This is a genomic window from Nannocystis pusilla (genome assembly GCF_020073745.1).
Taxonomy (GTDB): domain Bacteria; phylum Myxococcota_A; class Polyangia; order Nannocystales; family Nannocystaceae; genus Nannocystis; species Nannocystis radixulma.
In genome coordinates this window covers 689641-747311 of sequence record NZ_JAIRAU010000001.1, presented here as the reverse complement: position 1 = coordinate 747311, position 57671 = coordinate 689641, and the positions used below count along the sequence as shown (strand labels likewise).

Annotated in this window: 43 protein-coding genes (2 of these 43 only partly in view); 16 read left to right on the top strand and 27 right to left on the bottom strand. The window is 72.9% G+C overall.

The genetic code is table 11. From position 1 onward, the window contains the following. From K7C98_RS02930 to K7C98_RS02920, 3 genes are all read right to left on the bottom strand, one after another. A protein-coding gene (locus K7C98_RS02930; protein ID WP_224189951.1) for a VWA domain-containing protein crosses the window boundary here: on the bottom strand, positions 1–898 show its 5' portion. 398 nt of this gene lie to the left of the window's left edge; 898 of the gene's 1296 nt are visible here — the first part of the coding sequence; the start codon lies at positions 896–898; its stop codon lies off the left edge, out of view. A 295-nt stretch (positions 899–1193) separates the two neighbouring features. After that, positions 1194–1664 carry a hypothetical protein gene (locus K7C98_RS02925; protein WP_224189950.1) on the bottom strand — a complete coding sequence of 157 codons (471 nt, stop codon included), beginning with the start codon at positions 1662–1664 and terminating at the stop codon, positions 1194–1196. Further along, the gene (locus K7C98_RS02920) at positions 1661–2860 is read right to left on the bottom strand and encodes a thioredoxin family protein (RefSeq protein ID WP_224189949.1); all 1200 of its coding nucleotides are present in this window, start codon (positions 2858–2860) and stop codon (positions 1661–1663) included. Before K7C98_RS02920 ends, K7C98_RS02925 begins: the two co-directional genes overlap by 4 nt. Positions 2861–3080: 220 nt before the next feature. Between K7C98_RS02920 and clpB the strand changes: the two genes are divergently transcribed. The 4 genes from clpB (at position 3081) to K7C98_RS02900 (ending at position 11211) form a co-directional block, all read left to right on the top strand. Beyond that, positions 3081–5699: an ATP-dependent chaperone ClpB gene (clpB, locus tag K7C98_RS02915; RefSeq protein WP_224189948.1), complete on the top strand. Its 2619-nt coding sequence runs from the start codon at positions 3081–3083 to the stop codon at positions 5697–5699. Between the two features lie 328 nt (positions 5700–6027). Next, a complete protein-coding gene (locus K7C98_RS02910; protein ID WP_224189947.1) occupies positions 6028–7083 on the top strand; it encodes a lysylphosphatidylglycerol synthase domain-containing protein in 1056 nt (351 codons plus the stop codon). 151 nt (positions 7084–7234) lie between these two features. Further along, complete coding sequence (locus K7C98_RS02905; protein ID WP_224189946.1) at positions 7235–8752, top strand: tetratricopeptide repeat protein; 1518 nt, start codon at positions 7235–7237, stop codon at positions 8750–8752. 821 nt (positions 8753–9573) lie between these two features. Continuing rightward, positions 9574–11211 (top strand): SpoIIE family protein phosphatase, encoded by a 1638-nt coding sequence (locus K7C98_RS02900; RefSeq protein WP_224189945.1) that lies wholly within the window; start codon positions 9574–9576, stop codon positions 11209–11211. A gap of 359 nt (positions 11212–11570) precedes the next feature. Here K7C98_RS02900 and K7C98_RS02895 read toward each other — a convergent pair whose 3' ends face one another. Beyond that, positions 11571–12587 (bottom strand): hypothetical protein, encoded by a 1017-nt coding sequence (locus tag K7C98_RS02895; protein ID WP_224189944.1) that lies wholly within the window; start codon positions 12585–12587, stop codon positions 11571–11573. A 634-nt stretch (positions 12588–13221) separates the two neighbouring features. On the opposite strand from K7C98_RS02895, the gene K7C98_RS02890 reads away from it, so the two are divergent. Together K7C98_RS02890 and K7C98_RS02885 are read left to right on the top strand one after the other, a co-directional pair. Beyond that, positions 13222–14088, top strand: a complete 867-nt coding sequence (locus K7C98_RS02890; RefSeq protein WP_224189943.1) for a PAS domain-containing protein — start codon at positions 13222–13224, stop codon at positions 14086–14088. Positions 14089–14210: 122 nt separating this feature from the next. Continuing rightward, the gene (locus tag K7C98_RS02885) at positions 14211–18719 is read left to right on the top strand and encodes a WGR domain-containing protein (protein ID WP_224189942.1); all 4509 of its coding nucleotides are present in this window, start codon (positions 14211–14213) and stop codon (positions 18717–18719) included. A 126-nt stretch (positions 18720–18845) separates the two neighbouring features. On the opposite strand, the gene K7C98_RS02880 is transcribed toward K7C98_RS02885, so the two are convergent. Next, on the bottom strand, positions 18846–21755 hold the full coding sequence (locus K7C98_RS02880; protein WP_224189941.1) for a tetratricopeptide repeat protein: 2910 nt from the start codon (positions 21753–21755) through the stop codon (positions 18846–18848). A 937-nt stretch (positions 21756–22692) separates the two neighbouring features. Between K7C98_RS02880 and K7C98_RS02875 the strand changes: the two genes are divergently transcribed. Further along, the gene (locus tag K7C98_RS02875; protein WP_224189940.1) at positions 22693–23241 is read left to right on the top strand and encodes a hypothetical protein; all 549 of its coding nucleotides are present in this window, start codon (positions 22693–22695) and stop codon (positions 23239–23241) included. Positions 23242–23338: 97 nt separating this feature from the next. Here K7C98_RS02875 and K7C98_RS02870 read toward each other — a convergent pair whose 3' ends face one another. Beyond that, positions 23339–24199, bottom strand: a complete 861-nt coding sequence (locus tag K7C98_RS02870; protein ID WP_224189939.1) for a helix-turn-helix domain-containing protein — start codon at positions 24197–24199, stop codon at positions 23339–23341. A 54-nt stretch (positions 24200–24253) separates the two neighbouring features. Between K7C98_RS02870 and K7C98_RS02865 the strand changes: the two genes are divergently transcribed. Continuing rightward, positions 24254–24616 (top strand): GFA family protein, encoded by a 363-nt coding sequence (locus tag K7C98_RS02865; protein WP_224189938.1) that lies wholly within the window; start codon positions 24254–24256, stop codon positions 24614–24616. Between the two features lie 921 nt (positions 24617–25537). Here the strand turns inward: K7C98_RS02865 and K7C98_RS02860 are convergent. After that, positions 25538–28711: a carboxypeptidase regulatory-like domain-containing protein gene (locus tag K7C98_RS02860; protein ID WP_224189937.1), complete on the bottom strand. Its 3174-nt coding sequence runs from the start codon at positions 28709–28711 to the stop codon at positions 25538–25540. Positions 28712–29125: 414 nt separating this feature from the next. Next, a complete protein-coding gene (locus K7C98_RS02855) occupies positions 29126–29980 on the bottom strand; it encodes a LysR substrate-binding domain-containing protein (RefSeq protein ID WP_224189936.1) in 855 nt (284 codons plus the stop codon). An 83-nt stretch (positions 29981–30063) separates the two neighbouring features. Between K7C98_RS02855 and K7C98_RS02850 the strand changes: the two genes are divergently transcribed. Beyond that, positions 30064–30774 (top strand): TSUP family transporter, encoded by a 711-nt coding sequence (locus K7C98_RS02850; RefSeq protein ID WP_224189935.1) that lies wholly within the window; start codon positions 30064–30066, stop codon positions 30772–30774. A gap of 200 nt (positions 30775–30974) precedes the next feature. Here K7C98_RS02850 and K7C98_RS02845 read toward each other — a convergent pair whose 3' ends face one another. The 5 genes from K7C98_RS02845 to K7C98_RS02825 all read right to left on the bottom strand — a co-directional run bounded on the left by K7C98_RS02845 (position 30975) and on the right by K7C98_RS02825 (position 35604). Further along, the gene (locus tag K7C98_RS02845) at positions 30975–31901 is read right to left on the bottom strand and encodes a hypothetical protein (protein WP_224189934.1); all 927 of its coding nucleotides are present in this window, start codon (positions 31899–31901) and stop codon (positions 30975–30977) included. Positions 31902–31931: 30 nt separating this feature from the next. Next, a complete protein-coding gene (locus K7C98_RS02840) occupies positions 31932–32618 on the bottom strand; it encodes a hypothetical protein (RefSeq protein WP_224189933.1) in 687 nt (228 codons plus the stop codon). A 274-nt stretch (positions 32619–32892) separates the two neighbouring features. After that, positions 32893–33225, bottom strand: coding sequence for a hypothetical protein (locus K7C98_RS02835; protein WP_224189932.1), 333 nt, complete (start codon positions 33223–33225; stop codon positions 32893–32895). Positions 33226–33319: 94 nt separating this feature from the next. Beyond that, positions 33320–34681 carry a sigma-54-dependent transcriptional regulator gene (locus K7C98_RS02830; RefSeq protein WP_224189931.1) on the bottom strand — a complete coding sequence of 454 codons (1362 nt, stop codon included), beginning with the start codon at positions 34679–34681 and terminating at the stop codon, positions 33320–33322. After that, on the bottom strand, positions 34678–35604 hold the full coding sequence (locus tag K7C98_RS02825; RefSeq protein ID WP_224189930.1) for a sensor histidine kinase: 927 nt from the start codon (positions 35602–35604) through the stop codon (positions 34678–34680). The genes K7C98_RS02830 and K7C98_RS02825 overlap by 4 nt, the downstream gene beginning before the upstream one ends. A 382-nt stretch (positions 35605–35986) precedes the next feature. On the opposite strand from K7C98_RS02825, the gene K7C98_RS02820 reads away from it, so the two are divergent. Further along, positions 35987–36286 carry a hypothetical protein gene (locus K7C98_RS02820; protein WP_224189929.1) on the top strand — a complete coding sequence of 100 codons (300 nt, stop codon included), beginning with the start codon at positions 35987–35989 and terminating at the stop codon, positions 36284–36286. 82 nt (positions 36287–36368) lie between these two features. On the opposite strand, the gene K7C98_RS02815 is transcribed toward K7C98_RS02820, so the two are convergent. The 9 genes from K7C98_RS02815 to nudC form a co-directional block, all read right to left on the bottom strand. Then, entirely contained in the window at positions 36369–38489 is a 2121-nt protein-coding gene (locus tag K7C98_RS02815; protein ID WP_224189928.1) for a peptidase domain-containing ABC transporter, read from the bottom strand. A 5-nt stretch (positions 38490–38494) separates the two neighbouring features. Beyond that, complete coding sequence (locus K7C98_RS02810) at positions 38495–39280, bottom strand: thiopeptide-type bacteriocin biosynthesis protein (protein WP_224190596.1); 786 nt, start codon at positions 39278–39280, stop codon at positions 38495–38497. Continuing rightward, a complete protein-coding gene (locus tag K7C98_RS02805; protein ID WP_224189927.1) occupies positions 39267–41603 on the bottom strand; it encodes a lantibiotic dehydratase in 2337 nt (778 codons plus the stop codon). Before K7C98_RS02805 ends, K7C98_RS02810 begins: the two co-directional genes overlap by 14 nt. A 1-nt stretch (position 41604) precedes the next feature. Continuing rightward, positions 41605–41970 carry a hypothetical protein gene (locus tag K7C98_RS02800; RefSeq protein WP_224189926.1) on the bottom strand — a complete coding sequence of 122 codons (366 nt, stop codon included), beginning with the start codon at positions 41968–41970 and terminating at the stop codon, positions 41605–41607. Continuing rightward, positions 41967–43352, bottom strand: a complete 1386-nt coding sequence (locus K7C98_RS02795) for an MBL fold metallo-hydrolase (RefSeq protein WP_224189925.1) — start codon at positions 43350–43352, stop codon at positions 41967–41969. The genes K7C98_RS02800 and K7C98_RS02795 overlap by 4 nt, the downstream gene beginning before the upstream one ends. 18 nt (positions 43353–43370) lie before the next feature. Beyond that, positions 43371–44342, bottom strand: coding sequence for a hypothetical protein (locus K7C98_RS02790; RefSeq protein WP_224189924.1), 972 nt, complete (start codon positions 44340–44342; stop codon positions 43371–43373). Between the two features lie 111 nt (positions 44343–44453). After that, entirely contained in the window at positions 44454–44621 is a 168-nt protein-coding gene (locus K7C98_RS02785; RefSeq protein WP_224189923.1) for a hypothetical protein, read from the bottom strand. A 538-nt stretch (positions 44622–45159) separates the two neighbouring features. Beyond that, the gene (locus tag K7C98_RS02780) at positions 45160–45321 is read right to left on the bottom strand and encodes a hypothetical protein (RefSeq protein ID WP_224189922.1); all 162 of its coding nucleotides are present in this window, start codon (positions 45319–45321) and stop codon (positions 45160–45162) included. A gap of 363 nt (positions 45322–45684) precedes the next feature. Then, entirely contained in the window at positions 45685–46620 is a 936-nt protein-coding gene (nudC, locus tag K7C98_RS02775; protein ID WP_224189921.1) for an NAD(+) diphosphatase, read from the bottom strand. 275 nt (positions 46621–46895) lie between these two features. On the opposite strand from nudC, the gene K7C98_RS02770 reads away from it, so the two are divergent. Both K7C98_RS02770 and K7C98_RS02765 read left to right on the top strand, forming a co-directional pair. Then, positions 46896–47822: a hypothetical protein gene (locus tag K7C98_RS02770; RefSeq protein WP_224189920.1), complete on the top strand. Its 927-nt coding sequence runs from the start codon at positions 46896–46898 to the stop codon at positions 47820–47822. A gap of 171 nt (positions 47823–47993) precedes the next feature. After that, positions 47994–48626 (top strand): glutathione S-transferase family protein, encoded by a 633-nt coding sequence (locus tag K7C98_RS02765; protein WP_224189919.1) that lies wholly within the window; start codon positions 47994–47996, stop codon positions 48624–48626. A 186-nt stretch (positions 48627–48812) separates the two neighbouring features. Here K7C98_RS02765 and K7C98_RS02760 read toward each other — a convergent pair whose 3' ends face one another. Continuing rightward, on the bottom strand, positions 48813–49664 hold the full coding sequence (locus K7C98_RS02760) for an MYXO-CTERM sorting domain-containing protein (RefSeq protein WP_224189918.1): 852 nt from the start codon (positions 49662–49664) through the stop codon (positions 48813–48815). 395 nt (positions 49665–50059) lie between these two features. Here K7C98_RS02760 and K7C98_RS02755 point away from each other — a divergent pair, with 395 nt between their 5' ends. Together K7C98_RS02755 and K7C98_RS02750 are read left to right on the top strand one after the other, a co-directional pair. Then, a complete protein-coding gene (locus K7C98_RS02755) occupies positions 50060–50824 on the top strand; it encodes a hypothetical protein (RefSeq protein ID WP_224189917.1) in 765 nt (254 codons plus the stop codon). Between the two features lie 101 nt (positions 50825–50925). Continuing rightward, the gene (locus K7C98_RS02750; RefSeq protein WP_224189916.1) at positions 50926–52059 is read left to right on the top strand and encodes an FG-GAP repeat domain-containing protein; all 1134 of its coding nucleotides are present in this window, start codon (positions 50926–50928) and stop codon (positions 52057–52059) included. A 20-nt stretch (positions 52060–52079) separates the two neighbouring features. Here K7C98_RS02750 and K7C98_RS02745 read toward each other — a convergent pair whose 3' ends face one another. Continuing rightward, positions 52080–52808, bottom strand: a complete 729-nt coding sequence (locus K7C98_RS02745) for a nuclear transport factor 2 family protein (RefSeq protein ID WP_224189915.1) — start codon at positions 52806–52808, stop codon at positions 52080–52082. A gap of 79 nt (positions 52809–52887) precedes the next feature. Then, positions 52888–53358, bottom strand: coding sequence for a MarR family winged helix-turn-helix transcriptional regulator (locus tag K7C98_RS02740; RefSeq protein WP_224189914.1), 471 nt, complete (start codon positions 53356–53358; stop codon positions 52888–52890). 227 nt (positions 53359–53585) lie between these two features. Between K7C98_RS02740 and K7C98_RS02735 the strand changes: the two genes are divergently transcribed. Further along, the gene (locus K7C98_RS02735) at positions 53586–54533 is read left to right on the top strand and encodes a retroviral-like aspartic protease family protein (protein WP_224189913.1); all 948 of its coding nucleotides are present in this window, start codon (positions 53586–53588) and stop codon (positions 54531–54533) included. Between the two features lie 24 nt (positions 54534–54557). On the opposite strand, the gene K7C98_RS02730 is transcribed toward K7C98_RS02735, so the two are convergent. Together K7C98_RS02730 and K7C98_RS02725 are read right to left on the bottom strand one after the other, a co-directional pair. Further along, entirely contained in the window at positions 54558–55370 is an 813-nt protein-coding gene (locus tag K7C98_RS02730; RefSeq protein ID WP_224189912.1) for a DUF6209 family protein, read from the bottom strand. A 144-nt stretch (positions 55371–55514) separates the two neighbouring features. After that, positions 55515–57284, bottom strand: coding sequence for a carboxypeptidase-like regulatory domain-containing protein (locus K7C98_RS02725; protein ID WP_224189911.1), 1770 nt, complete (start codon positions 57282–57284; stop codon positions 55515–55517). On the opposite strand from K7C98_RS02725, the gene K7C98_RS02720 reads away from it, so the two are divergent. Further along, on the top strand, positions 57256–57671 hold the start of the coding sequence (locus K7C98_RS02720; RefSeq protein ID WP_224189910.1) for a hypothetical protein. The gene runs 514 nt beyond the window's last position; 416 of the gene's 930 nt are visible here — the first part of the coding sequence; the start codon lies at positions 57256–57258; the stop codon falls past the right edge of the window. The genes K7C98_RS02725 and K7C98_RS02720 overlap by 29 nt on opposite strands.

The window sequence follows — 57671 nt, the reverse complement described above, 5'->3', positions numbered from 1 at the left end:
TCGTCTCGTCCTTGATGGCGATGCCGACGACGTAGGTCGGGATGTTGAGGTTCGCGAACGCGTCACCGACCACCGCGGCCAGGTTCTCGTCGTACTGCTCGAACAGCTCGGCGTTGTTGGCCGCGTCCTCGGCACAGTTGGCCGCGCCGTCGGTGACGAGGATGATGAACTGCGGCTGGCCGTCCTGGATGGTCCCGAGCTCGGCGAGCGCCGCCTTGACGCCCTTGGTCGCCGGCGTGCCGCCCTTGATCGTCATGTCGGTCTCGTCGGCGCCGGGGATGGCGTTGAGGATCGCCTGGCCGTTCATCGGCGCGATCTCCACCTCGGGCGTCATGTTCACCGGGCAGGCCGTCGCGTTGTAGGCCGAGGCGGCCATCTTCGACGGGAACAGCACCGCGCCGAGGTTCATCGAGTTCTCGAACGTGCTGGTGATGAAGTCGACGACGCTGTAGAGCGACTTCCACCGCGTGATGCGCGGCGTGGCCGGCTCCATCATGTTCGGGTCGTCGTCCTTGATCATGTCGTTGTTGGCGTCGTCGCCGTCGTGGTCCCAGTACCCCTTGTCGGCGGTGACCATCGAGCCCGACTTGTCGAGCACGAGCATGACGTTCGGGGTGACGATCGGGATGTCGATGACGGCCTCGCCGCAGTCGTTCGGGTCGAACGTGGTGCCGGCGGTCGCCGTATCGGAGGTCTGCCCCTGCGTGCCGGTGGGCACCGTCTCGGTGGTCGTCGGCTCGGTGGCGCTGCTGGTCGACGTCGGTTCGGTCGAGGTCCCCGGCAGCGTCAGGATGCCCGTCATCGTGTTGCTGCTGCCGGTGGTGTCCACTTGCTTGCCGTCGTCGCCGCAGCCGACCAGGCCGACAGCTACGAGGCTAGAAAACAACGCGCGCTTCATAAGCGGAAGGTTCCTTGGAGAGTTGGGTGAATGAGAGTCGAGGACGGGGGCCCGTCGAGTTGGACACCGAAGCACGGGCCGTGTCCGGGCGTCCGTGCCGGCCACTATACCGATCACGCCGATTCCTCGCAGCTTTCCTGCGAGGAGCAGATCTGCGCGGCGCGGCCCGCGAACGTCGGCCCGACCCCGATCACGGGCGCCTTCAAACCCGAAGTAGCTGCTGATTCACGCGCGCGCCGCTGGCGTGACGCGGACGCGACACTCGGCCGCGCAGCCCGTCGCACGCCGAGCGGCCTCAAAAGCGGAAGCCGAACGACAGGCCGCGCACCTCTCGGGACATCATCGGCGCGACCGCGAGGCCGTGCTCCCGCATCCACCGGTGATGCCGCGACCGCTGGGTCAGACCCCACGCGAGAAATACCGCGCCGGTGACGGCCATCAGCCCGCCCATGCCCACGCCCACGAGCCCGTAGACCTGCAAACCGCGGCAGGTCTGGTCGCTCGCGTTCGAGCCGTAGACGCGGTTGCAGTACTGCGGCATGGCCATCACGTACATCGCCGCGCCGAAGCCGGTGCGCAGCAGGCCCAGCGGGAGGATGATCGAGCCGGTGACGACCTTCTCGTGGCCGTCGACCGGTTCGCGTTCGCGGTTCTCGCCGAAGGCGTAGTAACCGCCGAGCGCCTCGGGATCGCTCGGCGGCGGTGGGGGCGCCGCCAGCGCGAGCGCGGTCGCGAGCGCGACGAGGCCGGTGGTCGACACCATCATGTCCCTCCAGACAGCTCGGTGAAGCGCCGCACCTGGCGCTTGTAGAACGCCGACTCCGGCTCGAGCCGGGCGGCCTCGCGGATCGCCGCGAGCGCCTCGGCGCCGCGCCCGAGCTGGTGCTGCAGCTCGGCCCGCAAATAGTAGAGCTCGGCGTCGTCGCCCGCCCGCGCGATCGCGGCGTCGACCTCCTTGAGCGCCGACGCCTGCCCGCAGCGCTCGCGGAACGCGAACCACCCGAACGAGCTCTTGAGGTCGCTGTTGCTCGGGTCGGTCGCGACCATCGCCTCGAGGCTGGCGACCGCCTCGGCGTCGCGCCCGAGCTTGTGCAGCTCGCGGCCGATCGCCCGGTAGGCCCGCACGCTCTCCTTCGCCGCGGGGAACTTGGCCTGCAGCTCCTTGTAGAGCGCGACCGCCCGCTCGGAGTCGCCGTCGATCTTGGCGACCAGGAAGGCCGCGCGGTCGGACATCGCCCTGGCCGCGAGGCCCCTGGCGTTGTCGGGGTCGCCCGCGATCACGCGCTCGAACTCCGCGTCGGCCTGGGCGCGCCGGGCCGCCAGCGCGTACGCGACCGCCAGCTCGTAGCGCGCCTCCAGGTCGTCGGGCGCGGCCTGGACCTTGTGCTCGAGCTCGGCGAGCACGTCGCCGCCGGCGGCGATCTTCTCGAGCGCGGCGAGCAAGGCCGTCGGCTCCATCGCGTCGACGAGGCGGCCCTTCTCCACGCCGCCGGCGTCGAGCACCAGCAGCGTCGGATAGGCCTGCACCTTGTAGCGAGCGACCAGCTCGGGCCCCTCGCCCTTCTCGGCGTCGACGTGCAGCGCCACGTACTTGCTCGTCAGCACCTCGCCGACGTCGGCCCGCGTGAACACCTTCTCCTCGAGCTCGCGGCACGGCGGGCACCAGTACGCGCCGACGTCGACGAACACCAGCTTGCTCTCGGCCTTCGCCGCTGCGAGCGCCGCCTCGAGGTCGCCCTCGATCCACTTCACCGCCGACACGATCTCGCCGTCGCTCTGCACCCCCGGACCGGCGGCCGATGGCGGGCTCTCCGCCGCGGCGCCGTGGGCCGGCGCCGGCGCGGACGCGGACGCGGCCTCCGGCGCCGGCGAATCGGCCTTCGGCGGGGGCGCGCCGCACGACAGCGCCAGCGCAGCGGCAAAGGCGAAGGACGGATCGACAGCGGCAGGAACGCGGGCCATGGCTCGCTTCAAGCTGCCCGGGAACCTCGCCGGCTGCAACTGCCACCGCGCGCGCAAAGCCCAAAAGCTTGCGCCCGGGCAGGCGCTCGCGCAAGTGCGGCCGCCGCGTGAGGAACCGGGACGCGCACGCGCTCGGACGGTCGCGTTGCCATTTTGACACGCGAGCCCAGGCTAGCCGCAACCCCCGAGTCCCTGTCGACGCCCCGCCCGAGGAACCCCCATGGCCGTCTTCAACCCCGAAACTGCGACCCTCAAGACCCGCCAGGCGCTCGCTCACGCCCAGGCGATCAGCCGCGAGCTCGGCCACCCCGAGACCACGAGCCTCCACCTCCTCCTCGCCTCGCTGCAGCAGGAAGGCGGCCTCGCGTTGCCCCTGCTCGAGCGCACCGGCATCCACGGCGCCGCGGTCCTGCGCGCGATCCAGGGCGAGCTGGCCCGTCAGCCGCGCGTCCAGGGCAACGACCAGCCGCCGCCCTCGCACGAGCTGCGCGCCCTCCTCGACCTCGCCGCCGGCGAGGCCGAGCAGCTGCACGACCGCTTCGTCAGCACCGAGCATCTGATCCTCGCCTGCTTCAGCGACAAGGCCGCCAAGCAGAAGATCCGCGCGGCCGAGCTGCTCGGCAAGCTCGGCGGCAGCCGCGACCTGCTGCTGTCGGCGCTGGCCGAGATCCGCGGCACGCAGACGGTGCAGGACGAGAACCCCGAGCAGAAGTACGAGGTGCTGCAGAAGTACTGCCGCGACCTCACCGCGGCCGCGCGCGCCGGCAAGCTCGACCCGGTGATCGGGCGCGACGCGGAGATCCGGCGCGCGCTGCAGGTGCTGTCGCGCCGGACCAAGAACAACCCGGTGCTGATCGGCGACCCCGGCGTCGGCAAGACCGCCATCGCCGAGGGCATCGCCCAGCGGATCACCGCCGGCGACGTGCCCGAGAGCCTCAAGGACAAGAAGCTCCTCCAGCTCGACCTCGCCGCCCTCGTCGCCGGCGCCAAGTACCGCGGCGAATTCGAGGAGCGCCTCAAGGCCGTGCTGCAGGAGGTCGCGGCCGCCGGCGGCAACATCATCCTCTTCATCGACGAGCTCCACACCCTCGTCGGCGCCGGCAAGGCCGAGGGCGCTCAGGACGCCGCAAACATGCTCAAGCCGGCGCTCGCGCGCGGCGAGCTGCGCTGCATCGGCGCCACCACGCTCGACGAGTACCGCAAGCACATCGAGAAGGACAAGGCGCTCGAGCGCCGCTTCCAGCCGGTGATGATCGACGAGCCCAGCGTCGACGACACCATCGCCATCCTCCGCGGCCTGCGCGACAAGTTCGAGGCCCACCACGGCATCCGCATCCAGGACGCCGCGATCGTCGCCGCGGCCAAGCTCAGCCACCGCTACATCCAGAACCGCTTCCTCCCCGACAAGGCGATCGACCTCGTCGACGAGGCCGCGGCGCGGCTGAAGATGGAGGTCGAGAGCGTGCCGCTGCCGATCGACGAGCGCGAGCGCAAGATCACCCGCCTCGAGATCGAGCGGCAGGCGCTGCTGCGCGAGGAGAAGAGCCCGCAGGTCAAGAAGCGCGTCGGCGAGGTCGAGGCCGAGCTGGCGTCGCTGCGCGAGGAGGTCGCCGGGCTGCGCTCGCGCTGGCAGGCCGAGCGCGACCGCGTGCGCGAAATCAAGGAGCTCTCCGAGCAGATCGAGAACGTCAAGGCCGAGGCCGCGAGGGCCCAGCGCGGCGGCGACTACAACCGCGTCGCCGAGCTCACCTACGGGACCCTGCGCGCGCTCGAGAAGCAGCGCGAGGACGCCCGCGCCAGGCTCGAGGAGGCGGCGAAGAGCAAGGACGCGTTCGTCCGCGAGGTCGTCACCGACGAGGACATCGCCGGCATCGTCAGCCGCTGGACCGGGATCCCCGTCAGTCGCATGCTCGCCAGCGAGGCCCAGCGGCTGGTCGACATGGAGTCCGTGCTCGAGCGCCGCGTCGTCGGCCAGCACGAGGCCGTCCACCGCGTGGCCCAGGCCGTCCGCCAGAGCCGCGCCGGCCTGTCCGACCCGGCGCGCCCGATCGGCTCGTTCCTGTTCCTCGGCCCGACCGGCGTCGGCAAGACCGAGCTGGCCAAGGCGCTCGCCGAGTTCCTGTTCGACGACGAGCGCCACGTCGTGCGCATCGACATGAGCGAGTACATGGAGAAGTTCTCCGTCTCGCGCCTGATCGGCTCGCCGCCCGGCTACGTCGGCCACGAGGAGGGCGGCCAGCTGACCGAGGCGATCCGCCGCCGGCCCTACAGCGTGGTCCTGCTCGACGAGATCGAGAAGGCCCACCCCGAGGTCTTCAACCTCCTGCTGCAGGTCCTCGACGACGGCCGCCTCACCGACAGCCAGGGCCACGTGGTCGACTTCCGCAACACCATCATCCTCATGACCAGCAACATCGGCAGCGAGCTCGCCGCCGAGGGGCTGACCGGCAAGGCGCTCGAGCAGGCGCGCGAGCAGGTGCTGCGGCGCCACTTCCGGCCCGAGTTCCTCAACCGCCTCGACGGCGTCGTCTCGTTCAAGCCGCTCCAGCGCGAGGACATGATGGGGATCCTCGACATCCAGCTGGCCCGCATCGAGGACCGCCTGGCCCAGCGCGAGATCCACCTCGAGGTCGCGCCCGAGGCCAAGCGCCAGCTCGCCGACCGCGGCTACGACCCGACCTACGGCGCGCGCCCGCTCAAGCGCCTGCTGCAGAACGTCCTGCTCGACCCGCTGGCCACCCGGATCCTCGCCGGCGAGATCCGCCCCGGCCAGACCGTCGCCGCCGCCGTCGGCAAGGACGAAGAGGGCGAGCCGAGCATCGACCTGAAGATCAAATGACCCTCATGACATGTCTCTGAAGACATCTTCCGCGCGACCGCCCCGGCCGCGCGCGGATGCTGTCGTCGGCGACATGAACCTCGAGGTCGAGGAGCGCTCGTGTCCCGAGCGACAGGTCCGCTCCCGAGCGCCGGGCACTGATTTCCTCGCCTTCGAGCTCTCGGCGGTGATTCCTCGCCTTCGCCCCCGCCGATCGGCGCGACAGGTGCGAGATCTCTGCGCGTTGCCGGTCCACACTCGCGCGCCGCGCTCGCGTCGCGGCCCTCCTCACGGCGCCTCCTGCGGCCGCCGCTTCCGCCGCGGGCGGCGGACGCCGTAGAGTGGCGCCGTGGTCGGGCCCACACCTCCGCGACGGCGCGCCGTGTTGTGGGGCGCGTCGTGCGTCGGCGCCGTGGTGCTGTTGTGGCTCGCCTCGCGGCGGGTCCCGCTGTGGCCCGACGTCTTGCACCTCCCGCGCCCCGACCTCCTCGCGCTCGCCGTCCTGCTGCATGTCCCCTACAGCCTCACGCGGGCCGCGCGGCTGCGCTGGGCCTTGCCGCCGAGCGTACCTGTCTCTCGGGACTTGTTGCTCGGCAGCGGCCTGGTCTCGTTCCTCGTCATCTTGTTGTTGCCGTTGCGGCTCGGCGAGCTGTCGCGGCCGTTGATCCTCGCGCGCGCCGGCGTCGCCGGGCTCGGCATGCCCGAGGCGGTCGCCGCGATCGCCTCCGAGCGGCTGCTCGACGGCCTGCTCGTGGTCGGCATGTTGTTCCTCGGCCTCGGCCTGTCGACCGCCTTCAGCCCCGAGTTCGCCGCGCTCGTGGGTTCGGTCGAGCGCTTCGGTCTGGCCTCGGGCGCCGTGTTCGCCGGCCTGCTGCTCGCGCTCGTGTTCCTGGCCTTCACCCCCCCGCGGCACCACGAGCGCCTCGGCGGCCTCGTGCGTCCGCTCCTCGGCGCGCGCCTCGGCGAGTTCGTGCTCCACCTCGCGGCCGCCCTGCGCCCGCTCTTCACCAGCGCCCGGGGTCTCGCCCTCGCGCTGGCCTCGATCCTCTACTGGGCGATCACCCTCCTGCAGTTGTGGCTGGTGTTGCGGGCTTGCGGCCTCGACCTCGGCCCTGGCGAGGCCGCCGTGATCGTCGCCGTCGTCGGCCTCAGCATCCAGCTGCCGGGCGGGCCGGCGCAGGTCGGCAGCTTCCAGTTCGGCGCCGCCCTGGCCCTGCAGTTGTTCGTCGGCCCCGCCGATCTGCTCGGGCCTGGGGCCAGCTTCGGCGCCCTGATGTACCTGCTCGGCCTCGTCGGCGCCGCCGCCCTGGCCCTCCCCGGCCTCGTCCTCCTCGGCCGCGACCGGCGCCGGAGCCCGGCCGATCCCTCGCCGGGCGGCCCTTCCGAAGCCCGTCCGATCGCCTGACCGTCGCGTAATTCTCCCGCCCCGGCCCGGGTGCGTGGCCTTCCACGCCATGGCGTCGGCCCCCGCCCCCGCGCCTGGGCGTTGCTGGACGGCCGCCCCCGCGGGTATGCTCCGCCCGCTCGGGGCCCCTGCGTCCCGGGCTGGAGAGTTCATGTCGCGCGACCTTCGTACGCTTCGCCAGTCCTTCCGTCCCGGTCTGCTGGGCCTGTTCGCCCTGACCCTCACCACCGCGGCGTGCGGCAAGAAGGGCGACACCACCGCCCCGGGCGAGAAGGGCATGTCGGTCGAGGAGGCCGACCGCAAGCGGGCCGAGGCGCAGAAGGCGGCCAAGGCCGACACGCTGGTCGCGCTGGCCAACAAGGACCTCGCCAGCGGCCGCTGGGCCTCCGCGCGCGACCGGGCCAAGCGGGCGCTCGAGGCCGAGTCGAAGAACGCCGACGCCTACGCGGTGCTCGGGGCCGCGAGCTGGCGCGCGGGTGACTACGTCGGCTCGACCAAGGCCTTCAAGGAGGCGCTCGAGCTCGACCGCAAGAACTTCGGCGCGGCCGTCGGCCTCGGCCGCAACTACCAGGCCGCGGGCGACCACAAGTCGGCGATCGAGCTGCAGGACACGATCCTGGCCGCCGACCAGAACCAGATCGACCCGCTGCTGATCAAGCTGTGGAGCTACTACGCCCAGCTCGACGCCGCCAACGCGGTCAAGACGCTCGACGCGGTGTTCAAGCTGATCGAGCCCGACAACCCGCTGCTGCCGCTGCTGCAGAGCCACGCCGCGTTCATGCGCCCGCTCGAGGGCAAGGGCGAGCTGGCCAAGGTCGAGGGCGCCAAGGGCACCTCCGACCTGCAGATCGATCCGACCCAGGGCCTCAAGCACGCCGGCGCGACGATCGGCGGCGAGTATGCGCGGGTGCTCCTGCTCGAGCTGCGCGAGGAGGCGCGGATCCACAAGGCCCTGGCCGACCAGCTCAAGCTGAAGGAGATCGCCAAGATCAAGACCTTCGGCAGCGACGCCGAGACCAGCATCGTGCTCGTCCCCGAGGTCAAGTTCGGCGACCTCAAGATCACCAACATCCCGGCGATCGTCGACGACCTCTCGACCTTCGGCCTCGGCGAGACCCCCGGGCTCCTGCTCGGTCGCCAGGTCCTGAGCAAGATCGGCGCGATCACCTTCGACTTCCCCAACGCCTCGCTCGAGCTGCAGAGCGCCCCGCCGACCGGCGCGCCCGCGGGCGCGATCGCCTCGCCGCTGCTCCTGCTCGACCTCCACCTGTTCCTCGTCCCGAGCGTCCCCGTCGTCCTCGACGGCTCCGACCAGCAGTTCTACGCCTGGCTCGGCGGCTCCTACGGCACGGCCCTCACCGTCGCCAAGAAGAACTACCTCAAGAGCGGCCACCTGCCCCGCGAGCTCGACCCGCTCGACGACCCCAACGCCGGCCTCAAGATGGTCTACATCGACCAGGCCAAGCTCGGCGAGCTCGGGGTCAAGGGCGTCGGCGGCCTCGTCCTCGCCAACACCCCGCCCGACGGCGGCCTCGCCCAGGTCGTCGAGCTCGGCGGCTTCGAGCTCGGCGGCTACATCAACGTGCCCCTGCTCAAGAACCTGAAGGTCACCTACGCCCTCTCGCAGGGCCAGGTGTACTTCACCCCGAAGACCCCCGCCGGCAAGTGACCGCCCGGCGCGACGCGACGTCGCGCTCGTCCATCCCTCGCACCGCCGAAGACGCGGGCCCTGCAGCGCAGCGGCCCGCGTCGCTCGTCGTGCCCCACGACCACCACGCCTCGCCCCGCATCACTCCGGGGCATCGCACGCTCTCCGCATCGCAACCTCCGACGTCGCCCCGCATCACTCCCGGGCATCACTCCCGCTCTCCGCATCGCAACCTCCGAGGTCCCCCGCATCACTCCCGGGCATCACTCCCGCTCTCCGCGTCGCAACCTCCGACGTCGCCCCGCATCACTCCGAGGCATCACACGCTCTCCGCGTCGCAACCTCCGACGTCGCCTCCGCATCACTCCGGGGCACCGCTCTCCGCGTCGCAACCTCCGACGTCGCCCCGCATCACTCCCGGGCATCACTCCCGCTCTCCGCGTCGCAACCTCCGACGTCGCCTCCGCATCACTCCGGGGCACCGCTCTCCGCGTCGCAACCTCCGACGTCGCCCCGCATCACAACCGCGGCCCCGAGCTGCCCCCGCACGCACCACGCGCCGCGGCGCGACACGAAGTCACCGCCGCGCGGAGGCGACTCACTCGGTCGCGGCTCGCGTGGGCGCCGACCTCCGGTCCTCGCGTGCACCTGCAGCGAACCGCCGGGCCTTCGAGTCCCTCGCCCGGGCCCCCTCGCCGCGAACACGCCGGCGAGGCCGAGCGGCTCCCCCGCAACCCCCGCCCGCCCGGCTGCACCGGACCGGGGGGCCCGCCTGGCCGCGGCTGCGGCCGTGCGGGAGCGTCCGCGCGCCCCCGCCCGCGCTTTTGGTTTATCGTGGATCCGTGGCCGGATGGTTGGAGATCCGCCGGGGCCAGGCTCCCGTCACCAACGTCAACCTCGTCGGGCGTCGCGTCGTCGTCGGCCGCTCTCCTGACTGCGACGTCGTCCTCAACACCACCTCGGTCTCGCGCCAGCACGCCGAGCTGATCTGCGACGAAGCCGGCTGGCGCGTGCGCGACCTCGGCAGCCGCAACGGCACCGGCGTCAACGGCACCCGCGTCGCCGGCGAGCGGGCCTTGCAGTCGGGCGACGTCCTGCGCATCGACGAGTTCGACCTCGTCTTCCACGCCGGCCCCGCTCCGCTGCGCCCCGCCGCGCGCCCGCGCACCAGCGTCACCGACGGCGCCTTCGGGCCCGCGCGCACCCTGCAGGAGCTGGGGCCGCCGAAGATCGACGCCTCGCACCTCTCGCGCGTCCTCGGCTTCAGCGCCGCGCTGCTGGCCGAGGCGCAGGCCGACCAGCGCATGCTCCGGCTGTGCGAGCTGATGACCAGCGCGCACTTCCACGGCAACGCCGCCGTGGTCCTGCGGATCCTCCGCGCCGACGCCAGCGCGCCCGAGATTCTCTCGGGTCCCACCGGCGCCGGCGGCGAGCCGCCGATCAGCCGCTCGGTGATCAAGGCCGTGCTCGCCAGCGAGAACCCGGTGCTCGCCAGCTCCGGCCCGGCCGGCCCGCGCAAGGTCGACATGGTCCAGATGTCGGTCGTGTTCGGCGGCCAGGCCACCGCCGCCGTCGCCTGCCCGATCCGCGGCGACGCCGAGCACCTCGACGTCCTCTACGTCATGTTCCCCGGCCAGTACGGCACCGCCGAGTGGCTCGCCCTCGCCTCGCTCGCGTCCGCCATGTACCGCCAGGCCGAGGACGCCTGGTCGGCGCGCGAGGCGGCCCAGCGCCAGGCCCTGCTCGAGGAGGAGCTGCGGCGCGCCGCCGCGATCCAGGCCCGACTTGTCCCGCGGGACATGTCCTCCGGTTCACTTCAGATCGGCTTCGGCTTCACCCCGTGCAAGGGCGTCGGCGGCGACTACGTCGACGCGCTCGCCACCCGCGACGGCCGCGTCCTCGTCACCGTCATGGACGTCGCCGGCAAGGGCATCGACGCCGCGCTGATCGCCTCCGGCCTGCACACCACCGTCCACCTCGCGGTGCGCCAGGGCATGTCGCTGCCGGACCTGGTCCACACCCTCAACCGCCAGCTGCTCGACACCTGGAGCGGCGAGACCTTCGTGACCCTCGCGGCCGCGCTCATCGACCCGCGCACCGGCGCGCTCGAGGCCGTCAACTGCGGCCACCCTGCGCCGATGGTCGTCAGCCCGAACGGGGCCATCCGCGAGCTCCGCCTCGCCGAGGGCATGCCGATCGGCCTCCTCGACATCGACCTCGAGCTCAGCACCGACCGCCTCCGCCCCGGCGAGCTGCTCCTCCTCTACTCCGACGGCCTGTCCGAGTGTTTTAATGAGGAAGACAAGATCCTCGGCGTCGACGGCCTCACCGAGATGGTCGCCGACATCCGCCGCGCCACCGGCCGCAAGCCCGACCTCGAGTGGTTCGAAGGCCAGCTCAAGGACCGCCTCGCCGCCCACCGCGGCCGCGCCCCCGCCTCCGACGACATCAGCTTCGCCCTCGCCCTGTTCGGCGCCTAGTACAGCCGCCTCAAGTACCCCAGGGGTCGCTCGCCGGCAGTGTCGGCGGCTCCTCGCGGCCGCGCGACGAGAGCACCGAATTTTCGGCGTCACCATCCCTCGGCGAACTCGGGGGTGGCTGTACTCGTTCAGCCGCTCCAAAGTTCGCCAGGGTTGCTCGACGGCAGTGTCGGCGGCTCTTCGCGGCCGCGCGACGAAGCACCGAATTTTCGGCGTCACCATCCCTCGGCGAACTTCGGGGGTGGCTCTACCAATTCTCCGCCACGCCGGCCGCATCGCTCGTCGGTCACCCGACATGCTCGCGCCTCGCCGACTTGTCGGAGCCCGCGCAGCCGCCGCTCGGCGCCCTCACCCCGACCTCACTCGTCTGCGCTGTCCGCCAGCGGGCTCATCGGGGTGCCGGTCGGCGCGAGGACGAGGCTGTCGAGCACGAACGCGTCGCCGAGCTGATCACGACCGAAGTCGGCGCGCCTCCCCTCGCCCTCGAGGAGGTACCGACCTTCGCGCAGCGCGATCTGTTCGACGCGGAGCTCTCGCACCCCACCTCGCATCAATTCGACGGCCCACGGCATGCCCGCCACGCCCGGCGCCGGCAGGATGCGCACCACCCGTCCGTCGACGGTCGGAAGATCGACGGGCTCGCCGCGTTGCAGCCGCGCTCGGGCATGCTCGGTGCGTCGAGGATAGCCGTGCTCGACCAGCGCGAAGTACAGGCCGGCGCGATGGCCGGGGGCGCGCCCCTCCTGCTGATCGCGGAAATTCCAGACGCTCTTCATCGACGCGAGGAACCCGAGCTTCACGCGGTCGCGGAGGAGCAGGACCATCTCGACGTTGGTCGGAGTCGCGGGCTTCGGATAGCCGGGGCGGCGCGTGTAGATGTTCGTGCCGTGCTCGAAGAAGAGGATCTCGTCGTCGTCGTAGCGAGCGACGATCTTCGAGAGGTCGCCGCCCTCGACCACGCCCACGTCGAGTCCATCGCTACCCACGACCGCGCTCACGCCCTCGCGCTTCGGTCGGAAGAGGAACGTGAAGACGAGCGTCAGCCCGGCGATCAGCCCGATCACGATCGGGAGGCCGTCCATGCTCCGCTGGACGAGCAGCACGACGGCACCGAGCAGGCCGCCGAACACGCCGCCGATCGCCAGCGCCGGCTTCAAGGCCTTCATCCAGAGATCGCCCGGTGACGCCCGCGGGCCGAGCGTCGAGATGTTGTAGCCGTCGTGGCCCAGCTCGGAGAACGCGAAGATCGGAGCGCCGATCGCCGGCGCCGCGGGACCGACCATCATGAGGTGCGGATTTGCGGGCTTCTTCGTCTCCGTGGGCAGCGTCGAGAGCGGGACAAGCGAGAGCGATCCGCCGGAAGAAGAGCCCGTCATGGCGCGCCATGGTACTCGAACGCGCGCTCGACCCGACCCGGAAGAAGCGTGGGCCGGCGCCCCCCAGGGGCCCGCGTCGAGGGCTATCAACCCCCGAACCCGGACGGCGGGAGCACTGCATCGCTCTGCGTTTCACCGGCCCGCACTTCAGCGGCCACGACCCCTGCGACCGGCACATGTTGTGATTCCGAGAGAAGCTTTCGCCAAGTGCCTCGCAAGTGAACACCACGATGCCGACCTAGAGCGGTTCAGTCTGTTCAGCCATGTCTTCAAGGACATGCCTTCAAAGACATGTCATTTGCGCTTTTTTCGCGCCCGCCGACCTCCGCGATCCGCGCTCGCGCCGTGGGACCGCCGCCGGGCGCGACCGCTGCACGTGCCACGGCTCGCGTCTTCGCGCGCGACCTGGCCCGGCCGGCGCGCAGCGCTCGTGGCAGTCTGCCCCGGCGACAGCGACCTCGACCACGCCCAGCCCCTGCTGCTGCCGCGACGGCATCACTCGCGCGGCCGCGACCTCGCGGGACATGTTCTCGAGGACATCCTCGCGCGCGCTCGCCGACCGCGAACTCGAGGTCGCTCGTCTGCGCCTGAGTCACGGCTTGCCCGATCACTCCGTTTCTGTAACGTGGCCGTCATGAGCGACGGCACCGGCGACGAGCTCGCGGCCCTGCGCGCGGAGAACGAGCGCCTGCGGGCCGAGCTGTCCGCCATGGTCCTGGCCGAGGAGCGCTTCCGGGTCCTGTTCGAGCACTCGTCGGACGCCCACCTGATCCTCGCGCCGACCGGGATCGTCGACTGCAACAGCGCCGCGCTGAAGATGCTGCGCTGCGACGACCGCTCGCGCCTGCGCAACCTCCACCCGGCCGCGCTCTCGCCCGAGCGGCAGCCCGACGGTCGCCTGTCGCGCGAGAAGTCGATCGAGATGGACGACACGGCGCGCGCTCGCGGCGTGCACCGCTTCGAGTGGATGCACCGGCGCATGGACGGCGAGGAGTTCCCGGTCGAGGTCACGCTCACGCCGGTGCGCCTGCCCGACGGTCCGGTGCTGCTGGTCGTGTGGCGCGACCTCACCGAGCAACGCGCCCGCGAGGCCGAGCTGCGCGAGCAGGCCGTCCAGCTCGCGCTGCAGCAACAGACGATCCGCCGCCTCTCGACCCCGATCATCCGCGTCGCCGCCGGCGTCCTGCTGGTCCCGATCGTCGGCGACCTCGATCGCGACGGCGCCGCGGCGATGATGGACACGTTGCTGCGGGCGGTCTCCGACCACGGCGCCCGCACGGTGATCGTCGACCTCACCGGCGCCGAGGACCTCGACGAGGCGACCACCGCGGCGCTGGTGCGTATCGGCGCCGCGGCGGCGCTGCTCGGGGCCGACGCCGTGCTCGCGGGGATCCAGCCGCCGCTGGCCCGTACCCTGGTCGCCCTCGGCGTCGACCTGTCGCGCCTGCGCACCACCAGCACCGCCGGACAGGCGATCGCCGCCGCCCTCGCGCATCGCTGACGACCTGTCCTAAAATACAGGTATTGGAACCCGGGCAGCGACCCGGAAGATTCGCCCGTCGCGGCGCGGAGTCGCGCACGGCGGGGTGACGTCCACGCGCGCACCTTTTATCCTCCCGCGCGATGCCGAAAGCGAAGCAGAAGTCGAAGCAGAAGGTCACTGCCAAGAAGAAGGCCGCCAGGAAGGCACAGGCCAACAAGTCGGCGAAGCCCGCAGCCGCGAAGGCCAAGAAGAAGGCCGCCAAGAAGGCCGCCCCCAAGAAGGCCGCCCCCAAGAAGTCCGCCTCCAAGAAGGCCGCCAAGAAAAAGGCCGCCAAGAAAAAGTCCGCCTCCAAGAAGGCCGCCAAGAAGGCCGCCCCCAAGAAGGCCGCCAAGAAATCCGCCCCCAAGAAGGCCGCCAAGAAGTCCGCCCCCAAGAAGGCCGCCAAGAAGTCCGCCCCCAAGAAGTCCGCCCCCAAGAAGGCCGCCAAGAAGGCCGCCCCCAGGAAGGCCGCCAAGAAGTCCGCCCCCAAGAAGGCCGCCCCCAAGCAGGCCGCCAAGCCCGCGAAGCGTCCCGCGCTGGGACCTGCCTCGCCGGAGGTGCTGGAGGCGCGGAGGTTCTACGCCCTCCCGATCGACGGCGACGCCTTCGCGGCCAGCGACGAGGGCCTGACCGATCGGTCAGGCCCCGATCTGGTCGCCGCCCACCTCGGGCGCAACTTCGGCTACTTCGGCGCGATCGACAAGACGCTGTCCGGCTTCTACATCCTCGACGACGAAGGGGATAACTACCACCTCGCCGACCTGCGTGACAGCGGTCAGGTCTGGTGGCAGGACCACGAGACCCGCGAGGTCTCGCTCCGGTTCGACAGCATCGACGACTACGTCGCCTTCCGCGAGGCTTGCAAGGAGGCCGACGAGGACGACGACAACGAAGAGGACGACGACGACATCGCCGCCCGCTTCCGCCCGCGCAAGTTCAAGGCGACGGGAGAGCGCAAGCCGAGCACCGCCGACCTGCTGGCCCGCTATCAGTGGCTCATGTGGTTGTTCGCCCGCAGCGCCGAGCTGCGCGGGCAGACCCTCGACAGCGACGAGGACATGGCCCAGCGGGCCTTCGGTCACCTGCACCGGGCCTTCAGCAGCGCCGCCGCCGAGGCCAGGGCCTTCGCCGCCGAGCGCACCCGCCTCGGCGACGACCCGCACCTCGGCATCTACTGGCTGCTGCACACCAGTGTGCTCGCCGACCACGCCCGCCGCGACGAGGTCGTCGCCGCCCTCGCCGCCAGCGAGCACCCGCTCGTCCACGCCTTCGTCGCCGCCTTCGGCGGCCTCGCCCCCGACGGCGACATCCCCGCCGCGCCCGGCTTCCGCACCCGTCGCTCGCAGCTCCTCGTCTACACCGGCGTCGGCGTCGACGGCGAGCCCGGCGACGTCGAGCGCCTGATCGCCGCCCTCTTCGCCGACCCAGTCACCCACGGCTTCGTCAAGGCCCTGCGCCTCGTCGAGGCCGCCGAGGCCGCCGGCGCGCTCGATCGCCTGCACGCCCTCGTCGCCGCCGGACCCCCCGGGGTCGAGCTCGGCTTTCAGGCCCTGGCCGCCCTGCTCGACGCCCGCGCCGGCGCGACGCACAGCCGCGCGACCGACGCTGTCCTTCAGGACATGCATGAACGTACAGACATCGATCTGCTGGCCGCCGTGCTCGAGCCGCTGGCCCCGCTGGCGACCGACCGCGAGCGCGTGCGCCAGCTGTTCGACGGCGCCCTCGCGCGCGACCCCTACCACTGGGGCCTGCTGCACGGCGCCAAGGCGGCGGCCGAGCGCGACGGCGACAGCGCGCGCGTCGAGCACTTCGCCGCCCGGATCGCCCCGCTCGCCGAGGTGCGGCCGCTGATGCTGCAGATCTTCAGCGAGGACGACGACGAACGCGAGCGCGCGCTCAAGAAGCTCCGCGACCTCGAGCCGGCGCAGCGCCTCCTGCTCGCGCGGCGCCTGCTCGTCATGGCCAGCCAGATCGCCGCCGACGCGCTCGCGGCCGCCGTCGACGTCCTGCTCGCCGCCGACGACAGCGCCGCCCTCGCCGACCTGCAGGCGGCGGCGCTCGGGTTGAAGGACCCGTCCGAGTTCGCCCAGCTGCTCGCCGAGCTGCGCGAGGACGGCATCGTCGACCTCGCCGACCCGCTCCTGCCGACCTTCCAGGCCCTGCTGCTGCGGCCCGAGAGCGGCGGGTTCATGGACGACGACTGGAAGGAGGACCTCGTCAAGACTCTGGCGCCGATCGCCCACGAGCCGGCGATCTTCGACTGGTTGCTGGCCGCGCTGGCCGAGGACAGCCGGCACGCGCTGCGCGACGAGATCCTCTCGAAGTTGTTCATCGCCTACAGCGACAACGAGGTCGTCGCCCGCCTGTCCGAAGGGCAAGCCGATCGCCTCGTCCGGCTGGCCGCGCGCCTCGGCGTCAAGCCGGCCAAGGTCGGCGGCGACGACGACGACGACGACGACGTCTTCCCGGCGATCCACGTCTACCACGCCGCCGGTCGCGTCCTGTTCTACTTCACCAACCCTGGCGGGTTGCCGGCCGTCGCGGAGCTCCTCGCCGACGCGACCGACAAGGAGCTGACCAGCAACCTCTACAGCGCGCTCCGCCACATCAAGACCGAGGCTGCGCTCGGGCACCTGCGTTCGCGCCTGTTCGTCGAGCACAGGCAGATCTGGTACCTGTGCAACGCCGTCGCCGAGACCTTCGACGACGCCGCGCACCCGGCGATCATGGCCGAGCTCGAGCGCACCCGCAGCGACCACGCCGCCAACAGCTACGCGGTCGTCCTCCTCGACTTCGAGAGCGACACGAAGAAGAAGCCGCACGCCTACGTCGCCGCGATCGCGCGGGCCGTGCTCGCCTGGCCCGAGCCGACCGACGCGCGCGCCCGCGGCCAGCGCAAGTTCGTGCTGATGCACGCGGTCCGCCTCGGGCTCGAGAGCGGCGACCACGAGCTGGTGCGGCAGGCCCACGCGGCCGCGCAGGCGATCGAGGAGCCGCCGTTCTCCAACCTGAGCGAGCTGCACTACGACCGCCGCACCGACGACCCGTGGGGGTCGCTCAAGGCCAGGGACCGCAAGCAGCTCGAGCGCGTGCTGGCCGGCTCGACCGCCGCCGCGGAGCCGCGCAAGGCCGCCAGGCCGCTGAAGAAGATCAGCGACGACGCGCTCGCCGAGCTCGCCGGCGTGCCGATCGATCGCCGCTTCCTCACCACGCCCGAGGGCGAGGTGTGGTTCTTCGACAAGCAGGACCGCCTGCACGTGTTCGACGGCCAGGAGGTCGCCGCGCCGAAGTTCGAGTTCGTCCGCGAGCTCGACGACCTCGGGGCCTTCCTCGCCGGCGCCGAGCGCTGCGACGGCCACGTCGTCCACTGGAGCGCCTCGGCCGGCGAGTTCCGCGACATCGCCCGCTACGGCGACCGCGTGCTCGTGTCCGAGGGCGCCAACAACGGCCGCTTCGTCACTCTCGGCTTCGTCGGCGACGGGCCCGAGGCCGGCGCCGAGCTGTACCGCAAGATCGCCGACAACCCGGCCAAGGACTGGTTCGTCGCCGACGCCTGGTACGTGCCGCGGCGCGGCGGCGTCCAGCGCACCTACTACGCGCCGCTCCCCGACGGCAAGTACAACGACGAGCGCGACCACGTGTACGAGCTCGGCGAGACCCCCGAGGCCCTGGCCGACGTCGAGGCCCGCGTGCTCGCGCTGCTGCAGCGCCCCGGCGCCCGCGTGGCCTGCATCGAGTGGATGGACAACCTCCGCCGCCCGGGCGACATGGGCCTGCTCGAGTACTTCCGGGACCGCGCCCGCGAAGACGGCCGCTCGCCGAGCTGGCACCTCGAGGCGTTCGCCGAGTTCGAGCGGCTGCTGAGCGAGTGGGGCTGGGCGCCCGCCGTACCTGGCCTTTCGGTCAGCCGAGGCGCGCCCGCCGACGAGGCGGCGATCGCCCGCTTCGCCGCCGCCGCCGGGGCCGAGGTGCCGGAGAAGCTGCGCGACGCGTGGGCCCACGGCCCGCTGGCGTGGCGGCTCGGCGAGCGCGGCCTGGCGCTCCTCGGGCCCGACGACGCGCTCGCGCGCGGGCCGGCGCTCGCGGCCGCGGTCGAGGCCGTCGCGGCCGGGTTGCCGCCCGCGCGGGCCGAGGGCGTGCGCGCGCTGCTGGCCGGCGCGCAGGTGCTGATCGAGGACGCGCAGCAGCGGCCGGTGGTGCTGTTCGTGCCGAACTCGCCGTCGCGCGGCGACGGCCGCGTGTTCGTCGAATACGACGTCTCCGGCCCGCCGGACGACCTGTGGTTCGACGGCGCGTTCGCGTGGTTCATCGCCGGGTCGCTGGCCCGCCCGTTCGTGGCGGCGCTCGGCGAGGCCTGCCCCGAGCTGCGCGGCCTGCCCTACGGGGCCCGCCGCCACCCCGACGTCGTCCGCCGCCGCTACCAGCACGACGGCAAGTTCTGGGAGGTCGTGTTCGACCCGCAGGCCGCCTTCGTGCTGACCCGCTTCGGCAAGCTCGGCGCGGCCGGCAGCGAGAAGCTGCGCCGGTTCGCCGACGGCGACGAGGCCCGCGCGCAGTTCGACAGGCTGGTCAAGGAGAAGACCGGCGAGGGCTATCGCCTCGCCGGCTGAGGCCCCGCGCGAATTGTGGTCTTTCAGGGCATGCTCCTCGGAGCATGCCCTTTTGTTCATGTCTTTATGAACATGCTTTGAAGTCGCGCGACGCAACACGTGAACATCATCGAGCCGGGCCCGCCGCTACCGCCCGGCCTCCCACGCGTCGAGCTGCTGGATCCCGCGCTGCCCCGCGGCCCCGGCGCGCGTCAATGCCTCGCGCGCGGCGCGGGCGGCGGTCACGGCCTCGGCCTCGGCCCCGGTGGCGCGCAGCGCCTGGGCGCGCGCGAGGTGCATGAGGCCGAGGTCGCCGGGGTCGCTGGTGGCGTCGGCGACGTTCTTGAGCGCGCGGTCGACGTGCTCCAGGGCGTCGGCGGGCCGCCGCTCGAGCAGGTCGACCTGCGCCTGTCCCAAGAGACAGAGCCCGAGTTCGGGGTGATCGGCGCCGAGGGCCTTCTCGCGGATCTCGCAGCCCCGCTGATAGGCAGCGCGCGCCCCGGGGTAGTCGGCGAGGTCGCGGCGGGCGTCGCCGATGAAGGTGAAGACGCCGGCGAGCGCCGGGTGCTCGGCGCCGAGCGCCTCCTCGAGGTGCGCCTGCGCGGCCGCCAGCTCGACCAGCGCCTCGTCTGGCTTTCCGGACAGCTGCAGCATGCCGCCGATGTTCTGCCGCAGCAGCCCGACCATCGGGTCCTGCGGGTTGATGGCGACGAGGATCGCCCGCGAGCGCTGCATCGCGGCGATCGCTTCGGGGTAGCGGTTCTGCCGCTCGAGGCTGAGGGCGAGGTTGTTGAGCGGCTGCGCCAGCTCGGGGTGGGTCGGCCCGTGCGACTTCTCGACGATCGCCACCGCGCGCTCGAACAGCGCCCGCGCCTCGTCGTACGAGCCGCCGCGCAGCTTGGAGGCTCCGAGGCTGTTGATCAGGTTGGCCAGGCGCGGGTGATCCACGCCGTGGACCTTCTCGTACAGCTCGATCGCCTCCTGCAGCGGCGCCTCGGCGGCGGCGCTCTCGCCCGCGGCGATCTCGATCATGCCGACCTGGTGCAGCCACTGCGCGCGCTCGCGGTCGGGCTGGCCGCGCCGGCGCAGCAGCGCCTCGGCGTGGTCGGACCACGGCTGCGCGTCGGCCTTGCGCCCGAGCTTGTAGCCGAGCACGAACATCTCCTGCATCAGCGCGTCCCACAGGGTCTCGTCGTCGCGGTCGGCCACCGCCTGCCACACCGCCGCGGCCGCGCTGACCCGCGCCGACTGATCGTCGCCGGACTCGCGCTGGGCCCGCGCCAGCGCCAGCCGGGTCGCGGCGGTCAAGCTCGGGTCGTCGAGCGCGGCCGCCTCGGTCGCCAGCGTCGTGAGCTCGGCGAGCGCGTCCTTGGCCTTGCCGGCGCTGACCTTGGCCCGCCCGGCCCGCAGCCGCTCGCGCAGCGCCTCGCTGCGCGCCGGGTCGGCCGAGGGCCGCGAGGCCCCGCCGCGCAGCGCCTCGACGTCGGCGCACCGCTGCAGCCCCGGCAGCGCCACCACCGCCTCGGACGCCCGCTTCACCACCTGCTTGTCGGCGTGCTCGAGCAGGTCGACCAGCGCGCCCAGGTCCTGCAGCCGGTGCTGCAGGCAGGCCATGCGCAGGTCCATCAGCTCGGCCGACTGCTCGCCGCGCACCTGTGTCGCAGAACATGTCTCTTCGTACATGTTCTTCCAGTCCTCCGCGTAGCGGTCGACGAGGGCCGCGGCCCCGGCCCACGCCCCGGCCGCGTAGGGCAGGCCGCTGGCCGTGAACGCCGCCTCGACGGCCGCGCGCCGGCCGGCGTGCCACACCTCGCCGACGCGCGCCGCCCCGCCCTCGCACACGCCGGGACCGGTCATCGCCCACGCGGTGCCGCCGGCGACCGCCGCCGCCAGCAGGGTCCCGCCGAGCGCCAGCACCCGCCGCTGTCGACGCGCGCGCCCGGCCTGGAGGTCGTGCAGCAGCGCGTCCATCCGCGGGTACCTGGCCTCTCGGTCAGGTTGTAGCCCGCGCAGGCACAGGCGGTACAGCCAGCCCGGGACGTCGCTGCCGCGCGCCGGCGGCTCGCGCTGGCTGCTGCGGGCCTTGCGAGCCAGCTCCTCGATCGTCGCGCCGGTGAACGGGCGCTTGCCGTAGAGCGCCTCGAACAGGGCCACGCAGAAGCTGAACTGGTCGGTGCGCGGGTCGACCGCGACGCCCGCGTGCTGCTCCGGTGACATGTACGCCGGCGTGCCGACGATCGCGCCGTAGCGGGTGATCTGCGTGTCGAGGGCGCTGACGCTGCCCGACTCGGCCGGGCGCGGGGCGGCCTCGCGCTCCTCGTCGCGGCGCGCCAGCCCGAAGTCGGCCACCTGCGCGCGCAGCTTGCCGGTCGCGGCGTCGGTGCTGAGCAGCACGTTGTCGGGCTTGAAGTCGCGGTGCACCAGCCCGACCGCGTGCGCCGCCGCCAGCCCGGCCCCGGCCTGGGCGAACACGTCGACGACCTCGGTCCACGGCCTCCGCGTGGCGATCCACGCGCGCAGGTCGGTGCCCTCGACCAGGTCCATGGCGATGAACACCTGGTCCTCGCGGTGCGCCCCGACGTCGAACACCGGCACCACGTTGGGGTGCGACAGCCGGGCCATCGCCTGCGCCTCGCGGATCAGCCGCGTGCGCGCCTCGCCGACCGCCGCCCCGTGCAGCAGCTTGATCGCCACCTTGCGGTCGAGGTCGGGGTCGTAGGCCTTGAACACCGCCCCCATCCCGCCGGCCCCGAGCTGTTTGATGATGAGATAGCGACCGAGCGTGCGCTCCGGCAGCTGCGCCTCGCCGCCGGCCGGGATGCTCGCCGTGGTCCGCTCGACGTCGGCCGGCGCGATGCTCACGCGCGTCCGCTCGAGGTCGGCCGAGACGCTCGCCCGCGTCTGCTCGACATCGACCGCCGCGACGCTGGCCTGGGCCCGCTCGAGGCTGTCCGGCCGCACCACCGTCTCCTCGACGCTCCCCACGCTCACCGCCGGCGCGGTGGTCTCCTCGAGGCGATCTGTCGCCTGTTTATCGGGCCATGTCCTCTTGGACATCTGCGTGCGCTCGTTCATCGGCCCTCGCCGGCCCATCATCGTCGATGCCGGCCGCCCGGCCAACCTCTCGCGAGCGGGCGCATGCGCTCGCCCGGCTCGCTTCCGCGCCGCTCAGGGAACGCCGCAGGCGTCCCATCGCCATGCTCCCGCTCGTCGCCGGCGCGGTGCGGCGCACCAGAGCCGCCCGCAAGTCCCGCTCACGGAGCATCCACCGCCGGGGTCGTCCGCTAGCGAACCAGCGCCGCGAGCCGTCTTTCGCGTCGCCCTCGCCCGGCCTCCGGCACGCGGGCAAGGCGCCAGCGAGGCCCGGAACAGCGACAGCTACCCGCCGGGCCGCACAGTCAAGAGCGAACCTCGCCGGGTCGTGCGGCAGTCGGGCGGAGCGCGAGCGTCGCCGAGGCACTCGGCCGAGCGCACCCATGCCTGTCGCCGGGAGCGAGCGCGACGGCGCTGCAGCCTCGATCACACCGCCTCCGGCGAACCGGCGTCCAGGACCTGACCAATGAGTCATGCTTCTTTACACATGTCCTATTAAACATGCCCTTATCGCCATGCCTCCGGTGCTCGCAGGACTCACCGTACGCGACGACGCGGGCTGCGGTCGGCGGCCGAGCTCGCGCTCGTCGTCGTTTCCGGCCGCGGCCCACCACGATTCCGCTCGCGCCGCCGCCCGCGCACGGCTGCTCTCGCCCGCGAGATCGAGCCGTGCCCGACACCTCGCACGCGCTGAGCGACGAGTATCCTGAACGGATCGCCGGGCGCTTCGCCTCCTCCCTCGCCGGCCTGTCTGGCGCTTCGGCGCTCGCCGCGGCGACAGCCGCCCCACTGCGCCGCCGACGTCTCCGCCCGCGAGTATTCACTATAGTGAATACTCGCCGCGGCGCTCGTCACGGAGCCGCGTTGTCGGCGTCGCCGGCTGTTGATACGGTCGAGTCGAGTGAGCTGGACTGCCTTTATTCTCGCGCTCGCGGGCGCGGCCGCGACATCGACGACCAGCGCGAAGGCCGAGGCCGCGGCGAAGCCGGGGATCGAGGTGTTGCGGGTCAAGCGTGACTTCGGCAAGCCGCACTTCGACCTCGCGATCGACGCCTGGCTCGACGACGGCGCGACCCGCCTCGACGAGGCGCGCCTGTGGTGGGTCAACACCGCCGAGCAGGACCGCCGCAAGCCGCTCGGGCCGATGGTCGAGCGCATGGTCAAGCTGCGCTACCGCCGGGGCTCGAGCCGCTCGTTGACCGTGACCGTGACCGGCGACGGCAAGGAGTTCGCGTTCGTCGTCGAGCTCGGCGACGCCGGCCAGCTGCACGCCTTCGTCGCCGTCGACACCGACGACGGCCGCCACGTCCCCCGCTGCCGCACCACCAGCGCCCGCCTGATCGCCCACCGCGTGCTCGGCCTGCCGGTCGGCCTCGCCCGCGTCTCCGTGACCTGCAGCGACGAGCACGGCGGCCTCCACAAGGGCACCGTCCGCCACCGCGACGTCTGACCCCGGGCGAGCTTTACATGTCCTGAAGGACAGCCGCATTCATTGTCGCGTCACATGTCCCCGAGAACATGTGCCCCTCGCGCCGGGTCCGAGCACCTCAGAGGATCGTGATGCCGGTCGTCGCGCCGCTTTCGGGAAAAGTGCCTGCTGCGGCCTGGGCGGCGCAGCGGGCCGCGTACTCGCTCGGGGCGCTGCCGATCAGCGCCTTGAAGTCGCGGATGAAGTGGGCTTGATCGAAGTAGCCGAGCTCGGCGGCCAGGCTCGCGCCGTCGAGGACGCGGCCGGCGGCCAGGCGTTCGGCGGCCTCGTGGAGGCGGAAGCAGCGGATGACCCACTTGGGGCCGACGCCGACGTAGCGGCGGAACAGCCGCTGCAGCGTGCGGGCGGGGATCTGCGCCAGCTCGGCGAGGTCCTCGACGCGGGCGACCGCCGGGCGGTCGAGCGCCAGCTGGACCACCTCGATCACCCGGTCGACCCCCGCGTCGCGCCGCGGCGAGAGCTCGCGCAGGAACGCCTCGACCAGGGCGATCTGCGCCGCCTCGTCGTCGACCGCGAGCACGCCGGCGGCGAGCTCGTCGGCGCGGGGGCCGAACACCTCGCGCAGCGGCGCGCTGCGGTCGGTCAGCTGCGACAGCGGCCGGCCCAGGAACGGGAAGAACGCCCCCGGGCGGAACTTCGTGCCGAACACCCTGCCCTCGCCGATCAGCTGCACCCCCGAGCGCCGCGTCTCGCAGCCGTGGATCGCCGCGCCGTGCTCCGTGATCGTCAGGTTCACGCACGGGTGCGGCAGCGTCTCCTGCACGTGCGGCGGGCGCCCGCGCAGGTCCCAGCGGACCGTCCAGTGGCGCTCGATCCACGGCGACAGGTCGTCCGCCGGGGCGTGGCGCACCAGCTGGAAGTGAGCGCGTGCCGCGTGCGGATGAAGGACCCCTCCCGGGCGCGTGCTTGCGCGGCGCATCGTCGTGTCGCATTTCTACAATACGCGGCCCGCCCGCGACAGGAGGATCTCGCCATGACCCAAGCAAGCAAGCACTCCGGCGGATGCCACTGCGGCAAGGTCCGCTACGACGTCAACGTCGACCTCGGCCAGCCCGTCCTCTCCTGCAACTGCAGCATCTGCGGCAAGACCAGCGTCCTGCTGGCCTTCGTGCCCAGGACCGAGTTCCGCCTGACCTCCGGCGAGGCCGACCTCACCGACTACCTTTTTGCCAGCAAGACCATCCACCACCTGTTCTGCAACACCTGCGGCGTCCGCTCCTTCGGCCGCGGCGTCGGCCCCGACGGCACCGAGATGGTCGCCGTCAACGTCCGCTGCCTCGATGACGTCGACGTCGCCAAGCTCGCCGTCAACCACTACGACGGCAAGAGCGTCTGAGTTCTGCTGCGAGCAAGGACATGTCTCAAAAAACATGTCCCTACGACCTTTCTGCTACTCGCGCGAGCAAGGGCTTCCGCGGGCCCGTCCGCACGAGCGAGACAGACGCGGCATGGCTCTTCAGACATGCCCTATCGACCACTCCGCGTCGAACATCTCTCGCGTCACTCAGCGTCGGCACGAGCTCTCTGCCCAGACAGAAGCGGGGCCCGCGACGATCGTCGCGAGGCGGGGCGGGGGTGGCGAGAATGGGACGCAATGGGACGCAGCGAGGGCTGCAGGCGCGGGATGAATCTTCGGACATGCCCCATCGACCACTCCGCATCGAGCTCTTCTCGCGTCACTCGGCGTCGGCACGAGCTCTCTGCCCACACAGAAGCGGGGCCCACGACGATCGTCGCGGGGCGGGGCGGGGGTGGCGAGAATGGGACGCAGCGAGGGGCCCCATGCCTGACGCGCAGACGCGGGATGACTCTTCGGACATGCCCCATCGACCACTCCGCGTCGAGCATCTCTCGCGTCACTCAGCGTCGGCACGAGCTCTCTGCCCACACAGAAGCGGGGCCCACGACGATCGTCGCGGGGCGGGGCGGGGGTGGCGAGAATGGGACGCAGCGAGGGGCCCCATGCCTGACGCGCAGACGCGGGATGACTCTTCGGACATGCCCCATCGACCACTCCGCGTCGAGCATCTGGCATGGCAGGTCTCGCGTCGCGAGGGACCCGTTCTCGCCACCCCCGCCCCGCCCCTCCCAGGTCTTCACGGCCCCGCGTTGCCGAAGCGGAGAAGTTCGTCGCACGGCCTCAGGGTGTCGAGCGGAGAAGTTCGTCGCACGGCCTCAGGTTGTCGGAGCGGAGAAGTTCGTCGCACGGCCCCGCGTTGCCGAAGCGGAGAAGTTCGTCGCACGGCCTCGAGCGGAGTCATCTCGGCTTGCGCTCCGCCGCCTCGAACGTGACCGTCTGCCGGCTGCCCGCGCGGTCCAGCTCGAGCGTCACGCTCTGTCCCCCGCGGATGTTGAAGCTCGACAGCAGCCGCTCCGCCCCCTCGGGCGCCAGGCTGGTGACCGCAGTCCCGTCGACCGCCACCACCTCGTCGCCTGGCAGCACCCCCGCCTTGTCGGCCGGCCCGTCGATCGTCACCGCCTCGATCCACAGCCGCTTCGGCGCCTTCGGGTCCTCCTTCTCGGTCAGCGGCGGCGGCGTCTCGCCGAGGGGTCGCGGGCGGCCCGCCTCGGTCGCCAGGCGGGTTCGCAGCCCGAGCTCGCCGCGCTGGTCCTTCGGCACCTTGACGACCGCCACCCCCGCCACCGTCCCCAGGTCCTTCTCCGCCCCGGGCTCGAGCGAGTACTTCGCCGTCGCCACCTGGCTGCGGTCGAGCAGGTCGCTGTCGATGAATTGCAGCTCGCCCTCGCCGGCGGCGATGTGACCGATCTCGAAGCGACCGGTCGCGTCGGTGCGCGGGCCCTTGCCGAGCAGCGTCCCGAGCATGTCGCCGGTCCGCATGCCCTTGCCCATCGCCATCACCTTCACCCCGGAGAGCGGCTGCCCGGTGCGTCCGTCGAGCAGGACCCCGCGCAGCTTGCCCCACGGCTGCAGGTCGAGCGTGACCGCGGCGCGCTCGCCGGGCTTCAGCTCGAGCTCGTGCTCGCGGCGGCCCGCGTCGGCCACCGCGATCAGCGTGTACTTGCCTGGGTCGCGGTGGTCGAGGTGCGTCCTGCCCTCGGCGCTGTCGACGGTCTCCTGGTCGTTGGAGGTCCCGCCGTTCGGGCGGTGGTAGGTCACGTGCAGCTCGTAGCGCGGCACCGCCTTGCCCTCTGCGCGGGCCGTCACCGTCAGTTCGGCCAGCGGCACCACCTGCAGGCGCACGTCTGTCCCCGGGGACACCCCGGCGAGCTCGACGCGCGCGCTGCCCTTGAGCCCCTCGGCGCGCAGCGTGTAGGGGCGGCGGGCCAGGCCGGTGAGCTCGAACCGGCCGTCCTCGCCCGACAGCACCGGCTCGCCGCGCCCGGCGAAGATCGACGCGCCGCCCTGCTCCGCCGGGTCCTTCGGCGGCTGCGGCACGAGCCCGACCTTCTCGTTCGCCTTCGCCGCCTCGGGGCGGTGGAACATCGCCTCGGCCGCGTCCTTCTGCTCCGGCGCCGCGGTGATCCACGCGTCGGCCGCGGGCGCGCCGCTCGGGTCGAGCACCACCCCGCGCAGCACCCCGTCGCGGACCTCGACCGCGAGGTCGACCCCCGGCGTCACGACCGCGGCCGCGATGGTCTTGCGCGCCGGTTCGTACGACCTGTCCGCAGGGACATCCCAGCGGATCACGTTGCCCGCGCGGTCGAGCACCCGCAGCTCGTACTCGCCGCCGTCGAGCCCGCGCGCCGTGTACGTGCCGTCCTCCGCGATCGGGTGGCGGTCGGGCGAGCCCCCGGCGGAGAACGTGAACGACCCCCCGCCCTCGTCGCGCGGCTTGATCGCCTGGATCTGCACGCTGCCGCCCTTCAGCGGCGCGCCGCGGGCGTCGACGACCCGGCCGGTGATCGTCGCCCGCGGCTCGAGCGCCACCACCAGGCCGGAAGCGCCGCGCTCGCCGACCTCGACGTCGAGCTGGCCGCGGCTGCCGTCGGGCGCCTCGGCGATCACGCGCAGCTTGCCCGGCTTGACCGGCTTGAGCGCGAACTCGCCGCGGGCGTCGGCGCGGCTGCGCACGAACATGTTCCCGAGGCTGGCGAGCACCGACATGAAGCCGGCCTCCTCGTCGGCGAGCGTCAGCGACACCGCGGCCGGCGTCGGCGGCTCGACGCGCCCGCGCAGCTCGACCCCGCGGTCGAGCTCGACGATCACCCCGGTCACGTCGGCGTCGGCGATCGTGACCGACGGGCCGCCGAGGATCTCCGGCAGCGCCTGCTCCGCGATCGAGCCGAGCGTGTAGGTCCCCGGTCGCACGCCGAACACCTCGAAGTAGCCGTCGACCGCGCTCGGGCCGGTGGCCGGGCGCAGGGCCATCGGCGTCAGCGAGAACGCGCCGACCATCACGCCGTCGAGGGCCTTGCGCGGGTCGTCCTTCGGCACGACGAAGCCGGAGATCTTGAAGGCCCGCTCGACGCGGACCTCGACCCCGGTGAGCGCCTCGCCGATCCCCAGCTCGATCTTCGTCGGCTCGCGCGAGGCGTGCCCGGCCGCCGCGGCCCACAGCGCGTGCGCTCCGGAGGACAGCCCGACGAGGCGGAAATTGCCGCGCGCGTCGCTGACCGCCGAGACCCCGCCGAACCCGCCGAACTCGCCGGCGCTGACGATCGCCCCCTCGACCGGCGCGTCGCCCGGGACGCCGCGCACCGTGCCCTCGACCGTCGCCGCCGGCACCAGCCGCAGCTCGACCGAGCGCGGCCCGCCGGCCACGTCGACCGTCTCGCCGTCGCCGGTGTAGTCGGCGTGCCAGGCGCTGACCTGATACACGCCGTCGCTGACCTGCACCGCGAATTTCCCCTCCGCGTCGCTGACCGCCGGGAACGAGGCGCGGCTGAACTGGATCAGGTTGCCCTCGCCCTGGCGATCGATCGCCACGATCGCGCCCTCGACCGGCCCGCCGCCGATGTCGCTGACGGTGCCGCGCAGCGCGTGACCGCCGGGGGCGAGCGCCAGGTCGAGGCCGGCGTTGGCCGCACCTGACTGGAGCGACAGGTCGTTACGGACAGCCGGTAGATAGCCCGCGGCCGAGGCGCTGAGGATGTAGTGACCCGGGGCGACCAGCGGCACCGACCAGTCGCCGCCGTCGTCGGTGCGGACGGTGAGCGGCGCGCCCGACTCGCCGGGCCCGATCGGGCGGGCCAGCCCCTTGGGCCGCAGGAGCACCAGCGCGCCGGCGATCCCCCGCCCGCTGGCGGCGTCGACCACCCGCCCCGCCGCCGAGCACGGCGAGATGTCGACCTCGCCGCGCGCCCGCGCCTCCGCCCGCACCCGCGCGATCTCGGCCTGCCGCGCCTTCTTGTCGGACCCCGCCGCGGCCGGGTCCGCGACCGGCGGCCCGCCGGGCTGCCGCCACCAGAGCTCGAGCAGCAGCGCGACCAACCCCACGACGACGCCGATCAGGAGCAACTTGCGCGACACGGCGGCAGTGTCGACCAGACGGAGCCCGCCGCGCAAGCGCGATGACATACCCGAATTGACATGACCATAAGGACATTTCACTTCGAGCCTCGGGTCGCCGCGCAGCGTGAGCCACGCGACCTCGCTGCACCCCTGGTCGGCGGCGCGGGTGCTGCCCGGGCTTCACCTGCGGCGGCCGCCCGGGCCATGCATCACCGCGACCTCCGGGGCGACCGTCGAGCGATGCATCGCTTCGCACGCGTATGCTCGCACGGGCCCCGCACGACCGGCGCATCGAGGTGCGATTCTCTTTGTCGGACTCGACGAGGACGGCGCCCGCTCGTCACACTCACGCGGCTCGATGCCCTTTCGCCGCGGTGAAATTGTCCTGCTGTCCGAAGTCGCGGCTTTCGTCGGCACGCTCGACCCTCGAGCTCAGCGCGCGCTGCCGGAGCGAGCCGGCGGGCGGTCGGGCGGGTGAGCCAGCAGCAGCTCGCGCAGGCGGGCCGCGGCGGGCGGCAGGCGATCGACGCCGCGGTGGACCAGGTGGAGCGGGCGGGCGATCGGGGTCAGCGGGTGCGGCACCTCGACCAGGCGGCGCTGCGACAGATCGTGGCGGGCGGCGGCGCGGCTGACGAGGGCGACGCCAATGCCGGCGCGCACGTTGCCCTTGACCGAGGCGATGCTGCCGAGCTCCATCACGATCTCCGCATCGGGAAAATGGCGCTCGAGCAGCTCGCGCGAGGTCGTGCCGCGGGCGAACGTCACGAACGGCGCGTGGGCCGGGTCGCGCAGGTCGGGCGCGGCGACCAGGATCAGCTCGTCGACGAACCACGGCTCGCCGCGGTCGGTGGTGATCACGCCGAGGTCGAGGTCGCCGCGGTGCAGCGCGTCGAGCACGTCGTCGGTGTTGGCCTCGCGCAGCAGGAAGTGCACGCCCGGGTGCTCGGCGCGGAACGCCGCCAGCGTCGGCGGCAGCAGGTACGTGCACGCCGTCGCGCCCGCGCCGACCCGCACCTCGCCCGCGTGCAGGCCCTCGATCTCCGCCACCGCCCGCTTCGCGTCGTCGAGCGCCGCCAGCACGGCGCGGGCCCGCGTCACCAGCGCCGCCCCGGCGGCCGTCGGCGTCGCCCCGCCGGGGCCGCGGATCAACAACCGGGCCGCGAGAGCCGCCTCGAGGCGCTGGATCGAGGCCGTGAGCGCCGGCTGCGACAGGTGCGCGCGACGGGCGGCCTCGGTGAAGGTGCCGAGCTCGACGATGAGCAGGAAGTGGCGGAGCTCGTCGATCATCAGCGATTTTTATAGCAGCCTTCCGAAGATTCGATTGGGCGGATGACCCTGGGGGCACTAGACCAGGCTCAGGAGGGTCTGCCGTGGAGTTCGGGCTGTTGCTGGTGCTGGGCTGGGTCGCGGGGTGGCTGACGACCGTCGCCGGCCTCGGCGGCGGGGTGCTGCTGGTGCTGGCGCTGTCGCTGCAGACGAGCCCGGCCGAGGCGCTGGCGCTGTCTTCGCCGGCGCTGCTGGTCGGCAACCTGCACCGCTGGGCCGTGGGTCGCCGGGACGTCGACCGGCGGGTGGCCGCCCCGTTCGCGCTCGGCGCCCTGCCGGGCAGCGCGCTCGGCGGCCTGCTCGTGGTCGCCATGCCGACCTGGCTGCTGCAGGTCCTGCTGGTGTTGACGAGCGCGCTGGCGCTGGCGCGGGCGCTCGGCTGGTGGATGCCGCGCCCGCCTGCGGCCGCGCTGGTGCCCGCCGGCGCGGCCATCGGCGCCGTCGCGGCGACGACCGGCAGCGCCGGCCTGGCCGTGGGCGCCTTCCTGCAGTCCGCCGGGCTCACGGGCGCGGCCTACGTCGCCACCGCGGCCGCCACCGCCGTCGCCATGCACCTCGGCCGGATCGCCGCGTACGGCCTCGGCGGCCTCGTCACCGGCGAGACCGCGCTGCTCTCGGCCGCCCTCGCGCTCGCCATCCTCGCCGGCAACGTCACCGGCGGCCGCGTCCGCGAGCGCCTGCCCGCCGCGGCGTGCTCGCGCATCGAGCTCGGCGTGCTGTTCGTGTGCGTCGCCCTCGCGCTCGCGGGGCTGTGATTCGCGCGGGGTCGCGTGATTCCTGCGGGGACGGGTCATGCGAATCCGGCCTGTGCCGCGATTCGCACGCGATCACATCATCCGCCCCGCTCCCATCAGTCCCCGTGCTGTCGATCGGTCCCGTCGACGTGCGGGGCCCGGCGCATCGATCACCGCCCCGGTGACGACAATCGGTTTCACCGGCGAGGGTCGCGTCGGGTTCAGCGACGGAGGAATCGCAGCGGCCCGTCGCCGCGCGCTCGGGCCTGCAGGAACACGCGGGCCAGCTCGAGGTGGCGGCGGTAGTCGTCGCTCGCGGTGCGGCCGCGCCGGCCGTCGTGGTGAAAGCCGCGGGTCTGGGTCTCGACGCGGAAGGCCGGGCGCGCCGGTCGCAGCACCTGGCCGCTGTCGACGCCGAGGCTGATGATCGCCGCGGGCCGGCGGACCGCCAGCACCGGCGCGAGCGCGCGGTGAAAATTGGCCGCGGTGGCGTCGGTGTCGAAGTAGCGCCCGGCCAGCGCGTCCGCGGCGGTGGCCGCCAGCGGCAGCACCGTCGTCGCCAGCGTGAGCGTGCGCGACGCGCCTGCGTAGCGGTGCAGCGTCGCCGTCGCCAGCCGCTCGCGCCCTGCGAGCGCCAGCTCGGGCGCGGCCAGCTGCGCGGCCGCGTCGAGGCTGGCGAGATCGGCGACGAACGCGGCGGTGGGGTTGTCGGCGACCCCGGCGAACGGCCCGAATGCGGTCAGCACGATCGTCGGCTCGGATGTCTCTTCGGACAGCTCGCGCAGCGCCGCGGCGACCACCCGCGCGCACTGCTGCAGGCCGTCGCCGCGCGGGTGCAGGTGCGCAGCCGCGGCCGCGACCGGCCCCGTGGCGCGATCGGGCGGGACGTGGATGAAGCCGGTGAGGACCCCGGTGAACGCGGGCTCGCCGGCCAGCGCGATCAGGTTGGCGAGCTGGTCGGCGCAGTAGAAGGTGCCCGGGTCGACGCCGAGCTGCACGTCGGCCTCGGCGCCGGAGGCGGCGGTCGCCACGGCGCGCAGCAGGTCGTGCTGCGCGACGTAGCGGTCGCCGCTGCGAATGCCGTGGTCGGCGACGGCGGCCGGCGCCTGCGGGACGTAGTCGCGGCCGTAGGCGTCGAGGTCGTCCATGCCGGCGACCAGGGTAGCACGCGCGGCGGCTCAGCGGGTCTGGAAGTAGAAGCGATAGGCGCTGTTGTCGTGCAGCATGGCGAAGCTGCCGGTGTCGCTGTTCGACGGGGTGCCGACGAGGGTCAGCTCGCGGATCGAGTCGAAGCCGAACTGGTAGCTGGTGCTCGCGCGGTTGAACGCGCCCTGGTAGAGCTGCGTGTTGCTGCCGAGCTTGAACGCGTAGAAGCGGTAGTTGGCGCCGTCGTGCAGCATGCCCCAGCGCGACCAGTCGGTGTCGAGCGGGAACTCGAGCACGGGGATCTGCGGGATCGAGTTGTGGCCGAAGCGGTAGACGTTGGTGCCCGGGACCCACGCGGCCTGGTACAGCGTCTGGCGGAACCCGAGGCGGCGCATGTACAGCCGGTAGTCGGCGCCGTCGTGCAACATCGAGAAGCTGCTCGGGTCGACGTCGGCCGGGAAACCCTCGAGCCGCAGCTCGGGTATCGAGTTGTGGCCGAACGCGTAGGTCGAGCCGTTGAAGCCGAACTGGTAGATCGCGTCGCGGCTGCTGCCCTTGAAGCAATACAGCCGATAGGCCGCGTTGTCGTGCAGCATCGCCCAGCGGGCCAGGTTGGCGTCGGCCGGCGCGCCGGTGATGGCGATGTTGGGGATCGAGTTGTGCCCGAACTGATAGTTCGTGCTGCCGGGGATGTACGCGAATTGATTGAGGGACGGCATCGCTAGGGGGTCCTTTCGCGCCGCAGGGAGTACGGCGGCCCCGGATGCTTCCAAACGCGAAGGCCCCGATCAACGGGAGTTATCGCCCGGCGCGCCGCTGCGCGCGCTCTGGTGATTGTCGACGGGACAAAGTACGAACGGTGAATGCTGAGAACCGGTGATCAATCGGCGATCACACGAAACGCCGTGACCACGAATCGCGCGCCGCGTATGCGACGTGAGCGAGCGACGTTCACCCGCTCGCTGCCGCCGCGGCCCCCGTCGCCCGGGCCGCTCAGTCCCCGACGGCCCCGCCGAGGCACGACCGATCGAGGTATTGCATGAGCGCCGAGCTGCAGAATTCCCTCGCCGTCGAGTAACAGTCGGCCTGCATGGCCTCCCAGTCGCCGGTGAGGACGAGCGGCTCCTCGTCGGCCACATAGAACACGGTGGACTCGGTGCAGCGCGCGAGGCAGTACCACGGGCCGGCGTACGACGGGGCGGCGCACCAGCCCTCGCGCATGCGGAGCTCGCCGGCCACGTCCGCACCGTCGGGCGCGGGCGTCGTCACCGCCGGCGCGGTGAGCAGGATCGTCTGGGTGCAAAGAAGCGCGGCGAGCGTCGACATGACTCGTTCCTCCAGAGGTCAGAGGTCGGCAAGTGTGCACCGACGTCCGTCCGCGTCGAGCGAGCGAACGAACGGCGAACCCCGAGGCGATCGCTCACTCGACCTCGAGGCCGAACTTCTTGATCAGGCGGTACAGCGTGGTCCGCTCGACCCCGAGCTCGGCGGCGGCGTCGTTGCGCCGGCCCTGCGCGCGCGCGAGGGCGAGGCGGATCCGCCTGGCCGCCGCGCGGTCGAGGTGGGCCTGCAGCGGCAGCGCGTCGTCGGGGTCGCCGCTCGCGGGCGCGGGCGCGGTCGCCTCGAGCAGCAGGTCGTCGCGGGTGATGACCTCGCCGCGCGCGAGCACGGCGGCCCGCTCGACCAGGTTCTCGAGCTCGCGCACGTTGCCCGGCCACGGATGTCCCTTGAGCCATGTCTCGACGGTCGGGTGGAAGCCGACGAACTCGCGCCCGAGCTCGGCGGCGAAGCGGGCGAGGAAGTGGTTGGCGAGCGGCAGGACGTCCTCGGGCCGCTCGCGCAGCGGCGGCAGGCGGATCGGGATCACGGCGAGGCGGAAGTACAGGTCCTCACGGAAGCGGCCGGCGGCGACCTCGACCCGCAGGTCGCGGTTGGTGGCGGCGACGATCCGCACGTCGACGGCCCTGGCCCTGGTGCCGCCGACCGGGAGGACCTCGCGCGTCTGCAGGGCGCGCAGCAGCTTGGCCTGGAAGTCGAGGTCGACCTCGCCGATCTCGTCGAGGAACAGGGTGCCGCCGCCGGCGCGCTCGAACACGCCGGCGCGGGCGCCCGCGGCCCCGGTGTAGGCGCCGCGCTCGTGGCCGAACAGCTCGCTCTCGAGGACGCCGCTGGCGAACGCCTTGCAGTTGACGGCGACGAAGGGGCCGAGCGCGCGGTCGCTGTGGTCGTGGATCGTGCGCGCGACCAGCTCCTTGCCGGTGCCGCTCTCGCCGGTGACGAGCGCGGTCGCGCGGCTGCGGGCGGCGCGGGCGGCGAGGTCGAGGACCTCGCGCATGGCCGGGCTGAAGGTGATGATGTCGGGCGAGCCGGCGCGCTGCAGGGCGGCGCGCAGGCGCCGGTTCTCGCGGGTGAGCGCGCGGACCTGCAAGGCGCGGTGGACCAGCGCGCGGCAGGCGTCGTTGTCGAACGGCTTCTCGACGAAGTCGAACGCGCCGTCGCGGATCGCCGCGACCGCGCTCGGCACGCTGGCGTGCGCGGTGACGAGGACCACCGGCATGTCCGGAGAGACAGCTCGCGCGCGCCGCAGCAGCTCGAGGCCGTCGACGCCGGGCATCATCAGGTCGGTGAGCAGGAGGTCGTACGACTGCTCGGCGAGCGCGCGCAAGAAGGCGTCGGCGCCGGGGAACACGTCGACCTTGTGGCCGTCGCGGCGCAGCAGCATGGCGAGGATCTCCGCCATGCGCGGCTCGTCGTCGACGACGGCGATCTGCGCGGCCGTCATGCGGCCTCCGGCAGGCGCACGCAGAAGCAGGCGCCGCGGCCGTCGGGGCCGAGGCCGCCGCCCGGGACCAGCTCGAGCGCGCCGCCGTGGGCCTCGGCGATCCGCGCGGCGGTGGCCAGGCCGAGGCCGGTGCCGGTCCTCTTGGTGGTGAAGAAGGGCTCGAACAGCCGCGCGGCGTGCTCGGGGGTGACGCCGGGGCCGTCGTCGCGCACCAGCAACTCGACCGCGTCGCCGCGCCGGCGCAGCCGCAGCTCGATGCAGCCGCCGTCGCCGATCGCCTCGGCGGCGTTGAGCGCGAGCCCGTAGACCAGCTGCGCCAGCAGGTCGGGGTCGCCGCGCAGCGCCGAGCCGTCGCCCCCGGCGGCCGCGAGGCGGCCGCGCTTGGGCCGCAGGGCGTCGCGCACCAGCGGCTCGACGGCGGCGACGAGGTCGACGAGCTCGACCGGCTGCCGCCGCGGCGCCAGCGGCCGCGCGTAGTCGAGGAGCGCGGTGACCACGGCGTTGAGGCGGTCGACCTCCTCGACGATGAAGCGCGCGGCCCGGTGATTGTCTGTCCCCTCAGGCATGTCCTCGAGGACAAGCGCGGCGGACGAACGGATCACGCCGAGCGGGTTGCGGACCTCGTGGGCGACGCCGGCGGCGAGGCGACCGATCGCCGCCAGCTTCTCGCTGTGGGCGGCGCGCCGGTGGCTGTCCTCGAGGGCGGCCGCGCTGGCCCGCAGGCGGTCGCGGGCGTCGAGCAGGAGGCCGATGGCGTAGCCGAAGCCGGCGAAGGTGACGGCGAAGAAGCCGACGACGACGGGCGAGACGTCGACGCCGACGAGGCGCAGGAGCAGGAAGTCGAACAGCCCGGCGCCGAAGCCGAGGACTGCGCCATACCAGGCGCGGCGCGTGGACGGTGGCGAGGGCGACGCTGAGGGCACGGGGTCGGCTCCGATCGGCTCGAGCTGGAGGGCGCGGAGGCGACTATAGGCGAGTCGGGGCCGGACGATCACGCGGGTCGCTCGAGCACGCGGCGTGCCAGCGGCGTCCAGGCGCCGAGTCCGCGCGAGGGGGCGAGCTCCTGCACCGGCAAAGGCTCGCGCGAGCGACACGGGCTCGCCCGGCCGCGAACTCGTCCGCGCCACCGAGCGCGATCGACACACCGCGGTGGGGGCGGGTTGCACCGCGAGGGTGCAGCGCCGCAACGCGTGTTGCAGCGCTGCAACGTCGACCGCGGCGCGACGGCCCCTGAGCCGCGCCGCGCCGCCGTATCGGCGCTGGCACGCCGGTTGCTCATGGACCGGCACGAAAGGAAATCATCGCATGAACACCCGCCAGATCGTCCTCGCCGTCCTCGCCCTCGACTTCCTCGCCCTCAGCGCCTACGTGGTCGCCAACCACGGCTACGTCGGCATGTTCGTCGAGCTGTTCTCGACGTGGCCGGGGATCCTCACCGGCGTCGACCTGACGCTCGCGCTGCTGATGATCATGAGCTGGATGCTGGTCGACGCGCGCAAGCACGGGCTCGGCGTCGTGCCCTACCTGGCGGTCACGCTGGCGTTCGGCTCGCTCGGGCCGCTCGCCTACCTGATCCGCCGCGAGCGAGCGCTCCGCGGCCGATGACCTCGCCGCGGGCGGCCGTCGAGGTGTTATTCAAAGGACATGTCTCTTTCGACATGTCGCTTGGATAACCTCACATCTCGCCTCACACCCGCATGAGCGCCCGGTACGCCCCGTCGCGCGCCAGCAGCTCGGCCGGCGCCCCGAGCTCGACGAGCCGCCCGCGCTCGAGCACCGCGACGCGGTCGCACATCGCGGCGACGCTCGGGCGGTGGGCGATCATGATCGTGGTGCAGCCGAGGTTGGCCAGGTTGCCGAGCACCTCGGCCTCGGTCGCGGGGTCGAGCGCCGAGGTCGCCTCGTCGAGCAGCAGCAGGCTCGGGCGGCGGACCAGCGCGCGCGCGAGGGCGATCCGCTGGCGCTGGCCGCCCGAGAGGTTGGCGCCGCCGTCGACGAGCACGGTGGCGTAGCCCATCGGCATGGCGAGGATGTCGTCGTGCACGGCTGCGACCTGGGCGGCGGCGATGATGTCGACCTCGTCGGCCCCGGGCGCGCCGAGGACGATGTTGTCGCGGATCGTGCCGTCGAGCAGGGCCGCGCTCTGGGTGACGACGCCGGTGCAGCGGCGCAGTGCGTCGAGGTCGAGGCGCTCGAGCGGCACGCCGTCGACGGCGATCGCCCCCGACGTCGGGCGCACGAGGCCGAGCAGCAGCGCGGCCAGGCTCGACTTGCCGGCGCCGCTGCGACCGACCAGGCACAGGCGCTCGCCTGGCCGCAAGGACAGGCTCACGTCGCGCACGACCGCGGGGCTGTGGGCGTCGTAGGCGAAGCTGACGTTGTCGAGGGCGATCGCGCCGGCGATCGTGGCGGGCGCGTGCGCCCCGGCGGGCGCGACCTCGGGCGCAGCGCGCAGGACGTCGTCGATGCGCTCGATGTGCCCGGCGATCTGCGGCAGCCGGCCGAGCGAGGCGACGAGGCTGCCGATCGGGGCGAGGAAGCTCATCGCCAGGTAGGTGCTGCCGAGCATCGGCCCCAGCTCGAGCGCCCCGCTCGCGACCTGGGTCGCGCCGAACCACACCAGCAGCAGCGGGGTGGCGACGCGCAAGGCGTGCAGCACGCCGTCGACGCCGGCGCCGTGGCGGTCGCGCTCGGCCTCGGCGGCGTGGGCCTCGGCGTGGAGCTGGTGCCAGCGGCCGAGCGCGACGCCCTCGCTGCCCATGGCCTTGAGGGCAGGCAGGGCCGCGAGCGCGCGCCACTGGTAGCCCTGGGCCTGGGCCTGGCTGGCGATCTGGCGCGCCGACAGGCGCTCGCCGAGGGCCCGCGCGCGCACGGCCACGAGCACCTGCACGAGCGACAGGGCGATCGCCGCCAGGGCCATCGGCCATGACCAAAAGGACAGGACGGCGAGGTAGAGGATCACGAGCGCGCCGTCGGTCAGCAGCGCGGCGGCGACGGCGGCGAGCAGCTGGCGCACCGGGACCAGCGCGGCGAACCGCAGCGCGAGGTCGCTGCTCGGGCGCAGGGCGAAGAAGCCCCACGGCAGGCGCACGAGGTGGGCGAACAGGCCGCGCGCGAGCTCGCGGTCGAGGTGCAGGCGCAGGCGCGACAGCAGGCGCTCGCGGGCGACGAAGCTGACGAGCTGGCCGAACGCGAACAGCAGCACGACCAGGCCCCACGCGCCGAGCCCCGGGTCGCCGGCGCCGGCGCGCGCGACGAGGTGGGAGATCAACAGCGGCCCGGCCAGCGACAGCGCGGCCAGGCCGCCCGAGGCCAGCGCGAGCCGCCCGAGCACGCCGCTCGCGCGCAGCGAGCCGCGCAGCGCCGCCCACGTCGGCGACGGCGGGCGCACCGGGGCGAGGGTGAAATCTGGCCCCGGGGACAGCTCGAGCGCGAGCCCGGAGAAGCCGCGGGCGAACGCGGCGGCGTCGAGCGCGCAGCGCCCGCGTGCGGGGTCGACGAGCACGACCCGGCCGGCCTCGGCCCGCTCGAGCACGACGAAGTGCTTCCCCTCCCAGTGCAGCACGCTGGCCGGGGCCAGCTTGGCGGCGGCGGCGGCGGGCAGGCGGACGCCGCGGCCGACCAGGCCGTACTGCTCGGCGGCGCGGAGGACCGCCAGCGCCGAGGCACCGTCTCGACCTGTCCCGAGCGCCATATGGACATTGTCCCGCCCGACCTTGCGCCCGTGGAACGCGAGCACCATCGCCAGGCAGGCGGCGCCGCAGTCGGCGGCGGTGGTCTGGGGGATGAAGGGGACGGCGACGGACATGGCACTCACCGGACCGGGTCGGGGGCGAGGCCGACGAGGCCCCGCTTGGGGTTGTGGGCGACCACCATGGCGCGCACGCAGGCGGCGATGGTGGCGGCGGGCACGGCGTGGCGGTTCCACACGAAGGCGGCGATCGCCGGCAAGATCGCCCGGCGGCCCCACAGCAGCTCGCCGCGCCGCCACAGGCCGTCGAGCTCGGCGGCATAGGCGATGTTGGCCGCCTCGTGCGCGCTCAGGAGGTGCGCCTCGGCGGTGCCGGCCCGCCGCCGCAGCCCCGCCAGCGACACCGGCGAGAGCGTCAGCGCCGGCGCCTCGACGTCGGCGTACAGCTTCTCGAGGTTGCACCACACGTCCCACGCCTCGCCGTGATCGCCGGTGCAGCGCGCGAACAGATCGGCGAGCACCGCCAGGCACTGGGTCGCCGGGCTGAGGGCGACCCCGCCGATCACGAGCAGCCGCTCGCGCGCGAGGTACAGCCGGGTGTCGGCGTCGAAGTAGCGGTGCGCCGCCGCGGTCGCGCCCGGGCCGCCGAGGTCGTAGGTCTCGGGCTCGTAGGCGCTGTAGAACCACTCGGCGACGTCGCCGTCGTCGCGCGCGCCGACGAGGATGTCCTCGAGGACAGGCTTCAGCCGCGGCCCGAGCGGCCCGCCGAGGCGCAGGCGCAGGCCCGGCGGCTTGCGCACGAACCACAGCGAGTCGGTCCCCGCGCCCCGCAGCAGCGGCTCGGCGCGGTCGATGCGGCGCATGAGCGCCCGCTCCGAGGGCCGCCAGCTGCCGTCACGCGCAGTCAGCGAGACGTTGACCTGCAGCCACCGCGGCTCCGAGTCGCTCGAGCAGCGCGGGGCGCACCACGGACAATGCGAGCTCGGCGACGTGGCGTTCGCCGCAGGCGGTGGAGATCCAGGCGTCATCGATGAACTCCTCGACGGTGATGCAGGTGACCCCACCTGCTCCTTCGGACATGGCCTCGACGGCCAGCGGGGCGTCGCGCGGGACCAGCAGCGGCGGCTCGCCGTCGCGGTGGACCAGGACCAACTCGGGCCAGCCGCGCTCACGCGCCAGCCGCTGCCACACGGCGAACCGCGCGGGCCCGGGCGCGGCGCCGACGAGCGCGCGCAGGTCGTCGCCGACGAGCACGCTGCGGCGCGTGCGGACGACCGCGCCGCAGGGCAGGCGCACGCGCGGGCTGTGCCGCCGCGACTCGACCTCGGCGCGGAAGCCGAGCCGATCGCCGCGGGGGATCTGCGGCGGCGTGCGCATCGACGAGACCAGCAGCAGGTACTGGCACGGGTCGTCCGGCGGCTGCGCTGCGGTGAAGCTGTGGATCGCCAGCGGCCGCGCCCGCCCGGGCACGACGCACACCGGCGCGCCGGTCCGTACGTCGCGCTCGACCCTCGCGCCGCGCAGGTCGACGGCCTCGCTCTCGGCCGCCCACACGTCGACGAGGTGCGGCACGAAGCGCGGGCTCGCCTGTACGTTGGGACAGGCGTGGGCGAAGCCGAGAGCGGCCTGGTCGACGCCGGTGACCGCAGCGACCCGCTCGTACTGGGCGCACAACCACCGCGTGACCGCGCCGCCGCTCGGCTCGAGCAGCCCGGCGCAGCGGGCGAACGCGGGGGTGGCGTCGCGCACGAGGCCGCGCAGGACGAGCCGGCCGGCGTCGATGCGCTCGCCGGACCGCGAACCGCCAGCGATCGTCGGCGCGCGGCCGATCGTGAACAGCAGGCACCCGAGCGGCGTGTCGCCGCCGCCGGGCGGCAGCGCCGGCGTGACCAGCTCCTCGGCGTCGGTCCCGGTGAGGCGATCGGCCCAGGCGGCCGCGCGCGCGGCCAGCTCCGGGCCGAGCTCCTCCCCGAGACCCTCCCAGGTGGCGAGCGTGACCTGGTCGCGCAGCAGCGCCGGCGGCTCGAAGCCGGCGAGGTCGCGGCCGGCGCCGCCGAGCCAGCGGTCGACGAGCGCGGGGCCGAGCGCGCCGCCCATGCCGAGCCCGGCGGTGAAGGCCGACAGCTCGGCCGCGGCGGCGCCGATCGTCGCCGCCACGTCGCGCCCGAGCGCGATGGCGAGCGGCGCCGTGGTGTCGCAGCGCAGGGCGGCGCGCGGGCGCTCGATGTCGCCCAGCCCGAGCGCCTCGGCGAGCGCGGCCACGCGCGCGTCCGCGCCCGCCAGCGCCTCCGCCAGCGCGGCGGGCGTCATGCCGAGGGCGCTCTCGCTCAGCGCGTCGCACTGCGCCTGCAGGTCGCGCGCGGCGGCGCGCCATGGCGCGGCCTCGCCGGGCGAGAGCGCGCCCGCGGCCTGCTCGAGCGCGTCCCACGGCGAGGTGAAGCGGGTCGGGAAGCGCAGGCCGCCGACGAGCACGCCCTGGGCGACGAGCAGGTCGACCACCCCGGCGCGCGCCGGCGCCGGGAAGCCGGCCGCCGCGAGCACGGCCGCGGCCTCGTCGCAGCTGACGGTCGCGGCCGCGGCCCGCAGCGCGGCGATCGCCCGCGTCAGCGCCGGCGCCGGCGGGACCCGGCGCAGCCCGGCGTCGTGCGGCAGGCGGAAGGCCACCCCCCCGGCGTCGACCCGGAGCGTCGGGTTGAGCTTGAAGCGGGCGCGCGCGCGGTAGTCCGGGCGCGCGGCCAGGGCGGCGAGCATCGCCGCGAACACCCCGAGGTCGGGGGCGAAGGCGCAGCGGGCCGCGGCCGGCTCGCAGGTCACGCCCTCGCCCTCGCCCACCCGCGCGAGCGCGACCCCGGCCCACATCCCGTTCGGCTCGGGCCGGGCGACCGCGCGCGCCAGATGGCGGTACAGCGAGGTCTCGCGGTGGCGGACCCGCTTGCTCCGCGGCGCCCGGGCCGTGCCGGCCACGCTGCGCGCCAGCTCCGGGTTGCCGAGGGTCAGCGCGCGCATGAACGCCGGGTCGTCGGCGGTGCCGGCCCACAGCGTCGCCCGCGTGCGCTCGACCGCCGCCGCGTAAACCTCGCAGTAGGATGTCCACCCGGACATGTCCTTCGGGCTAGCCTCGCGGGCCCGCGCCGCCAGCTCCGGCTCGGCCAGCGCCTGCACGCGGCTCAGCGGGAACGCGGCCACCCGGACCACCGCCGCCGGGCACAGCGCGAGCTCGGGGGCGGGCATGTCAGCGCTCCTCCTGGCGCAGCAGGAAGTCGCGGATCGTCGCCAGGCGCCGGTGCTCGGGCAGGCGGGCGTCGATCGTGGCGACGAATCGGCGCTCGATCGCGTCGAGCGTCGCCAGCTCGCGCATCTGCGCGGTGAAGCGCTCCGGCGTCAGCCCGGCGTGGGCCAGGAACGCCTCGGTGCGGGCGCGCGTGGTCAGGTCGAAGCGCGCCCGGAACCACCGCGCCACCTCCTGCACCCGCTCGGCCGGCAGCTCGAGGTTCTGCCGCGCCAGCTCGCGCTCGGCCAGCACGCCGATCAGCACCCGCTTGCGCGCGCCCGCGAGGGTCTCGCCGCCGGGCAAGTAATTGTCGTCGTCGTAGCTCATGCGAAGCTCTCCATCCGCTCGCCCGGGCGCAGGGCGTGGATCGTCGGCGGCCGGGCGACGCGGGCGGCCGCCTGCGTGACCGTGGCCAGGTCGGGGTCGAACTCGGGGTCGTCGTCGCCGTGCGGGCCGAGGCCGAGGCGGGCGAACCACGGCGCCCCGCCGTTGGCGTAGGGCACCACGGCGCGCGCCCCCCAGGCGATCGCCGTGGCGAGCAGGTCGTCGGCGTCGTGCATGAGCTGCTGGCGCACCTCCCACTGGGCGCGCGGGACCTGCAGCAGGTAGCGCGCCACCGAGGTGCCGAGCAGCTCGATCGGGTGCAGGCGCCAGGCGCGGTAGCCCCCGAACAGCAGGTCGAGCGCCCCGTGCTGCTGCGCGGCCGCGCGGGCCAGCGCGACGGTGTCGCCGGCCGCGTCGGCGCCGGCGTCCGCGATGCAGGCGATCCGCCGCCCGCCCGCCTCGACGAGGTAAGTGTTGCCGCGGTTGCGCGCCTCGGGGTGGAGGAACTCGCCGGACGTCGGCTGCTCGCCGAAGAACGGCAGCGCGACCACGCGGAACGGCCCGACCTGCAGCGACTCGTGCCATTCGAGGGCGACCACGCGGCGGAACCCGAGCTCGCGCAGGCGCAGCGCCATGTCGACGCTGAGCAGCGACTCGCGCGCGACCTGCGGCACCACGATCGGGGTGTCGGCGCCGAATCGCAGCAGGGCGTGCAGGTCGAAGTGATCGGGGTGGCTGTGGGTGATCAGCACGACGTCGGGCCGCAGCGCGCGGCACGGCAGCGGGCGCTGGACATCGCCGGGCAGCGGCGGGACCGCGAACGGGTCGACCACCAGCCGCGCGCCAGCGTGCTGCCACGCGACCGTCGCGTGGCCGACCGCGGTGACGCCGTCGCCGAGGGCAATGTCATCACCTGGCTCTTGGGTCAGAGCACCGGCGCCCTCCAGCGCGTCCCACAGCCGGGCCCCGAGGCCGCGAGCCGGGCGACCGCAGCCGCGCTCGAGCGCGCCGACCACGTCGGCCAGCTCGGCGGCCTCGCTGCCGAGCGGCAGGCTCAGCGAGCCCTCGCCGGCCGGGCCGAGCCCGCGGACGATCAGCGCCGCCGGGGTCACGCGCCGCGCGTCGGGGTAGAGGCAGTCCTCGCGCAGCACGTCGGGCGCGGCGTACAGCCCGCCGAGCGCCGAGGGGGCGAAGATCCGCGGCATGAACTCGGCGCTGCGAAGGGCCAGGCGGGCCGGGCCCTCGCGGCGCGCCAGGGCGATCAGCGGCGCGCAGGTGCGGGCGACCAGCGCGTCGACCAGGCCGGTCACGCCGCTGCCGAACCGGGTGTGGTCGGCGTGGCGGACCTGCAGGCCGACTTCGTCGCGGAGGCGCATCGTGGTCATGGGGACATGCTCCAAAGGTCAGGCTGCGCGCGGCCGGCGGTACAGCTCGGCGGCGACGGCGTCGACGAACACGCGGTGGAGGTCGAGCGCCGAGCCGGCGGGGAACAGCGCGAGGATCTCGCCGTGGACCTGCTGGCGCGCGGCCTCCATCGCCGCCGCGCTGGCGCGCACCGCCGGGCCGGCGATCAGCAGCCGGCGGATCGCCTCGAGGCTCCCCGGCAGCTCGGCGCGCAGGCGGGCCATCTCGGCCCGCTCGACCGCGCCGGCGCGGGCGGCGAACACCGCCAGCGGGTAGCTGACGACCTCGCGCTCGAGGTCGCGGCTGTGGCCCTTGCCGAACAGGTCGTGGAGGTCGTTGGCGAGCTGGCGGATCTCCGCCGTCGCCTCGCCGATCCGGCGGTGCGCCGCGACCCGCTCCGAATCGCAGCCGGCGGCGATCGCCGCCAGCTCGCTCGACAGCGCGAACACCGACGACTTGTCGGCGTTGTGGGCGCGCACTCCGGCCTCGTCGCCCGCGATCGTGCCGCTGAGGTCGCGGTGCTGGGCCGCCACGGCGCGCAGCGAGTGGTGGCGGAGGCAGCGGCGCGCCGCCTCGGCCCGCGGCGCCGGGACGGCCGCGGCGATCGTGTCGACCGCGACCATGTGCAGCGCGAGCGCGGCGTTGTCGGCGATCGGGGCGCGCTGGGGGTCCCACGGGGCCGCGAGGTCGTGGTCGGACACGTCGTCGAACAGCCGCAGCGCCATATAGAAGAGGGTGCAGCCGGCCGCGAGGTCGACGTTGGCCTTGCCGCTCTCGGCCAGGCCGACGAGCAGCGGCAGCGCCCCGGGGTCGGCCATCAGGCTGGCCTTGCGGGCGCGGGCGCGGGCGAAGAACGCCAGCAGGAGCTCGCTCTGGACCGGGTCGAGCAGCGGGTCGGCGACGATCTCGTCGCACTTGCGGTGCACGGCGGCGACGGCGGCGGCGAGCACATCATGCGTGGCAGAGTCCATGGAATCATCACCAGCAGGGAATCGATGGAGTCATCAGTCGCCAATTCGGGGATCGATAGGCGCGCGGAGGGCCGGGCCTCGGGCTCCCGGCCCTCCGCGCGGTGACGGACATCACCAGCTCGGGCACATGACGGTCTTGGGCGGGGGAACCGCGGCCGTCTCGGTGGCGTCGGCGATCTCGCCCTGGCCGCCGAAGGCGGCGCGCAGGTCGTCGAGGTCGACGATGCTCAGCTCGATGTCGCAGGGGATGGTGTCGGTGGCGAGGATGTTCTTCTGCACGGCTTCAACCTTTCGTGTCGGTGGACGCTGCGCCTCGGTCGCTCCGGGTCGCTTCCGTCGTCCCTCGACGCCCCGGTAGTGTCGCCAGCCTGCTCGCCTGATTAACTCTTTCTCGCCGCTGCGAGCCCGTGGGAACTCAAGTTTGCCGGGGCAATTGAACGCGCCCGCACAGACACTGGTACGGCCCCCGGCGAGGACGCCCTCGTCGCGAAGGCGGCCAGGTGCGAGCGGCTCACCAGGGCGGACACATCCACGGCTTGCCGGGGTGAGCTCGTCGCCGTCGCGGCATCGATCACCCGCTCGCATTGAAAACAACGCCGCGCGGGGACGGTCACAGATTGCACGCGGTGCGACAGCGCGGAGCCGGGCCCGAAAGCGCGAAGGGCCAGGACCGGCGGTCCTGGCCCGGGGGGCGCGGCGCGACATTGTCGACGACCGCGAACTCTCGCGGGCGCGCGGCGAGGAGGCGCAAAAAGGGCCAGGACGCGGGGGGGGGTGCGTCCTGGCCCGGGGTTGGGAAATGGTGGACGAGCGGGGCTCACCAGCTCGGGCACATGATGGTCTTCGGCGGGGGCACGGCGGCCAGCTCGGAGCCGGCGGGAGCGGCCTCGCCACCGAAGGCGCTGCGGAGGTCGTCGAGGTCGACCAGGGTGAGCTCGTTGTCGTCGCGGGTGGTGGTGTCGGTGGTGTTCTTCTGCATGGTGTTCTCTCTCTCGCCGGTGGACGCTGCGCCTCGGTCGTTTCCGGGTCGCGTCGTCGTCCCTCGGACGATCGGTTAGTGTCGCGGCACCGCCGATCGGTTTAAGGTTTTTAAAAAGGTAACTCGACGGATATTTGCCGGAATGCACAGGGTAGGACACGGCCAGATACATGCGTCACCGGAGAACCAACGCGGCGAGGTCCACGGCCCCGGCCTGGCACTGGCCACTGCTACTGTTGGTAAGGACATGCTCGTACGAACATGTCTTTCCGAGCATTCTTCGCCAGGTCCTGTCTCGCATGACGACCGTCGGTGGGGCCACGGTTCGCCGCTCCGTGACCGCCGCCGACGAGCTTGCGGTCTCTAACGCCCCGCCAGTTCGCTCAGCTCGAGCCCGGCCGTCTCGCGCAGCCAGTGCTCGATCAAACGGAATGACACCGACAGCGGCGGCGGGAACACCAGCGAGCCGTCGGCGAGCGAGCGGACGATCTCGTCGGCGGTGAACCACCGGGCCGCATCGAGCTCGGGGCCGACGTGGAGCTCCGGGCCGGCGGCCTGGGCGGTGAAGCCGAGCATCAGCGAAGCGGGGAACGGCCACGGCTGCGACGAGTGGTAGTCGCACTCCTCGACCACGACCCCGCTCTCCTCGAACACCTCGCGGCGGACCGCGTCCTCGAGCGTCTCGCCGGGCTCGACGAAGCCGGCCAGCGTCGACCAGCGCCCGCGAGGCCAGCTCGCCTGGCGGCCGAGCAGACAGCGGTCCTGCCAGCCGACGATGACGATGATCGCAGGGTCGGTGCGCGGGAACTGCTCGACGGCGCACGATGCATCGCTGCAGCGGGCGCGGTGGCCCGCCGAGGTCAGCGTCGTCGGCGAGCCGCACACGCCGCAGAAGCGGGCCCGCGTCTGCCAGTGGAGCAGCCCGCGGGCGTACGCGAACAGCCCGGCGTCGAAGGCCGGCAGCGCCAGCCCGGCCGCGCGCAGGTCCATCCACTGTCCGCCGAGCTCGCGCGCCAGCGGCTCCTCCTCGCCCGCGTACGGCACCGCGAAGTGGGCCACCTCGCCGGTCTCGCCGAGGAAGCACACCGGCGCCGCATCCAGCCACCTCGCCCGCTCCGCCTCCACCAGCCAGCGCAGCCCGCGGCGCTCGCCGTCGACCAGCGCCTGGCCGTCGGCTCGCACCACCGCAAACCGCGTCGACGCGGCCGCCCTGCGCCCCTCGATCCACCCGACGTCGTCGCGCCGCTCGCTCGCGCGGTCGAGCGCCAGCGCGGCGAACACATTGTTGCGGCTGCGCATGCTCGCGGCCATCGTCCGTCTCCTCCCGCCGTCTCGCGCGCCTCGCCCTCCGCGGCCGTGCGCGCCTCGCGGGCAGGCAGGATGCCGCGTCCGCGGGTGCTCCGCCAGCCTCTCGCGCCGCCGAGCCCACGCGACCCGTCGCAGCGCGCGCCCGGCGTGCGCGCGACGCCCCCGCGGCCTCCCCGCGGCCGCGACCTCCGCGTCGATTTTTTGCGCGGACACCTCAAGCCCGCCGTGAAGCGCCCCGGCGCCGGGTGCGATACGCTGCGACGACGATGCAGATCGCTCGCCCAGCCGTCGCCGTGATGTTCGCAGCGCTCGCGTCCGGCTGCGGCCCGGTGAGCAACGAGTCGACCACGACCGCGACTACGACCGCGACGACCACCAGCTCGACCCCGTCGAGCTCGACGACCGAGCTCGCCCCGACGAGCACGACGACCACGAGCACGACGACCACGAGCTCGACGAGCACGAGCAGCACCACGAGCGCGCCGACCTCGAGCGACTCCGGCAACTTCGTCGTCATGCCCGACCTGCCCACGCCGGGAGCCGCGTGCGACCCGTGGCAGGACACCTGTCCCGAGGGACAGAAGTGTAAGCCGTACTCCGAGGGCTTCGGCCCGTGGGTCGGCGCCAGCTGCGTGCCGGTCGCCGATCCCGCAGTGCCGATTGGCGAGCCGTGCGAGGCCCAGGAGTTGTCGATCATCGACGAGTGCGAGCGCGGCGCCGTCTGCCACGGCTTCCTCACCGCCGAGGGCCTGCGCTGCCACGAGATCTGCTCGGGCTCGCTGATGGAGCCGTCCTGCTCCGACGAATGTTCACATTGCGTCTCCAACGGCGGATTCGCCGGAGTATGTCTATTCCCCTGCGACCCGCGAGCGTCGGATTGTCCGCAGGGCCAATCGTGCCAGATCCAGGTCGATTGGCCGCGTTTCGTGTGTGGTCTTGGACCGGGGCCGGGTGCGGCCGGTGAGGCCTGCACCTCGCCGGGGGGGTGCAGCGCGGGCACTGCTTGCGCCGCCGCGGCGCTGGTGCCCGGCTGCACCGATGCCAGGTGCTGCGCGCCGGTGTGCGACCTCGACGGCCCCGACACCTGCCCTGCGGCCCTGCCCGGGACGGCCTGCGGCCCATGGCCGGAGAGCGGCCCGGAATTCCAGGGCGCTTGCTTGCCCGCGGGGCTCGGCCTGTGCACCGCGGCGTAGCTCGAACTGCGGCGAATCATCGTTCGGCCCAATCGCCGCAGCGCGAATCGCCGACCCGCGCCATTCACGCGAGAGCGCCCGCACGAGCAGAAGGTGTCGCCGTAAAACCCCTGAACAAAAGACTAGCATCGGCGCGCGTTATCGCGTACAAGGGGCGCGGAGACACTCCCCATGTCGATCACGTTCTACTTCAACCCCATGTCCTCCGCCGCTCGCGTCCAGCTCACCCTCGAGGAGCTCGGCGTCCCCCACGAGAAGGTGTTCGTCGACCTGCAGAAGGGCGACCAGAAGAACCCGGAGTTCCTCAAGCTCAACCCCAACGGCAAGATCCCGACCATCGTCATCGACGGCCAGCCGATGTTCGAGTCGATCGCCATCCAGATCTACCTGGGCGAGCGCTACGGCGCGGAGAAGGGCCTGTGGCCGAAGGTCGGCTCGCCCGAGCACATGCAGGCGCTGACCTGGCTGTGCTGGGCGCAGGTCTCGCTGTGCACCCCCGTGTTCACGTACATGCACAACACCAGCGAGCAGGCCCCCGCCGAGGTTCGCAACGCCAGGCAGGCCGAGCTCGCCCTGGCCGAGATCCACAACAACCTGCGGATCCTCGACGCCCGCATCGGCGAGGCCGGCAACATCGTCCACAAGGAGTGGACCCTCGTCGACGCCGACGTCTCGAGCGTCCTCGAGTGGGGCCTCTACATGGCCAAGCTCGACACCTCGAAGTACCCCAACCTCAACGCCTGGCTCGAGCGCGCCGGCAAGCGCCCGGCCAACCTCGCCCTGCGCGCCCAGATGGGCGGCTGAGCCGCATCGACCCCGGCCTGCGGCGGCTCTCTGCAGCGAATCGCCGCATCACCTCCATTGTGAGGGGCGCGCCGGAGCGCATTCCCGATTTCTCGGGTGAATCAACATTCGCGCGCTCGCGCGAACGCATCGCTCACGCACCGGCCTGCCCGGTGCGTACGCATGTCGCGGCGCGCCGCGCCGAACTCACGACCGACGCCGCCGCCGCGCCAGCAGCCCGAGGCCCACCAGCGCCAGGGCCCCGCCGGGCGCCCCGTCGGCGTCGCACGAGCACCCGACCTCGCCCTCGGCGTGGCAGGTGTTGCCGACGCACTCGGCCGAGCCCTCGGCGTAGACCTCGACCTCGAGCACCGCCTTCAGCGCATCGACGCAGGCCTCGAGCTGATTGCCGACGTCGACGAACTGCCCGTCGCAGAACAGCGCGCCCTCGGGCCGCTGGCAGTGCAGCTCGCAGCCGCCCTCGTAGTCGGCCCGACAATCGACATAGCCGCCCGCCTGGCAATCGACCTGGCAGTCGATGTTGGCCTGCGCGTCGCACGAGCCGGTGCACGCGGCCTGGCACTTCGCCTCGCAATCGGCCTGCGGCGGCGTCACCTTGCACTCCCCGTCGCAGTCGGCCGAGCAGGTCGCCTCGCACGACGCCTTGCACTCCCCGTGGTTCGCCGCCGCCGTGCAGCGCCCGTCGCAGTTGGCGGCGCAGTCGGCCTGGCACTCGAGATGGCAGTTGAACTCGCCCGGGTCGACCTCGCACTGGGCCTGGCAATCCGCCTCGCAGCCGCCGACGCACTCGACGCTGCCCGACGCGTTGCACTGCCCCGCGCACTCCGCTCGCAACTCGGCCGCGCAGGCCGCCGTGAAGCTCACCGGCTTACACATGCCCTCACACACCGGGCCGACGTAGATCTCACACTCGGCGCCGCCCTGGACGAAGATCTCGCCGCACGGCGCCAGACTGGGGGCGGCCGTCGCCGCCGACGCGAACAGCAGCGGCGCCGCGAAAGCCAATGGAGCGAGGATGAAGGAGAATGTGCGTCGCATCGTGAGCCTCATGGGATCGCCGATGCAATTGCACGCGATTCGCCACCGGGCCAGTCGCCGTGCTCGCGGCGAATCGTGGCAGAGCGAGCCCAGCCGTGATCACTCGGTCGAGGCCATTGGCGCAGTCGACGTCGGCCCGTCCGCCAGCCGGCTGCGAAGTCCCACCGCGGACGGCCGAGCCCGGCTCACGCGGAGATCGCACAGCACACCCCGGGCAGCGGCCGGTCGCCCGTAGATCTCGCAAACCCCTGCCCACACCCGTCGCCCCGGTCACACCAATGGCGCGAGAGCGCGCCCTGCACACGGTCGATTGCCGCCCAATTGCGCGGACTCGATCACGCTCCGCGCAGGCAGGCCGATCACCTCGACCGCCGCGGCCTATACCATCGCCGAGAATGGCCCTCTCGACCCTCCTGGCCCTCACCGTCTCCTGCTACGTCCCCGAAGCCACCACTGCGCTGGCCGCCTGGCAACCAACCGCCGAGCCCGCTGCGGCTCCGGTCGCCGAGGAACCTGTCCCGAAAGACAGTCCGCCTGCAGCGACCCCCGAGCCGACCGAGGTCGCGACCTCCACTCCCGCCGCTCCTGCTCCCGCGCCGACGCCTGCGCCTGACGGCGGGAAGCCGCCCGATACGCAGCCGGTGGTCCGCGCGGCGCCGGGCAACTGGGGCATGACCTTCATCTTCGGCGGCCTCGGTCCGCTGTCGGTCGCCGGCCTCGGCGACCAGCCGCTCGCCGACGGCCTGATGTTCACCGAGATCGGCGTCCGTCGCGTGTTCAAGCGCGTCGTCCTGCCGTTCTCGTTCGGCGCCGGCCTCACCCATCGCACGCGCGAGGGCACCACCCGCCCCGAGATCTCCGCCGGCGTCAGCGGCTCGATCGCCGTGCTCAAGGGCTTCCGCGTGTGGCGCCGGATCGCCCCTTACTACGGCGGCTTCTTTCACGTCCACTACATCGACGCGCCCGGCCCCGACAACTGGCTCGTCAACCTCAGCGTCGGACCGATCCTCGGCATCGAGTACTTCCTCGCCGACCGCGTGAGCCTCTACGGCCAGGGCGTGTTCGCCATCGGCCCCGACATCACCCGTCAATCGGTGCAGGTGGTCGCCCGCGCGATGATGGCCGCCGGCGGTCAGCTCGGCCTCACGTTCTATTTCTAGAGCTCGTCCGGAGCGCGCTCACACCTGTCTCTCGGGACATCTGCTCCGGCTCGGCGCTCGCATGGTTTGCGGGCGTCGAGCCGGCGTGCCACGCTTACGCCGTGGTTCGCCTCCGTCGCCTCGTCGCGTGTCTGCTCGCCGCGAACGCAGCGTGCATCTTTCCGCTCTCGCCCGACCCCACCGCCACCGAGAGCGACCCCGGCGAGGTCGACGACAGCACCGCCCCTGCTGCCGACCCGACGACCGCGGCCGCCCCGACGACCGGCGCGGACCCGGCGGCGACCACGAGCTCGTCCACCGGCAGCGAGCCGCCGACGACCGGCTGGCCGCCCGACGACGACCGCCTCGAGCCGATCCTCACCGAGGTGTGGGATTTCACGGCCATGGACCTCGGCGACGTCGACGGCGACGGGCGCCTCGACCTCGTGACCTCGGGGACAGGTTACCCGCCGCGCATCGACGTCTACCCCGGCCTCGGCGACGGCAGCTTCGTCGACCGCGAGGCGGCGGTCGTGACCCCGCTCTTCGAATTCTCGCGGTTCGTCCTCGGCGACGTCGACGGCGACGGCCGCAGCGACGTCCTGGCCTATGGGACAGGTTTTCCGCCGCGCGTCACCGTGTACGCCGGCGACCCCGCGTTCGGCTTCACCGAGCTGGGCACCACCGACCTGTTCGAGTCCACGCACATGCACGCCGCCGACCTGACCGGCGACGGCCGGGCCGACCTCGTGCTCGGCGACGGCGACAGCGCCTATCCGTGGCTGCAGGTGTGGCCCGGCACACCGGCGGGCATCGCCGACGCGCCGCTCTTCGAGGCCCAGCCGTGGGCCTACGAGCAGCTGCGCAGCGGCGACGTCGACGGCGACGGGCGCATCGACGTCGTCACCGCCAGCGCCGGCTACCCGCCGCAGATCTACGTCCACGCCGGTGACGGCGCCGGCGGCTTCGGCGAGCCGGAGGTCGCGCAGGTCTGGCAGTTCTCGCTGCTCGACGTCGGCGACATCGACGGCGACGGCCGGGCCGACGTCGCCAGCGACATCCCGAACAACGCCTGGCGGTTCCAGCACTACCGCTCGCTCCCGGGCGGCTGGGCCGAGGCGGTCACCCACGAGGGCTACGACTTCGACCGCCTCGAGCTCGGCGACGTCGACGGCGACGGCCGCGCCGACCTCGTCGTGCGCGCCACCGGCTACCCCGCGCGCGTCGCCGTCTACCTCGCCTCGACGTTCTTATAATTTATGAAATGACATGTCCGTCAGGACAGGGCCGCGAGCATCGTCGGGTTGTCGATGCAGAACAGCACCCGCGCCACCTTGCCATCTCGCACCTGCCACACGTGGGCAACCGGCACGTCGTAGCGGCGGCCGTGGGCGCGCTCGGCTCCCTGCGTGCGGGCGATCGCCACCACGTGCTCTCCGGCGTCGATGAAGCGCTCGAACACCAGCGTCGAGTCGAGCCTGCGCGTGAGCCGGGCGAAGAACTCGTGCGCGCCCTCGTGGCCCTCGTAGTGGCCGCCCCACGGCACCTCCGGCGATTGATCGATCTGCACATCGGGCGCGAACAGGGCCACCGCCGCCGCCAGGTCGCGGCGCCCGAACGCGGAATACACCTGCTTCACCACCTCCACCGGCTCGCGCGACGGCGCCGCCGCGCCCGGGAACCACTCGACGTGCCGCTCGCCGCGGCGCCCGTGGTAGACGACGTGGCGCCCGGCGATCCACACGTCGTAGCCGACGCAGCCGGCCGCGCGCGTGCGGCGGACGAACTCCGGGTAGTGCACCACGGCCTCCTGGGCCCCGCGGACCGCCTCGCGCACGCCCTCGGCCGCGAACGCCTCCGCGATCGGCGGCTCCGTGAATTGCATCGCCACGGCGTGGGCCGGGCCGGAGGTGCGGTAGTATGTCGCCAGCCCGCCGCGGTAATCGACGTGGTACGACTCGACCCCGACCGCGGTCAGCCGCTCGATCACCGTCGCGAAATTCATCGTCCCAGCGTGGCTCTGCCGCGCGCAGTCCTCGATCGTCGCAATCGCCTGTTCGTCGCTCATGCTCGCTCCTCGCGCCCTAATCGATCGGGGCGGCCTTGAGGTGGTGGTGCCGCGCGATCGCCTGCAACAATCGCAGGAGCTCGGCGCGGGCCGGCTCGGCCAGGTGGCCGAAGAACTCGTGGTCGTTGCTGTCGGCCAGACGGGCCAGCCGCGGCACCAGGGCCCGGCCCCCGGGCGTCAGCGCGACGGTCTGCTGCCGCCGGTCGACGTCGGACACCGCGCGGGTCACGAGGCCCTTCTGCTCGAGGCGGTCGACCAGCTTCGAGACCGCCCCCTTCGTCATCCCGAGCGACCGCACCAGCGCGCCCGGCGAGCCGCTGCCGAGCCGGTACAACTCGCGCAACACGACCCACTCCGACACCGCGACGCCCTCCGCCTCGACCTTGGCGCGAAACGCCTGCGAGACGTGGTTGGACACGAACCGCAGCCAGTAGCCGAGGTGATCCTCGAGCTCGCTGACCGGCTCGTGCGGCGGGCGCGACGACATCGCCCGGGCATGCTAGTTTCCGCGGAAACTGATGTCAAGCGCGGTCGGCCTTGCTGGCGGTACCGACGGGCCCGACTCGTGGTACTGTCCCGCGCGTGCGAGACCTGCACCCCCTGCTGCCCTGCCAGCGCCGGGCGTCCGCGACGGCGCTCCCATGCCGCCGCTCCGCCTGTCGCTGCAACAGCCTGGAGGTCGCGGTGCGGCGATTCCGTCCGCGAAGGTCAGCCATGAAGCGCCGTAGTGGACCGAGTCTCTTCATCTCCCTGGCCGGCGTCCTGGCGTCGGGAGGCTGCGCTCCGCGCACCGGGGGCGAAACGGCCCCCGCCGCTTCGCCGGCCTGCGCGGCCCCGGACGGAGAACGGCTCGCCCTGCAGAGGGGCGACGGGTCCAGCCCGATCGTCACCGTCACCGTCGACGGCGCCGGCCCCTTCCACCTCGTCCTCGACACCGCCGCCAGCGGGACCACGCTCGACGCGGACGCCGTGAAGCGGGCGAACCTGCCGCGCGACACGGCGATGGAGCAGGCCGAGGGCATCGGCGGGTCCGTCGAAGTTCGCCTGCGCAAGGTCGCCGCTGTCGATGCTGGGCCGCTGCGCCTGCGAGACGCGACCATCGCCGAGCTGCCCGCGCCGGAGTTCGAGAGCCATCGCGTCTCGGGCCTGGGCGGGATCGATCTGTTCGGCGATCGGCTCGCGGTGTGGGACCTCGCAGGCATGAGCGTGTCGGTCTCGCCATCCGGCGCGTTGTCCGGCGCGGCCCCCTGCTGGCGGCCGCTGGAGGTCGACTGGATGAGGCCGTGGAAGGTCCTGGCGCCGATCACCCTGAACGGCAGAAACGGCTACGCCCTGATCGACACGGGAATGCAGCAGACCATCCTCAACCCCGTGTTCGCCGCGGCCCTCGGCCTGGGCGCCGGTGACGCGGCCTTGCCGGTCGACGGCGAGATCACCGGCATCGACGGACGCCCGACGCCGCTCTTGCTGGCCCGCATCGGCGACGCCCGAGTCGGCGCCTGGCGCTGGACCGACCAGCCCGTCCATGTCGCCGATCTGCCCGTGTTCCAGCGCCTGGGCGACCCCGAGGCGCCCCTGGCCGTGCTGGGGATGGACTGGCTCCGCGGCAAGCGCTTCGCGATCGACTACGGCCAGAAGAAAGTGTGGCAAGCGCCCGACTGAAGCGCTCGCTCGAAGGGCTGCCGCTCACTCGAGCTCGAAGTGATAGTTGGCCCCGAACAGCGAGTCCCAGGCTTTGCAACCGTAGTAGTCCTGGTTCTCGAACCACAGCTCGACCTCGCCGGCGCCCGCGGGCACGTCGAGCACCGCCGGCGCGGGGACCTGGACGTTGCCCGAGGCCGCGGTCACGAGGGCGTACTGCGCCGGTCCGCCGTCGAAGCGGTAGTGGACCCTGATGTTCCAGGCGTCGTGGCCGTACTTGGTGGCGCGGCAGTCGGGCAGGCGCGCCGGGTCGTAGGCGATCACCAGCGGCGCCCCGGCGCGCGGGGTGCCGAGCGTCTCGGTGGTCCAACCTGCCTTGAAGGACAGGCTCGCGCCGACCTCGAAGTGCCAGTTCGCCCCGAAGTCGGAGTCGTAGGCCGAGCAGCCCCACACGCTCGTGTTGTGGAACCACAGCGCCAGATCGCCCGAGTCCTCGAGCGTGAAAGTCGGCGGCTCGGTGCCCTGCGACGGCGAGTGACCGCCCGCCTCGAAGCTGCCGGGCGCGCCGCCGTCGAGCTGGTGATACCCGGTGATCGACCACGCCGGCTGGCCGTTCTGCTCGCCGCGGCACTGCGTCAGACGGTCGACGTCGTAGACGACCTCGACGCTGTTGCCTGCGACCAGCGGACCGCCGCTCTTGACGATCGTCCAGTCGTCGTGGAACTCGAGCGACGCCGGCTCGATCCCTTCCGGCAGCTCGGTGCCCTCGCGCACCTCGACGGCGGGCGCCTCATCCTCCTCGGGGCTGCAGGCGAAGGTCGCGACGAGACAGGACAGGACGAGCGAGCGAGGACGCATGGCGCCGATGGTTTATGAGAAAACCGCCCCGCTTGCCAGCCGCGCACGCGCTTGCGCGTCGGGGCCTCCCTCGCGCGAGGGCGACCGTGCGAGCGAGCTCGACCGCGCACCTCGCCGGCCACACCTCACCGCGAGCGCCCACGCTCAACCCGTGCTGCTGCTGCTCGATTCGCCGCCGCTGCTCGACTCACTGTCGGTCTCGTCGTCGATCGTGCACTCCTCGAGCGGCGGCGCCTCGCCGTGGACGAACACCCCGCGCAGATCTTCCGAGCGCGAGATGTTGCGGCGCTGGTCCTGCACCAGGCGCCACGAGGTCACCCGGAATTGATAGTACATGCCCGGCTCGAGCGCCTCGCCGCCGTACTCCAGCGTCACGTTGCCGCCGTTGCCGCTCGGCACCTCGGTCTGCCACACGATCTTGCCGAGCGCGTCGAACACCACCAGGTCGTAGCCCTCCTCGCTCGAATCATCGATCCACGTGAACGTGGGCACCGCCTCGACCGGCTCCGGCCGCTCCTTGCCCGGTCCGACGATCCCGAGCGCGCCGGTCACCTTGAAGCTGTCGGGCACCGCGACGACCTGCCCGCTCTCGACGACGATCTCGGGGATCTGCGTGCCGGCGATGCCCTCGTCCGGATCTCGCACGAGCTGGTCGTTCTCGAAGGCGACGAGCACCTTGTAGGTGCCGCTCGGGACGCCGGTCAGCGAGAAAGCGCCGGTCACGTCGGGCGCCGCCGGCGGCGGTGGATCGCGCAGGCCGAGCGGCACGGGTCCGCGCTCCAGGGGGGCGTTGTAGACGCTCGCCGGCACCAGCACGACGCTCGTCACCGTGCCCTCGCCGCCGTCGACGATGTTGAGATCGCCGGAGACGGTGGCGAGCAGCGCCGGATCGTTCGTCAGCACCCGCAGGTCGACGTCCGCCATGTCGGCCGCGCCGACCGTGACCTCGACCGGCTCGATCTCGACATTTTGCCGGTAGCCGCGAATCGTGACAGCACCGGCCGGCACATTGAACAGGGTGTACGCGCCGGACGCGTCGGCGATGGCGTAGGGCGCGGGCGCCGTTCCGCTCTCCGCGACCACCAGGGTCCCGGCGGTGCCTTCGCCCAGCGAGCCCGAGATCGTCGCCCCCTGCGCGTCCGCTCCCAGCGAGATGAGGGCGACATTGGTCGCAGCGTTGTTGACCATCTCCGCTTCGTAGGTCTCGCCGTCGTCGCTGCTGCCGGTATCGGCCTCGTCGGCTGCCTCGGCCGGGGCCGGCTCGGCGTCGGACAGGTCGATCGGCAGCGCCGGCCGCAACCCGGTCGGGAACGGCTGATAGTCGCTCGCGCTGACCGCCAGGGTCCACTTCAACGACTCCGCGTAGCTGCCGTCGGCGTTGCGCCGCACGCTCACCGGCAGGATGTAATCACCGCAGGCGTCGCTGGCGACCACGTCGGTCACCGGCTCGCCGAGCTCGTTGAGGGCCGCCACCAGCGCGCCCTCGACGCCGAGTCCGCTGGCCGAGTCGGTGACGCGGCCGCGGATCGACAGCGCAGTGCCGCACACGTAATCGTCGCCCTCCGCCCGCGGCTCGCACGCCAGCCCGGGCGCGCAGATCGGCTGCGGGTCCCTGTCGTCCTCCTCGTCGGGCGTCTGATCGACCGGCAGGACGCTGGGGTCGCACGCCGCGCCGGGGGCCAGCAGCGGCTGCTCGGGCAGCGGCTCGGGCTCCTCCTTTTGGCATGCCGCGAGACCGAAGACGAGGGACGCAGAGCAGGTGAGAATGCCAAGGCGTGATTTGGACATGTCGCTTGGACCGAGGCTCGGCGGGCGGTTCCAACCAGCGTTGCTCGTCAACCGACTCCTTGGAATAACTCCACGATCGCCTGTCGAAGATCGCGCGATGCGAAACAGTTTCACCTTGACCTGCATGTCGCTGTGCCTCGGCCTCGCTTGCAATTCGCCCGCGTCCAACGAAACGACCCAGGCGACCGGCGGCGAGACTTCCACGAGCGCGGAAACGACGACCTCCACGACCGATCCCACCACCAGTCCGACGACGACGACCGGTACCTCGACCGGCACGTCGACCGGACCGACCACGACCGGCACGACGGGCACCGAGACCGGGACGACCACGCTCGACGCCACGACCACCGGAACGACCGACGGCGGCGGCGCCTGCATCCCGATCGCATGTGAGGGCTCCGTGCTGGCCTGCGGCGATTGCATGGACAACGACGGCGACGGCAAGGTCGACCTCGCCGACCCGGAGTGCGTGTCGCCCTGCGACGACCTCGAGGAGACGTTCTCGACCGG

Bases quoted from the DNA above. Each gene is read 5' to 3' on its own strand.
- K7C98_RS02925 (WP_224189950.1), bottom strand. From the start codon at position 1,664: ATGATGGTGTCGACCACCGGCCTCGTCGCGCTCGCGACCGCGCTCGCG.
- K7C98_RS02920 (WP_224189949.1), bottom strand. From the start codon at position 2,860: ATGGCCCGCGTTCCTGCCGCTGTCGATCCGTCCTTCGCCTTTGCCGCT.
- clpB (WP_224189948.1), top strand. From the start codon at position 3,081: ATGGCCGTCTTCAACCCCGAAACTGCGACCCTCAAGACCCGCCAGGCG.
- K7C98_RS02905 (WP_224189946.1), top strand. From the start codon at position 7,235: ATGTCGCGCGACCTTCGTACGCTTCGCCAGTCCTTCCGTCCCGGTCTG.
- K7C98_RS02895 (WP_224189944.1), bottom strand. From the start codon at position 12,587: ATGACGGGCTCTTCTTCCGGCGGATCGCTCTCGCTTGTCCCGCTCTCG.
- K7C98_RS02890 (WP_224189943.1), top strand. From the start codon at position 13,222: ATGAGCGACGGCACCGGCGACGAGCTCGCGGCCCTGCGCGCGGAGAAC.
- K7C98_RS02885 (WP_224189942.1), top strand. From the start codon at position 14,211: ATGCCGAAAGCGAAGCAGAAGTCGAAGCAGAAGGTCACTGCCAAGAAG.
- K7C98_RS02880 (WP_224189941.1), bottom strand. From the start codon at position 21,755: ATGTCCAAGAGGACATGGCCCGATAAACAGGCGACAGATCGCCTCGAG.
- K7C98_RS02870 (WP_224189939.1), bottom strand. From the start codon at position 24,199: ATGCGCCGCGCAAGCACGCGCCCGGGAGGGGTCCTTCATCCGCACGCG.
- K7C98_RS02865 (WP_224189938.1), top strand. From the start codon at position 24,254: ATGACCCAAGCAAGCAAGCACTCCGGCGGATGCCACTGCGGCAAGGTC.
- K7C98_RS02855 (WP_224189936.1), bottom strand. From the start codon at position 29,980: ATGATCGACGAGCTCCGCCACTTCCTGCTCATCGTCGAGCTCGGCACC.
- K7C98_RS02845 (WP_224189934.1), bottom strand. From the start codon at position 31,901: ATGGACGACCTCGACGCCTACGGCCGCGACTACGTCCCGCAGGCGCCG.
- K7C98_RS02840 (WP_224189933.1), bottom strand. From the start codon at position 32,618: ATGCCGTCCCTCAATCAATTCGCGTACATCCCCGGCAGCACGAACTAT.
- K7C98_RS02835 (WP_224189932.1), bottom strand. From the start codon at position 33,225: ATGTCGACGCTCGCCGCGCTTCTTTGCACCCAGACGATCCTGCTCACC.
- K7C98_RS02830 (WP_224189931.1), bottom strand. From the start codon at position 34,681: ATGACGGCCGCGCAGATCGCCGTCGTCGACGACGAGCCGCGCATGGCG.
- K7C98_RS02820 (WP_224189929.1), top strand. From the start codon at position 35,987: ATGAACACCCGCCAGATCGTCCTCGCCGTCCTCGCCCTCGACTTCCTC.
- K7C98_RS02815 (WP_224189928.1), bottom strand. From the start codon at position 38,489: ATGTCCGTCGCCGTCCCCTTCATCCCCCAGACCACCGCCGCCGACTGC.
- K7C98_RS02805 (WP_224189927.1), bottom strand. From the start codon at position 41,603: ATGCCCGCCCCCGAGCTCGCGCTGTGCCCGGCGGCGGTGGTCCGGGTG.
- K7C98_RS02800 (WP_224189926.1), bottom strand. From the start codon at position 41,970: ATGAGCTACGACGACGACAATTACTTGCCCGGCGGCGAGACCCTCGCG.
- K7C98_RS02795 (WP_224189925.1), bottom strand. From the start codon at position 43,352: ATGACCACGATGCGCCTCCGCGACGAAGTCGGCCTGCAGGTCCGCCAC.
- K7C98_RS02790 (WP_224189924.1), bottom strand. From the start codon at position 44,342: ATGGACTCTGCCACGCATGATGTGCTCGCCGCCGCCGTCGCCGCCGTG.
- K7C98_RS02780 (WP_224189922.1), bottom strand. From the start codon at position 45,321: ATGCAGAAGAACACCACCGACACCACCACCCGCGACGACAACGAGCTC.
- nudC (WP_224189921.1), bottom strand. From the start codon at position 46,620: ATGCGCAGCCGCAACAATGTGTTCGCCGCGCTGGCGCTCGACCGCGCG.
- K7C98_RS02770 (WP_224189920.1), top strand. From the start codon at position 46,896: ATGCAGATCGCTCGCCCAGCCGTCGCCGTGATGTTCGCAGCGCTCGCG.
- K7C98_RS02765 (WP_224189919.1), top strand. From the start codon at position 47,994: ATGTCGATCACGTTCTACTTCAACCCCATGTCCTCCGCCGCTCGCGTC.
- K7C98_RS02760 (WP_224189918.1), bottom strand. From the start codon at position 49,664: ATGCGACGCACATTCTCCTTCATCCTCGCTCCATTGGCTTTCGCGGCG.
- K7C98_RS02755 (WP_224189917.1), top strand. From the start codon at position 50,060: ATGGCCCTCTCGACCCTCCTGGCCCTCACCGTCTCCTGCTACGTCCCC.
- K7C98_RS02745 (WP_224189915.1), bottom strand. From the start codon at position 52,808: ATGAATTTCGCGACGGTGATCGAGCGGCTGACCGCGGTCGGGGTCGAG.
- K7C98_RS02740 (WP_224189914.1), bottom strand. From the start codon at position 53,358: ATGTCGTCGCGCCCGCCGCACGAGCCGGTCAGCGAGCTCGAGGATCAC.
- K7C98_RS02735 (WP_224189913.1), top strand. From the start codon at position 53,586: ATGAAGCGCCGTAGTGGACCGAGTCTCTTCATCTCCCTGGCCGGCGTC.
- K7C98_RS02730 (WP_224189912.1), bottom strand. From the start codon at position 55,370: ATGCGTCCTCGCTCGCTCGTCCTGTCCTGTCTCGTCGCGACCTTCGCC.
- K7C98_RS02725 (WP_224189911.1), bottom strand. From the start codon at position 57,284: ATGCAGGTCAAGGTGAAACTGTTTCGCATCGCGCGATCTTCGACAGGC.